The sequence below is a fragment of the Amycolatopsis sp. NPDC114503 genome, assembly GCF_055633655.1.
On record NZ_JBVKDT010000013.1, the window covers coordinates 184067 to 241737 of the forward strand.

General features: G+C 68.6%; 50 protein-coding genes (2 of these 50 running past the window's edge). 27 read left to right on the forward strand and 23 right to left on the reverse strand.

Features of this window, described 5'->3' with window-relative positions:
• Positions 1-1225, forward strand: the 3' portion of a protein-coding gene (locus tag ACZ7OI_RS39850) for a sigma-54-dependent Fis family transcriptional regulator (RefSeq protein ID WP_470269364.1). The gene continues 383 nt to the left of window position 1, outside the view; only the last 1225 of its 1608 coding nucleotides appear in the window; its start codon lies beyond the left edge, outside the window; the stop codon is at positions 1223-1225.
• 125 nt (positions 1226-1350) lie between these two features.
• Here the strand turns inward: ACZ7OI_RS39850 and ACZ7OI_RS39855 are convergent, their stop codons facing one another.
• Genes ACZ7OI_RS39855 through ACZ7OI_RS39865 form a run of 3 tightly spaced genes read right to left on the reverse strand, consistent with a single transcriptional unit; the run spans position 1351 to position 4777 of the window.
• On the reverse strand, positions 1351-2352 hold the full coding sequence (locus tag ACZ7OI_RS39855; protein WP_470269304.1) for an AraC family transcriptional regulator: 1002 nt from the start codon (positions 2350-2352) through the stop codon (positions 1351-1353).
• Positions 2353-2397: 45 nt separating this feature from the next.
• Positions 2398-3291, reverse strand: a complete 894-nt coding sequence (locus ACZ7OI_RS39860) for an SDR family NAD(P)-dependent oxidoreductase (RefSeq protein ID WP_470269305.1) — start codon at positions 3289-3291, stop codon at positions 2398-2400.
• Positions 3292-3337: 46 nt separating this feature from the next.
• On the reverse strand, positions 3338-4777 hold the full coding sequence (locus ACZ7OI_RS39865) for a pyridoxal phosphate-dependent decarboxylase family protein (RefSeq protein WP_470269306.1): 1440 nt from the start codon (positions 4775-4777) through the stop codon (positions 3338-3340).
• A gap of 103 nt (positions 4778-4880) precedes the next feature.
• Between ACZ7OI_RS39865 and ACZ7OI_RS39870 the strand changes: the two genes are divergently transcribed.
• The 11 genes from ACZ7OI_RS39870 to ACZ7OI_RS39920 all read left to right on the forward strand — a co-directional run bounded on the left by ACZ7OI_RS39870 (position 4881) and on the right by ACZ7OI_RS39920 (position 19146).
• Positions 4881-5333, forward strand: a complete 453-nt coding sequence (locus tag ACZ7OI_RS39870) for an Lrp/AsnC family transcriptional regulator (protein WP_470269307.1) — start codon at positions 4881-4883, stop codon at positions 5331-5333.
• Between the two features lie 19 nt (positions 5334-5352).
• Entirely contained in the window at positions 5353-6183 is an 831-nt protein-coding gene (locus ACZ7OI_RS39875; protein WP_470269308.1) for a class I SAM-dependent methyltransferase, read from the forward strand.
• Positions 6184-6377: 194 nt separating this feature from the next.
• Positions 6378-7910: an FG-GAP-like repeat-containing protein gene (locus tag ACZ7OI_RS39880; RefSeq protein WP_470269309.1), complete on the forward strand. Its 1533-nt coding sequence runs from the start codon at positions 6378-6380 to the stop codon at positions 7908-7910.
• Between the two features lie 27 nt (positions 7911-7937).
• Complete coding sequence (locus tag ACZ7OI_RS39885; protein ID WP_470269310.1) at positions 7938-10517, forward strand: lectin; 2580 nt, start codon at positions 7938-7940, stop codon at positions 10515-10517.
• 183 nt (positions 10518-10700) lie between these two features.
• On the forward strand, positions 10701-12044 hold the full coding sequence (locus ACZ7OI_RS39890; protein WP_470269311.1) for a serine hydrolase domain-containing protein: 1344 nt from the start codon (positions 10701-10703) through the stop codon (positions 12042-12044).
• A 10-nt stretch (positions 12045-12054) separates the two neighbouring features.
• The gene (locus tag ACZ7OI_RS39895; protein ID WP_470269312.1) at positions 12055-13707 is read left to right on the forward strand and encodes an ABC transporter substrate-binding protein; all 1653 of its coding nucleotides are present in this window, start codon (positions 12055-12057) and stop codon (positions 13705-13707) included.
• Between the two features lie 4 nt (positions 13708-13711).
• Positions 13712-14677, forward strand: a complete 966-nt coding sequence (locus ACZ7OI_RS39900; protein WP_470269313.1) for an ABC transporter permease — start codon at positions 13712-13714, stop codon at positions 14675-14677.
• The gene (locus tag ACZ7OI_RS39905) at positions 14674-15603 is read left to right on the forward strand and encodes an ABC transporter permease (protein WP_470269314.1); all 930 of its coding nucleotides are present in this window, start codon (positions 14674-14676) and stop codon (positions 15601-15603) included. The genes ACZ7OI_RS39900 and ACZ7OI_RS39905 overlap by 4 nt, the downstream gene beginning before the upstream one ends.
• A complete protein-coding gene (locus ACZ7OI_RS39910) occupies positions 15600-16565 on the forward strand; it encodes an ABC transporter ATP-binding protein (protein WP_470269315.1) in 966 nt (321 codons plus the stop codon). Before ACZ7OI_RS39905 ends, ACZ7OI_RS39910 begins: the two co-directional genes overlap by 4 nt.
• The gene (locus ACZ7OI_RS39915; RefSeq protein WP_470269316.1) at positions 16562-17545 is read left to right on the forward strand and encodes an ABC transporter ATP-binding protein; all 984 of its coding nucleotides are present in this window, start codon (positions 16562-16564) and stop codon (positions 17543-17545) included. The genes ACZ7OI_RS39910 and ACZ7OI_RS39915 overlap by 4 nt, the downstream gene beginning before the upstream one ends.
• A 32-nt stretch (positions 17546-17577) precedes the next feature.
• Complete coding sequence (locus ACZ7OI_RS39920) at positions 17578-19146, forward strand: N-acyl-D-amino-acid deacylase family protein (protein WP_470269317.1); 1569 nt, start codon at positions 17578-17580, stop codon at positions 19144-19146.
• Positions 19147-19554: 408 nt separating this feature from the next.
• On the opposite strand, the gene ACZ7OI_RS39925 is transcribed toward ACZ7OI_RS39920, so the two are convergent.
• Positions 19555-21126: a PucR family transcriptional regulator gene (locus tag ACZ7OI_RS39925; protein WP_470269318.1), complete on the reverse strand. Its 1572-nt coding sequence runs from the start codon at positions 21124-21126 to the stop codon at positions 19555-19557.
• Between the two features lie 92 nt (positions 21127-21218).
• On the opposite strand from ACZ7OI_RS39925, the gene ACZ7OI_RS39930 reads away from it, so the two are divergent.
• Genes ACZ7OI_RS39930 through ACZ7OI_RS39940 form a run of 3 tightly spaced genes read left to right on the forward strand, consistent with a single transcriptional unit; the run spans position 21219 to position 24312 of the window.
• The gene (locus ACZ7OI_RS39930; RefSeq protein WP_470269320.1) at positions 21219-22073 is read left to right on the forward strand and encodes a hypothetical protein; all 855 of its coding nucleotides are present in this window, start codon (positions 21219-21221) and stop codon (positions 22071-22073) included.
• Positions 22070-23179 carry an o-succinylbenzoate synthase gene (menC, locus tag ACZ7OI_RS39935; RefSeq protein ID WP_470269321.1) on the forward strand — a complete coding sequence of 370 codons (1110 nt, stop codon included), beginning with the start codon at positions 22070-22072 and terminating at the stop codon, positions 23177-23179. Before ACZ7OI_RS39930 ends, menC begins: the two co-directional genes overlap by 4 nt.
• Positions 23180-23202: 23 nt before the next feature.
• Positions 23203-24312 carry a serine hydrolase domain-containing protein gene (locus ACZ7OI_RS39940; protein WP_470269322.1) on the forward strand — a complete coding sequence of 370 codons (1110 nt, stop codon included), beginning with the start codon at positions 23203-23205 and terminating at the stop codon, positions 24310-24312.
• A 58-nt stretch (positions 24313-24370) separates the two neighbouring features.
• Here the strand turns inward: ACZ7OI_RS39940 and ACZ7OI_RS39945 are convergent, their stop codons facing one another.
• From ACZ7OI_RS39945 to ACZ7OI_RS39955, 3 genes are read right to left on the reverse strand one after another with little or no spacing between them, the layout of a single operon-like run.
• Positions 24371-25276 (reverse strand): phosphotransferase, encoded by a 906-nt coding sequence (locus tag ACZ7OI_RS39945; protein ID WP_470269323.1) that lies wholly within the window; start codon positions 25274-25276, stop codon positions 24371-24373.
• A complete protein-coding gene (locus ACZ7OI_RS39950; protein WP_470269324.1) occupies positions 25277-25762 on the reverse strand; it encodes a hypothetical protein in 486 nt (161 codons plus the stop codon).
• On the reverse strand, positions 25759-26793 hold the full coding sequence (locus ACZ7OI_RS39955; protein ID WP_470269325.1) for a DNA polymerase III subunit beta family protein: 1035 nt from the start codon (positions 26791-26793) through the stop codon (positions 25759-25761). Before ACZ7OI_RS39955 ends, ACZ7OI_RS39950 begins: the two co-directional genes overlap by 4 nt.
• A gap of 87 nt (positions 26794-26880) precedes the next feature.
• On the opposite strand from ACZ7OI_RS39955, the gene ACZ7OI_RS39960 reads away from it, so the two are divergent.
• Positions 26881-27021 carry a hypothetical protein gene (locus ACZ7OI_RS39960; RefSeq protein WP_470269326.1) on the forward strand — a complete coding sequence of 47 codons (141 nt, stop codon included), beginning with the start codon at positions 26881-26883 and terminating at the stop codon, positions 27019-27021.
• Between the two features lie 227 nt (positions 27022-27248).
• Here the strand turns inward: ACZ7OI_RS39960 and ACZ7OI_RS39965 are convergent, their stop codons facing one another.
• The 3 genes from ACZ7OI_RS39965 to ACZ7OI_RS39975 are packed head-to-tail and all read right to left on the reverse strand — an operon-like array spanning position 27249 to position 29475.
• A complete protein-coding gene (locus ACZ7OI_RS39965) occupies positions 27249-28163 on the reverse strand; it encodes a DUF4111 domain-containing protein (protein ID WP_470269327.1) in 915 nt (304 codons plus the stop codon).
• 18 nt (positions 28164-28181) lie between these two features.
• Positions 28182-28790: a CatB-related O-acetyltransferase gene (locus ACZ7OI_RS39970; protein ID WP_470269328.1), complete on the reverse strand. Its 609-nt coding sequence runs from the start codon at positions 28788-28790 to the stop codon at positions 28182-28184.
• Between the two features lie 55 nt (positions 28791-28845).
• Positions 28846-29475 (reverse strand): DUF5701 family protein, encoded by a 630-nt coding sequence (locus tag ACZ7OI_RS39975; protein ID WP_470269329.1) that lies wholly within the window; start codon positions 29473-29475, stop codon positions 28846-28848.
• A gap of 96 nt (positions 29476-29571) precedes the next feature.
• Here ACZ7OI_RS39975 and ACZ7OI_RS39980 point away from each other — a divergent pair, with 96 nt between their 5' ends.
• The gene (locus ACZ7OI_RS39980; RefSeq protein WP_470269330.1) at positions 29572-30198 is read left to right on the forward strand and encodes a TetR/AcrR family transcriptional regulator; all 627 of its coding nucleotides are present in this window, start codon (positions 29572-29574) and stop codon (positions 30196-30198) included.
• 91 nt (positions 30199-30289) lie between these two features.
• Positions 30290-31894, forward strand: a complete 1605-nt coding sequence (locus ACZ7OI_RS39985; RefSeq protein ID WP_470269331.1) for an MFS transporter — start codon at positions 30290-30292, stop codon at positions 31892-31894.
• Positions 31895-32014: 120 nt separating this feature from the next.
• Here the strand turns inward: ACZ7OI_RS39985 and ACZ7OI_RS39990 are convergent, their stop codons facing one another.
• Together ACZ7OI_RS39990 and ACZ7OI_RS39995 are read right to left on the reverse strand one after the other, a co-directional pair.
• Positions 32015-32860, reverse strand: a complete 846-nt coding sequence (locus ACZ7OI_RS39990; protein WP_470269332.1) for an SAM-dependent methyltransferase — start codon at positions 32858-32860, stop codon at positions 32015-32017.
• 84 nt (positions 32861-32944) lie between these two features.
• Entirely contained in the window at positions 32945-34090 is a 1146-nt protein-coding gene (locus ACZ7OI_RS39995; RefSeq protein WP_470269333.1) for a pyridoxal phosphate-dependent aminotransferase, read from the reverse strand.
• Between the two features lie 108 nt (positions 34091-34198).
• On the opposite strand from ACZ7OI_RS39995, the gene ACZ7OI_RS40000 reads away from it, so the two are divergent.
• On the forward strand, positions 34199-34957 hold the full coding sequence (locus ACZ7OI_RS40000) for a GntR family transcriptional regulator (RefSeq protein ID WP_470269334.1): 759 nt from the start codon (positions 34199-34201) through the stop codon (positions 34955-34957).
• Positions 34958-35002: 45 nt separating this feature from the next.
• Here the strand turns inward: ACZ7OI_RS40000 and ACZ7OI_RS40005 are convergent, their stop codons facing one another.
• The 8 genes from ACZ7OI_RS40005 to ACZ7OI_RS40040 all read right to left on the reverse strand — a co-directional run bounded on the left by ACZ7OI_RS40005 (position 35003) and on the right by ACZ7OI_RS40040 (position 45436).
• A complete protein-coding gene (locus ACZ7OI_RS40005; RefSeq protein ID WP_470269335.1) occupies positions 35003-36490 on the reverse strand; it encodes a CoA-acylating methylmalonate-semialdehyde dehydrogenase in 1488 nt (495 codons plus the stop codon).
• An 81-nt stretch (positions 36491-36571) separates the two neighbouring features.
• Positions 36572-37366: an SDR family NAD(P)-dependent oxidoreductase gene (locus tag ACZ7OI_RS40010; protein ID WP_470269336.1), complete on the reverse strand. Its 795-nt coding sequence runs from the start codon at positions 37364-37366 to the stop codon at positions 36572-36574.
• Positions 37363-38526 carry a glycine C-acetyltransferase gene (locus ACZ7OI_RS40015; RefSeq protein ID WP_470269337.1) on the reverse strand — a complete coding sequence of 388 codons (1164 nt, stop codon included), beginning with the start codon at positions 38524-38526 and terminating at the stop codon, positions 37363-37365. Before ACZ7OI_RS40015 ends, ACZ7OI_RS40010 begins: the two co-directional genes overlap by 4 nt.
• A complete protein-coding gene (locus tag ACZ7OI_RS40020) occupies positions 38523-39074 on the reverse strand; it encodes a cysteine hydrolase family protein (protein ID WP_470269338.1) in 552 nt (183 codons plus the stop codon). Before ACZ7OI_RS40020 ends, ACZ7OI_RS40015 begins: the two co-directional genes overlap by 4 nt.
• The gene (locus ACZ7OI_RS40025) at positions 39071-40399 is read right to left on the reverse strand and encodes an MFS transporter (RefSeq protein WP_470269339.1); all 1329 of its coding nucleotides are present in this window, start codon (positions 40397-40399) and stop codon (positions 39071-39073) included. Before ACZ7OI_RS40025 ends, ACZ7OI_RS40020 begins: the two co-directional genes overlap by 4 nt.
• 40 nt (positions 40400-40439) lie before the next feature.
• A complete protein-coding gene (locus ACZ7OI_RS40030) occupies positions 40440-42152 on the reverse strand; it encodes a hydantoinase B/oxoprolinase family protein (protein WP_470269340.1) in 1713 nt (570 codons plus the stop codon).
• A complete protein-coding gene (locus tag ACZ7OI_RS40035) occupies positions 42149-44227 on the reverse strand; it encodes a hydantoinase/oxoprolinase family protein (RefSeq protein WP_470269341.1) in 2079 nt (692 codons plus the stop codon). The genes ACZ7OI_RS40030 and ACZ7OI_RS40035 overlap by 4 nt, the downstream gene beginning before the upstream one ends.
• Before the next feature lie 447 nt (positions 44228-44674).
• Complete coding sequence (locus tag ACZ7OI_RS40040; RefSeq protein ID WP_470269342.1) at positions 44675-45436, reverse strand: alpha/beta fold hydrolase; 762 nt, start codon at positions 45434-45436, stop codon at positions 44675-44677.
• A gap of 67 nt (positions 45437-45503) precedes the next feature.
• Here ACZ7OI_RS40040 and ACZ7OI_RS40045 point away from each other — a divergent pair, with 67 nt between their 5' ends.
• Entirely contained in the window at positions 45504-45923 is a 420-nt protein-coding gene (locus tag ACZ7OI_RS40045; RefSeq protein ID WP_470269343.1) for a MarR family winged helix-turn-helix transcriptional regulator, read from the forward strand.
• A 38-nt stretch (positions 45924-45961) separates the two neighbouring features.
• On the opposite strand, the gene ACZ7OI_RS40050 is transcribed toward ACZ7OI_RS40045, so the two are convergent.
• Entirely contained in the window at positions 45962-46960 is a 999-nt protein-coding gene (locus ACZ7OI_RS40050) for a helix-turn-helix transcriptional regulator (protein ID WP_470269344.1), read from the reverse strand.
• A gap of 83 nt (positions 46961-47043) precedes the next feature.
• Here ACZ7OI_RS40050 and ACZ7OI_RS40055 point away from each other — a divergent pair, with 83 nt between their 5' ends.
• Complete coding sequence (locus ACZ7OI_RS40055; protein WP_470269345.1) at positions 47044-47442, forward strand: VOC family protein; 399 nt, start codon at positions 47044-47046, stop codon at positions 47440-47442.
• Between the two features lie 216 nt (positions 47443-47658).
• Entirely contained in the window at positions 47659-48180 is a 522-nt protein-coding gene (locus ACZ7OI_RS40060; protein WP_470269346.1) for a phosphoribosyltransferase family protein, read from the forward strand.
• Positions 48181-48249: 69 nt separating this feature from the next.
• Here ACZ7OI_RS40060 and ACZ7OI_RS40065 read toward each other — a convergent pair whose 3' ends face one another.
• Both ACZ7OI_RS40065 and ACZ7OI_RS40070 read right to left on the reverse strand, forming a co-directional pair.
• Positions 48250-50010 (reverse strand): bifunctional diguanylate cyclase/phosphodiesterase, encoded by a 1761-nt coding sequence (locus ACZ7OI_RS40065; protein WP_470269347.1) that lies wholly within the window; start codon positions 50008-50010, stop codon positions 48250-48252.
• A 308-nt stretch (positions 50011-50318) separates the two neighbouring features.
• Positions 50319-51227 carry an SAM-dependent methyltransferase gene (locus tag ACZ7OI_RS40070; RefSeq protein WP_470269348.1) on the reverse strand — a complete coding sequence of 303 codons (909 nt, stop codon included), beginning with the start codon at positions 51225-51227 and terminating at the stop codon, positions 50319-50321.
• A 158-nt stretch (positions 51228-51385) separates the two neighbouring features.
• Here ACZ7OI_RS40070 and ACZ7OI_RS40075 point away from each other — a divergent pair, with 158 nt between their 5' ends.
• The 5 genes from ACZ7OI_RS40075 to ACZ7OI_RS40095 all read left to right on the forward strand — a co-directional run.
• Positions 51386-53005: a thiamine pyrophosphate-binding protein gene (locus ACZ7OI_RS40075; protein ID WP_470269349.1), complete on the forward strand. Its 1620-nt coding sequence runs from the start codon at positions 51386-51388 to the stop codon at positions 53003-53005.
• A gap of 138 nt (positions 53006-53143) precedes the next feature.
• Positions 53144-54592, forward strand: a complete 1449-nt coding sequence (locus ACZ7OI_RS40080; protein ID WP_470269350.1) for an aldehyde dehydrogenase family protein — start codon at positions 53144-53146, stop codon at positions 54590-54592.
• Positions 54593-54743: 151 nt separating this feature from the next.
• Positions 54744-56198: a 4-hydroxyphenylacetate 3-hydroxylase family protein gene (locus ACZ7OI_RS40085; RefSeq protein ID WP_470269351.1), complete on the forward strand. Its 1455-nt coding sequence runs from the start codon at positions 54744-54746 to the stop codon at positions 56196-56198.
• An 18-nt stretch (positions 56199-56216) separates the two neighbouring features.
• Positions 56217-57218, forward strand: a complete 1002-nt coding sequence (locus ACZ7OI_RS40090) for an amidohydrolase family protein (protein ID WP_470269352.1) — start codon at positions 56217-56219, stop codon at positions 57216-57218.
• 10 nt (positions 57219-57228) lie between these two features.
• Positions 57229-57671, forward strand: the 5' end (the start) of a protein-coding gene (locus tag ACZ7OI_RS40095; RefSeq protein ID WP_470269353.1) for a DODA-type extradiol aromatic ring-opening family dioxygenase. The gene runs 574 nt beyond the window's last position; the window shows 443 of its 1017 coding nt (coding positions 1-443); it begins with the start codon at positions 57229-57231; its stop codon lies beyond the right edge, outside the window.

Genomic DNA, 57671 nt, shown 5'->3' on the forward strand with positions numbered 1-57671 from the left:
CTACGCCGAGGCGCTGCGCGGTTTCAGCTGTTACGGGCACCCGATTTTCCACCCGGTCACGCGCAGACTGGAGGGCGCGCTCGACATCACGCTGCTGGCAGCCGAGGCGAATCCGCTGCTCGCGCCGCTGGTCGCGAAGGCCGTCGAGGAGATCGAACGGCAGCTGCTGGAGGGCAGCCGGGTGTCGGAGCGGTCGCTGCTGGCCGCGTTCCAGGCGACGTCGCGCCCGACCCGGCCGGTGGTCGCGATCGGCCCGGACCTGTTGCTGTGCAACCAAGCCGCGGCCGATCTGCTGGAAGGCGCGGACGTCGCGCTGCTGTGGAACCTCGCGGGCGAGGCGAGCCGACCGTCCGAAATGGAGACCGAACTGCGCTCCGGCCAGCGCGCGCGGGTCCGGGCCGAACCGGTGCCCGGCGCACGCGGCGGAGTGCTGGTGGAGATCCGCCCGCTGAGCGCCGCCGAGGCTCGGCCGCCGCGCCGCCGCCCTGCTGTCGTTCCCGGCCACGTGCACATCTCCGGCCCGCCCGGAACCGGCCGCACCACCGAGGCGCGGCTGCGCGTGCCCGAGGAACCGTGCACGACGCTGACCGGCTCGGAAGCAGTACTCGGCGGCTCGGCGGCCTGGGCCGCGCAGTTCACCGCCGCGGTCGAGACGGGGTCCGGCAGCATCTGCGTCGACGGCGCGGACCTGCTGCCCGCTGAGCTGGTCGACCTGGTCGCCACGCACGCCGCCCGCGGAGTCGGCCCGCACCTCGTGCTGACCACCGGCCCGCGCGAGGGGCTGACCGGCCCGGAGCGCGCGCTGATCGCGTCGTGCGAGGAGAACGTCGAGCTGCTGCCGCTGGCGCACCGCCCGGACTTCCCCGAGGTCGCGGCGCGAATGCTGGCCGAACTCGGAGCCGCGCGGACGCACAACATCACGCCGGGCGCGCTGCGGATCCTCGGCTCGTACGACTGGCCGGGGAACCTGCCGGAACTGCGCGGCGTGCTGAGCCAGGCGATCCGGAAGAGGTCCGTGGGAGCGATCGGGCCGGGGGATTTGCCGCCCGCGCTGGTGGCGGATGCTTCGGGGCACGAGCTGGCGCCGATCGAACGGGCGGAACGGAACGCGATCGTGGCGGCGTTGCGGTCGGCCGGGGGGAACAAGGTGCGGGCGGCCAGCACGTTGGGGATTTCGCGGACGACGTTGTATGCGCGGATGCGGGCTTTGCGGGTGCCGGGGTAGTCGGCGGGGTGCTCGCCGGAGTGTGCTGGCTCTCGCCGGAGTGTGCTGGCTTCGGAAAAACCCAGGTGCTGCTTGGATTTCTCGATTCGTTGCCGCGGCTGAGGCTGGCGAATTGCGTCCCGGATCTAGCCTGGTGCGGTGGCCTCGCCGCGCATCAGCCTCCCGGGCCAGCGGTAGTCGCCCAGCGAACGCCCGGTCCACCGGCGAAACGCTCGCCGAAACGCGCTCGCCTCGGAAAAACCCAGCCGCTGAGCCAGTTTCTCGATCGATTCGTCGCCGCGACTGAGACTGGCGATCGCAGCGTCACGACGAACGCCGTCCCGGATCTGGCCGATCGACGTGCCCTCGCTCCGCAGCAGCCGACGCAGGTGCTGGGTGCTGACCCCGAGCCGGTCAGCAATGCTGTCCGGCGCGATGGCACCCTGTTCGACGATCGCGCGGGCCCGGTCGGCGAGGGTTGAACCGTAGTCGCGGGTGGCGAGCCAGACGTCCGGCTGGTCCTCGAGAAACTCAGCCAGCTCCGCCTCGCTGCGGATCACCGGCGCGGGCAGGAGCTTGCTGTCGAAGGCGAGGACGAGCGCGTCGGCGTCGAACTGCGGATGGCGGCCGAAGACCAGCTCATAGTGCGGCGCGTGGTCCGGTTTCGGCCACGGAAGACGGAGTTCGCGCAGGTCGATGCGTTGTCCGGTGAGCCAGCCGAGCAGCCGGTGCACGACGATGGCGACCAGTTCGGCCGCGACGTGGTCGGGATCGTCGAGCTGGCGGACGTCGATCTCGACTTCCGTCAGCGGACTCGCCGCGCGGACTGCGACGGCGGGCATGCCAGGCAGGACTTCGGCGGCTTCTGCCAGGCGGTGCAGGGCCGTCCGCAGGTCGGGCGCGGGCGCGACCGATCGGACTACCAGCCGGAACAGTCCGCGCGGGGCTCGCGGGCCGAGGGCGAAGAGTTCGTCGTCGGTTTGGAGCCACAGTTCGCGGGTGAGTTCCGAGACCTGCCGGCGGGTGACGCCGGTGCGGTCCGGCGGGATGCCGAGACGGCGCAGCAGCGCGGGGACGTCGAGATTCCGGCGTTCGCCGATCCGCGCCAGCCGCTGGGCCAAGGCGTCCAGAACCGCCGGATCGTCCACGGTTCAAGGCTAGCTGTCGGTTAACGGGCGGCCCCTCACGGCTTTCTACCCGATCGGGTGACGCGGCTCGGCCGGGATCCGCGTGCCGAGCAGCCGTTCGGTCTCCGCCCACAGCCACGCGCCCAGCTCCGGATCGCGGCTCGTCGTCACCGGCTGTTGCACCTCCGCATGGGCGGTCCGATGCGGACCGAGGTACTCGCCTCCGCGCAGTTCCGGCGAAGCGACCGCGGCCACGACCGGCCGGGCTGCCTGATCCTTTCCCTGCACGATCCCGCGCAGCACCGCTCGAGCTACCCGCGCCCCGGGCCGTCCGAGCGTGAGCGCGTCGATCGCACCGCCGGGATGGACAACAACTGACTGCACTGATATCTCACCAAACCGCCGCTGTAATTCGAAGCCGAAAATCTCGACCGCGTGCTTGGACATCGCGTAGGCGACTCGCGCCCGGTAATCCCTTTCGGACAGCCAATTCTCGCGATCGAACGGGATCTTGCGGGTCAGCATGCTCCCGAGACTGACCACCCGCCGGACCGCCGGAAGCGCGCGCCGCAGCAGTTCCGCGTGCGCGAGGTGATTGATCCCGACGATCTCCTCCACCCCGAACGCGCCGATCCGCCGCGCCTGGCCCGGCCCGAACGCTCCCGCGACGACACCGGCGTTGAGCACGAGCGCGTCCAGCCGCGGCAACTCGCCGAGGTGGTCGCCGGCCCGGGCGATGGACGTCCGGTCGGCGAGGTCCAGCTGAAGGAACTCGTGCCGCCGCGGGTTCGGGAGCGCGGAAACCGCCGCGCTGCCCCGGGATTCCGACCGGCCGAGGACCAGTACCCGGGCGCCGAGATCGGCGAGCTGTGCGGCGGTGAAGAAACCGATTCCGGAGGTGGCCCCGGTGATCGCGACGGTCTGCCCGTCGATCCGCTCGGGCTGTACTTCTTTCGACACAGTGTGGACGCTACGTTCGCCGTCGATGCCCGCACCAGGACCAGCGCTAGCGGATTTCGGGACCGCTGCGCGCATTGCCAGGCTTTCCGGCGAGTGCGGCCAGCCGATCCGCGACCAGGTCGATGTCGGCGTCGGTGGTGCGGTAGTTCGCGACGCACGCGCGGATCGCGGTTTGCCCGCGCAGCCGTGCCGGGCCCAGCAGCGCAGTGCCTTCGTCCGCGAGCTGGGCGAGCAGCTCCGGGTATTCCTCGTCGCGGCGGCCGTCGATGCGCACGCACACGGCAGTCAGTGCTACCGGGTTCAGCAGAGTCAATCCCGGTTCAGCGGCGACGCGTTCGCCGAGCCGCGCGGCGAGGCGGAGGCAGCGTTCGGCGGCGGCGCGGAAGGTGTCGACGCCGAACGTCCGCAGCGCGGCCCACACCTTCAACGCCTTGAAGCTGCGCGAAAGCTGCGGGCCGTAGTCCATGAAGTCGAGCATCAGGTCGTCCTCGGCGACGGTCAGATACGACGACGAGAACGCGAAGGCGGACCGAAGCTTTCCGGCGTCTTTCACCACCAGCGCACCGGCTTCGAGCGGCATGAACAGCATTTTGTGCGGATCCAGCGCGATGGAATCCGCGCGGGACAGCGGGGCGAACGCCTCCCGCGCGGAGTCGGCGAGGACGAACAGCGCACCGTACGCGCCATCGACGTGCAGCCAAAGGTCTTCTTGCGCGCACAGATCGGCGATGGGCCCGATCGGATCGATCGACCCGCTGGTGACCGTGCCGGCGGTGGCGACGACGCAGAACGGCTCGAGCCCGGCGGCGCGGTCGGCGGCGATGGCGTCGGCGAGGAGGTCGACCCGCAGGCGGAAGTCGTCGTCGACCGGGATGTGCCGGACGTGGTCCAGGCCGATGCCGAGCGTCGCGGCGGCCTTGTCGACGCAGCGGTGGGCCTCCACGGAGGTGTACAGCACCAGCGGTGGCGCACCGGATTGCAGGCCGCGTTCGCGGAAATCCGGGCGGCGGTCCGCGAGGGCGGTGGTGATCGCGTCCCTGGTCGCGCCGGAACCGCCGTTGGTCAGGATGCCGCCCGCGGCCGGGCCGAGCGCGAAAAGACCGGCCAGCCACTGGACAACCGAGCGTTCGACGACGCTCGCCGCGGGGGAGAGCTGCCAGAAGTTGCAGTTTTGGTTGAGCACAGCGGCGATCGCGTCGGCGTACGGAGCGATGCCGTTCGGCGGACCCTGCACGTACGCGAGGAATCGCGGGTGCGCGACGGCGGTCGAGTTGGGCACGATTCGGTCCTGAAGCTCGGCGAAGAATCCTTCTACGCCAATGCCTTCTGCCGGAAATGGTTCGGCGAGGAGTTTCGCCAGAGTGTCCCGGTCGACGTCCGGGAGGATCGGGCGGGCCGGGAGGGACTCCTCGTAGCTGTCGACGAAACGGGCCAGGGAAGCGGCGGCTTGCGCGCGTTCCGCGGGGGAGAGAGCGAGGGAGTTCACGTGCTGCCTTCCGGTCGAATGCTGGTGTCGACGGTAGTGCGGAAGGCGGGGCAGCCGATGCCAAAGATTGCGCCGTCAGCGGTTCTGATTAGCATCGAATGCTATGGACGAGACTGATCGCGCAATCATCAACCACCTCGTGGCCGACGGTCGGCTGCCGAACAACGAACTCGCCGACCGGGTCGGGCTGTCGCCGTCGCCGTGTCTGCGCAGGGTCCGCGCGCTCGAAGCGGCCGGGGTGATCACCGGCTACCACGCGGCAGTCGACCCGGCCGCGCTCGGCCGCGGCCTCGAAGTGCTGCTGCACGTGGAAATGTCGGACCAACGCAGCGAAGTCGTCGAGGCGTTCGAGGAGGCGGTGCTGCGGCTGGACGAAGTGGTGTCGTGCCGCCGGATGTTCGGCACGCCGGACTATCTGATGCAGATCGCGGTGCCTGATATGGCAGCGTACGAACAGCTGTATATGACTGAGCTGACTCGGATGCCGGGCGTGGCGCGGACGAATTCGCAGTTCGCGATGAAGACGGTGAAAGCAACGCCTGGTCATCACTGGTGATCCGCGTAAGATCTCAACGGTGGCTACGGGGCGGGTAGATCTCACTGGCGTGCAGTCGACGATGCTCGTGACCCTGTTTCTTCGAGCGCTGGACGCCCGGGACGCGCAACCCATTCTCGGCGACCGGCTCGCGGCCGAAGCGGTCGAGCGGATCGACTACGACTGGGCGAAGCTCGACAAGCCGTCGATCGTCCGCAACCGGTCTGGGGTCGCGTTGCGGGCGCGGCGGTTCGACACCTGGGCGGCGGAGTTCCTGCGCGCGCACCCGGAGTCGACGGTGCTGCAGCTGGCGTGCGGGATGGACAGCCGTGCGTTCCGGCTCGAGCCGCCGGCCGGCGTGCGGTGGTTCGACGTCGACCTGCCGGACGTCATCGCGCTTCGCCGGAGGCTGTATTCCGACGGCGACGGCTACCGGATGATCGCCGCGTCGGTGACCGATTCCGGGTGGCTGGAAGAGATTCCGGCCGATCGGCCTGCGTTGATCCTCGCCGAGGGACTGCTGATGTATCTCCGGGAGGCAGAGGTATCTCAGCTGCTGTGCCGGCTGACCGGGCATTTCCCGTCCGGTGCGCTGATCTTCGACGGGGTGTCCGTCCCGACTGCCCGATTCACCCAGATACTGAAGAAAGTGCTGCCGTCCCGCTGGTATCCCTACCCGGCCTACTGGACGGCGATCCGGGCCGAGTCTGATATCCCACGCTGGAATCCTGAGCTGCGGCCGCGCGGGTTCGAAGCGGTGCTGAAGGTCTACGACCAGATCCCGGATCCCCGGGTGCGCCGGTTCTGCCGGCTCGCGAGCCGATTCCGCTGGGCGGCGGACTTCCTGCGGGTGTTTCGCGCCGAATTCTGAACGGCCTCCCGCGGTTTCCCGCAGCCGGGATTTTCTGACAAAGACATGTCTGGACCAGTCCGTTGACATGGTTGTCATCGCGGGCTGACCATGGTCTCGTCGCCGGAGCGCACCCCGGTTCTCCTTCGGGCTCCGGGTTCGCACCGCTCGCCTGAACGGGTTCCGTCCGCCTTGTTGTGCCGGAGGAAGCTGCCATGCTGCTTCGTCGATTTCTTGCTGTCTTCGTTCTCCTAGCCGCCGCCGTACCGAGCCATTCCGCCGAAGCGGCACCGCTCGGCCAAGCGGTGCGGATCATGCCGCTCGGCGATTCGATCACGGCCGGAGCGGGCAGCGCCACCGTTTCGTCCTATCGGGCTCCACTGCGGACAATGCTCTCCGGAGAACCCCGTTACTCGCTTCGGTTTGTCGGCACCCAGACCAACGGCAGCCTGCCCGACCCGGCCAACGAGGGTCACAGCGGCTACACGATCGACCAGGTCACCGCGGGCATCGACGGCTGGCTCGCGTTCGACCGGCCGGATGTCGTCCTGCTGCACCTCGGCATCAACGACCTCGACCGCGGCATCGACGTGGCCCACGCGCCGGCCCGGCTGCACACCCTGCTCGACCGGGTCTACGCCGACCGGCCGAACGCCGCCGTCCTCTTGCTGGGTTTGATCCCGACGTCAGCGGGCTTGGAAAGCCGGGTCGCGGCGTTCAATTCCGTCGTGCGCGGTTTCGAGGCTGACGAAACCCAAGCCGGGCAACGGTTCCGCTACGTCGAGCCGCCAGCGCTCACCCCGGGGGAAATGGTCGACCACCTGCATCCGAACGATGCCGGGTACCGGCGAATGGCGGAAAGCTTCTCCGGCGCGCTCGCCCGCGCGTACACCGAGGGCGTGTTCGCCGGACATCAGCCGCTCGGCGCCGGAACTGAATCCGGCGGCACCGCAAAGGCCCGCTGGGCCGATTTCGACGGCGACGGCAGGGCGGATTACCTGACCGTCGCACAGAACGGCGCAATCAGCGTTTATCTGAATCGCGGCGGCGACGGCCACGGAGGCTGGCAGCCGCTCGGGCAAATCGCGACTGGGCTCACGACGGACCCGGCACGAGTCCGATTCGCCGATTTCGACGGCGACGGCCGCGCCGACTATCTCCTGCTCGAACCGACCGGCGCGGTGATCGTCTACCTCAACCGCGGCGGCGACGGCCACGGCGGATGGCAGCCGCTGGGCCAGGTCGCGACCGGCACCACCGCCGACCCGAGCCGCGTCTGGTTCGCGGACTTCGACGGCGACGGGCGCGCCGACTACCTGACCATCGGGCAGAACGGCGCGGTCACCGCTTATCTCAACCGCGGCGGCGACGGCCGCGGAGGCTGGCTTGGCCGAGGTCAGGTCGCCGGCGGCACCACCACCGACGTCCGCAGCGTGCGCTTCGCCGACCTCGACGGTGACGGCCGGGCCGACTACGTGACGATCGCGCCGAGCGGTGCGGTGAACGCGTTCTTCAATCGCGGCGGCGACGAGCAAGGCGGCTGGGATTCGCGAGGTCAGGTGGCTACCGGTGTCACCACGGATTCCGGCACCGTCGCCTTGGCCGATTTCACCGGTGGCGGCAATGCCGATTACGTCCTCGCCGACAAATCCACCAACGCTGCTTCCGTCTATTCCTGGGAAGGCGGCGACGGCCACGGCGGCTGGATCGACCGCGGCCGGGTTGCCAGCGGAGTTCCGATCAGCTGATTAACCCCCGATTGAAAAGGACGCGCGATGAAAGTTCGAGCGAGAGTGAGCTGCGCGCTGGCAACGGCCGTGACCGTCGCCGGATTGTGCGCCGGACCAGTGCAAGCGGCCGAACGCCGAGCGGCAGCGGATCCGGCCAGCCTGGTCAACCCGTTCATCGGAACCACCAATCAGGCCAACGATTTCCCCGGTGCGGACGCTCCGTTCGGCATGGTCCAGTGGAGTCCGGACACCGCGTCCCGGCCGCCGGGCGGAGGGTACGAGTACAACGATTCGACGATCACCGGATTCAGCCTGACCCACATCTCGGGGCCAGGCTGCGGCGCGGCGGGCGACCTGCCGATTCTCCCGACCGTCGGCGGAGTGAACCCGTCCGCCAACGTGAACTTCCAGCACGGCAACGAATCCGCGTCCGCCGGATACTACCGGGTGAAGCTCGACAACGGTGTCAACACCGAACTGACCGCCACCACCCGCAGCGGCATGGGCCGGTTCACCTTCCCCGCCGGAAACCAGTCGAACCTCGTGTTCAAAGTGGACGGAAGCCAGAACCGGCCCAGCAACGCGCAGTTCACCGTCGTGTCGAGCACCGAAGTGCGCGGTCAGGTCACCAGCGGCGCGTTCTGCAACGCGGGCAACAGCTACACCGTCTACTTCGACCTGCTCTTCGATCGTCCCTTCGCGAGCAGTGGCAGCCGTTCGGTCACCTTCGACACCTCCGGAAACCAAGTCGTGCAAGCGAAAGTCGGCGTGAGCTACGTGTCGGCCGCCAACGCGGCCGCGAACCGGGCGGCGGAGAACCCCGGCTGGAACTTCGACGGCACCCGCACAACCGCCGCGCAGGCGTGGAACGACCAGCTCGGCAAGATCAAGATCACCGGCGGAACATCGGACCAGCAGAAGATGTTCTACACCGCGCTGTACCACTCGCTGCTGCATCCCAACGTGATCAGCGACGTCAACCGCCAGTACCCCGGATTCGACGGCAAACCGCACGTCGTCGACGCGGGCCACGACGCGGTGTATGCCAACTACTCAGGTTGGGATATCTATCGCTCGCAGGCCCAGCTTGAAGCATTGCTGGCGCCGAAGGTCGCGTCCGACACCGCACAGTCCATGGTGGACGATTACCGGCAGACCGGGATCTTCCCCAAGTGGTCGGAGAACAACGGCGAGTCCTACGTCATGGTCGGCGACCCCGCCGCGGCCATCATCGCCGACTACTACGCCTTCGGCGCGCGCGACTTCGACACCGCCGACGCGCTCAAGGGCTTGATCGCGCAAGCCTCCAAACCGAACTACGACCGTCCGGGCCTGAACTACCTCGACAGCCTCGGCTACCTCCCGCACGACGGAAACTTCGGCTGCTGCAACGCTTACGGCCCCGCAGCGACCACTTTGGAATACAACACCGCGGACTTCGCCCTGTCCGCTTTCGCCGGCGCGCTCGGCGACACCGCCAACCAGCGCACGTACCGCAACCGCGCGCAGAGCTGGCGCAACCTGCTCAACCCGCAGTCCGGTTTCGTCCAGGCTCGCAACGCCGACGGCAACTGGCCGCTCGACTTCGACCCGACCAACGGCAAGAGCATGGTCGAAGGCACGTCGTTCATCTACACCGGCATGGTGCCGTTCGACCTGGCCGGGCTGACCCGCGCCAAGGGCGGCCCGACCGTGATGAACCACTACCTGGACAACGTCCTGCGCACCTTCGACGGGAACGACGGCCTCGCCTGGATGGGCAACGAGCCCAGCATCGAACTGCCCTGGGAGTACGACTACACCGGCGCGCCGTACCGGACGCAGGAGACGGTCCGGGCGATCCAGGGCAAGATCTGGCACAACACCCCGGACGGTCTCGGCGGCGGCAACGACGACCTCGGCACGATGAGCGCCTGGTATGTCTGGTCCGCGCTCGGCATGTTCCCGGAAACCCCGGGCACCGCCGACCTCGCGCTGGGCTCGCCGGTCTTCAGCCAAGCCGTCGTCACGCTCCCGTCCGGCGAAACCCTCACCGTCAACGGCAACGGGGCGGCGGACAACGCGCCGTACGTCCAGGACGCGTCGTGGAATGGCAGCGTCTGGAACAAGGCGTACGCGCCGGATATCAGCAACGGCGGCACGCTCAGCTTCACCCTCGGTACTACGGCCAACAAGGCGTGGGCTGCAGACGCCGCGCCGCCGTCCTACCCCGGAGACAGCCCGGCACCAACGAGCCCGCGCGTCGGCCCGATCGTCGCCGGAGTGTCGTCGGGCCTGTGCGTCGACAACGCGTTCTCGAAGGTCACTGACGGCAACCCGATCCAGCTCTACGGCTGCGATTCGACCTACGCACAGGACTGGGTCGTCGGCACCGACCACACGCTGCGCGTCCACGGCAAGTGTCTCGACGCCGACAATTCCGGCACCACGAACGGCACCCACATCCAGCTCTACACCTGCAACAACACAGGCGCTCAGCAGTGGGTCGAGGACAACGGCTCGCTGCGGAACCCGCATTCCGGCCTCTGCCTGGACGATCCGAACAGCAGCACCAAGGAGTTCACCCAACTGCAGCTCTACACGTGCAACAACAGCCCCGCGCAGAAGTGGGCGCTGCCCCGCTGAGCAGGCTGATTGCCCGGGCCGCCGCCCTTCGACGGCGGTCCGGGCACTGCTTTGGCGACCGCCACAAGTCACCGGCCGAATCTCTGGGCTCTCGTCCAAGGCTGCCGCGATCCGGCGGGATCGATACTGGCGCCCATCGACCCGCCGTGGTCGGGACACCGAGGTCCCGGAGGTTTCCAGCACATGACGCCGCCCCTGCCCCAGGCCGTGGACGAGGCGCTTCACCAGGCCTGCCGCACCGCGTTGCACGAACGGTCCTTCGCCGCCGGGCTCTCGATGGCGGTCACCGGCCGCGACGGGATCCTCGCGTCCGGCGCGTTCGGACACGCCGACCTGGCCGCCGCGCAGCCGACGACCGAAGACACTCTGTTCCAGATCGGCTCGATCTCCAAAGGCATGACCGCCGCACTGCTGTTGCGGGCGCGCGACGCCGGGCTGGTCGACTTGGACCGCCCGGTGACCGACTACCTGCCGTGGTTCTCCGTCCGGTCCGCGCACGCACCGATCACGCTGCGCCATCTGATGTCGCACACCGCCGGGATCATCGCGGGCACGGACGTCTCCGGCGACTCCGCCTTCGAGGTGTGGGCGCTGCGCGACACCGAAACCACGACGCCGCCGGGCACCTGGTTCCACTACTCGAACTCCGGTTACAAGGCGCTCGGGTTGGTGCTGGAGGTGATATACCAACGGCCGTATCAGGAACTTCTCGGCGACTTCCTGGCCGAACTGGGGATGTCGGCTGCCATCCCAGCGATCACCCATGAGATACGAGCACGCAGTGCGGTGGGATATGAACCGCGCTATGACGACCGGGTCCCGGTCCGCGAGGACGGCTTAGTCCCGGCGACCTGGATCGAGACCGCCACCGCGGACGGCAGCGTCGTCTCAACCGCGCGCGACATGACCACTTGGCTGCGCCTGTTGCTGAGCGGCGGATCACTGGTGGACGACCTCAGTACTCCGGCGATCCGGATCGACGAGGAAGACTGTTCGTACGGCCTCGGCATGATGGTCGGCGAGTTCGCCGGCCGGCCGCACGTCTGGCACACCGGCGGCATGATCGGCTACTACGCCGCGATCGCGTGCGATGTGGACGCCGGGATCGGGGCCGTCGTGCTGGCCAACGGCACCGGCCCGTGGCAGGAGACCGTCGTTCACCTCATCGCCGCGACGCGAGCCGCGCTTGAGGACGGTCCGGCACCGGAATTCGTTCTGCCGGAACGGAAACGTCCAGCGCTGCCGGCTCCGGACGACCCGCCCGCACCCTGGGCCGAGGTCGTCGGCCATTACCGCTGCCACAACCCGTGGCTGTCCAATGTGCACGTCTACGCCCACGACAACCGATTGTGGGTGTCGATTGCCGGCGGTCCGCCGGAGGAGCTGGTCCCGTTGCCGGACGGCTCGTTCCGCGTCGGCGCGGATGAACGGCTGCCGGAACGGCTGAAGTTCGACGTCGTCCTGAACGGGGTCGCGGTCCGCGCGGACTACTCCGGATGCCCGCTCTACCGCACCTTCACGCCCTAGGCGGCCCTTGATGAGAAACCGTTTTCGCCGCGCGGCAACGGCGCTGCTGGCCGTGGTGCTGGCCGCCGCCGGCGTCACTGCATGCGGCCAGGCCGAGAGCGAAACCGCCGACGGCGGCGTGTTCCGCTTCGGCGCCAACCAGCCGATCGACTCGCTGAACCCCTTCGTTTCTGTGGTCAGCATGGCTTTCTCGGTATTCGAGCAGATCTACCCGACCCTGGTCCAGCTCGACCCGAACGACAAATACGCCCCCGAATTCGCCACCGACTGGAGCACTTCCGAGGACGGTCAAACCTGGACTTTCCACACGCACCCCGGAGCGAAATGGTCCGACGGCGAGCCGCTCACCGCCGCCGACGTCGCGTGGACCCTCAGCACGATCGCGAAATTCCAGGACGGCCCTACCGCGGGTCTCGCCAACTACGTGGTCAACCTCGACAGCGCGACCGCACCCGACGCGAACACCGTGGTGTTGCACTACGCCAACCCGGTCTCGAACGTCCTAAGCAGACTGATGAGCGTCCCGATCTTGCCCCAGCACGTCTGGCAAAAGTACGCCGAGGACAAGGGCGAAGCGCTCACCACGTTCCCCAACACCGCGCCCATCGTGTCCGGCGGCCCGTTCGTGCTGGTCAAACACCAGCCGAAACAGATCGCGCTGTTCAAGCGGAATCCCGCTTACTACGGTCCGAAATCGCACATCGCCGGGTTCGGCATCCAGTTCTTCAGCACCGACGACGCGATGATCACCGCACTGAAGAGCCACCAGCTCGACGCCGTGCAAAGCGTTCCGGCCACTTCGGTGGGCAACCTCGAATCGTCCGGGTTCAAGGTGCTTTCCTCGCCGGGCATGCGATTCGACAGCATCACCGTCAACGCGAACCCGAAACAGCAAGCAGCGCACCGGGAATTGACGAACCCGCTGCTGCGCGAAGCGCTCGACCACGCGATCAACCGGGCCGAGATCGTGAAGACCTCGCTCCTCGGCCACGGCAAACCGGGCGGCGCGGTGATCGCGCCCGGCACCGCGGACTGGACCGACAGCTCGATCAAACCGCCTTCGTTCGACCTGGACCTGGCCAACCGGCTGCTCGACCAGGCCGGTTACCGGCGCGGCCCGGATGGCGTCCGGATCGCCGGCGACCATCCGATGGACTACCCGATCATCCTGCCCGAGGACACCTACAGCGGCGCCGGGCTGCGCTCGTTCCAGATCGTCCGCGGGGACTTCGCCCAGCTGGGCATCCGGCTCGAACCGCGGCTGCTCGACAACGCGGCGGCCAACGAAGCGGCCATGGCGAACAAATCGCAGGACTTCGCGATGACTATGTGGGGTTGGAGCGGCGGGACCAGCGACCCGGACGACACGCTCAACTACCTCACCTGCGCGAGTCAGGGAATCCTCAACGACACCGGCTACTGCAGCAAGGAATGGGACGACCTCTACGGCGAGCAGGGCGAGGCGATGAACCCCGCGGACCGGCACGACGTCGTGAACCGGATGCAGCAGCTGGCCGCGCGCGAGCGTCCGCTGCTCGTGCTCGACTACCCGGACGCGCTCGAGGCGCACTCGCCGTCCTGGACCGGCTTGACGCAAGTGGGCGGGTCCTCGTTCTCGTCGGAGTCGAAGCTCCCGCTGCTGTCCGTGCGAAAGGCGGGCTGACCCGATGCGCAGTCTCGACTACCTGCTCCGCCGCGGCGTTTTCACTGTGGTGACCATCTTTCTCACCGTCACCGCGAACTTCTTCCTCTTCCGGGTCCTGCCCGGCGACGCGGTGACCAACCTGTCCCGGATACCGCACGCGACCCCGGAACTGCAGCACGCGCTGATGGTCCGCTTCGGACTCGACAAGTCCAAATGGGACCAATACCTGATCTACCTCAAGAATCTGCTGCACGGCGACCTCGGAGTGTCGTTCACGTACCAGCAGCCGGTGACCCATCTGCTGGTCGAGGACCTCAAGAACACCGTGCTGCTGGCCGGCGTCGGAACGCTCGGCGCGATCGTGCTCGGCATCCTGTCCGGGGTGATCGCGGCGTGGCGGCGCAACTCCGCGCTGGACCACCTCAACACCGGGCTGGCGACGCTGGTGTACTCATTCCCGTCTCAATGGCTCGGGTTGGTATTGCTGATCCTGTTCGCTGGGATACTTCCGGCCGGCGGGATGTCCGACCTGTTCCTGTTCGACAGCCCGCCGTTCTGGCAGAACCTCGGCGACGTGGCGAGTCACATGGTGCTGCCGACGATCACGCTCATCCTCACTGCGTACGGCGGCTACACGCTGGTGGTGCGGTCCTCGATGCTGGAAACCCTCGGCGAGGACTACGTGCTCACCGCGCGCGCCAAGGGTCTCTCGGACCGGCGGGTGGTCTGGCAGCACGCGGTGCGGAACGCGATGCTGCCGATGGTCACCATGGTCGCGCTCGATCTCGGCTACGTCGTCGGCGGCGCGGTCCTCATCGAGGTGATCTTCAGCTGGCCGGGCATCGGCATGGCCACCTACACCGCGCTCAGCCAGCGCGACTACCCGATGGTGCAAGGCGGATTCCTGCTCCTGACGGTGTCGGTGATCCTGCTGAACTTCCTCGCCGACCTGGTCTACTTCCGTCTTGATCGGAGAGTCCGCGCATGACCACTGTCGTCCCGGCCGAATTGCGCCGCACCGGAATCTTCCGAAAAGTACTGCGAGAGCACAAAACCGCGGTCGCCGGTCTCGTCATCCTCGGGTTTTTCGTGACGATGGCGATTGTTTCGCCGTACGTCTCGCCCTACAGCATCACTGAACGGTCCTGTGCGGTTTTCGAACCGCCGTCGGCGCACCACTGGCTCGGCTGCGACGACGGCGGCGTAGACATGCTGTCGCTGCTGATGCGCGGCGGGCAGACGTCACTCGTCGTAGGGTTCGCCGCGACGCTCGTCGCGATGCTACTCGGCGGCACGATCGGGATCCTGTCCGGGTACTTCGGCGGATGGGTCGACGCGGTGCTGATGCGCATCACCGACGTGCTGCTGGTGCTGCCGGATTTGGTGCTGGCCATGGTGATCGCCGCGGTGTGGGGTCCGAGCCTGTTCCACGTGATCCTGGTGATCGGCCTGCTGGAATGGACGACGACCGCGCGGATCGTGCGCGCGGAGGTGATGTCGCTGCGCGAACGGGCTTACGTCAAACGGGCCCGCGGTCTTGGCGCGAGCAATACGCGGGTGATCGTCCGGCACATCCTGCCGCAGTCGGGTCCGCTGCTGATCGCCAATACCGTGCTGACCGTTTCGGTCGCGATTTACCTGGAGACAGCGTTGGCCTTTCTCGGTTTGGAAGACCCGAGTGTCACGACTTGGGGCACGATCCTGGAACACGCTTTCGCCCGCACCGCGATCAGTTCCGGGGCCTGGTGGGCGATCGTGCCGGACGGATTCGTCATCGCCGCGGTGAGCATCGGCTGCTTCCTGCTGGGACGGGCCATCGAGGACGCGCTGAACCCCCGGCTCAAGGTTTCCCATCTGTCCGGACGCCGGTGGCGAGTGCGGACACTGGCCGGAAGAGGAGCGGACGCCCGATGAACGTCTTGGAGTGCAACGATTTGCACGTATGGTTCGACCTGCCGGACGGCGGTCAGGTGCATCCGGTGAACGGGGTGAGCTTCGCGCTGGCTCCGAGCGAACGGTACGGGCTGGTCGGCGAATCCGGCTGCGGGAAGTCGACGACCATCCTGGCGTTGCTCGGCTTGCTGCCGCAGACCGCGACCGTGGCCGGCAGCGTTTCCATCGCCGGGACCGAGATCTTGGCCGGCGGCGAGGAATCCATGCGCGGGCATCGGTGGCGGGACATCGCGATGGTGTTCCAAGGCGCGATGAACGCGCTCAACCCGGTCAAGACAGTCGGCTGGCAGATCGCGGAACCGATGCTCGCCCACGGCATCGCGCGCCGGGCGAAGGCACGCGGGCGCGCGCGGGAGCTGCTCGAGCTCGTTGGTATCCCAGCTGCGGCAGCTGATCGATACCCGCACGAGTTCTCCGGCGGCATGCGGCAGCGATTGTCGATCGCGATGGCACTGGCCTGCGAGCCGAAGGTGCTTCTCGCCGACGAACCCACCACCGCGCTCGACGTGATGGTGCAGGCACAGATTCTGGAACTGCTCGCCCGGCTGACCGACGAACTCGGCATGGCACTGGTCCTGGTCACCCACGACCTGCCGTTGGTATCTCAATTCTGCCACCGTGCCGCGGTAATGTACGCCGGAAAGATGGTAGAAGAGGGCGCGGCGTACCAACTGAGCTGGGAGTCGCAGCATCCCTACACGCGGCTGTTGTTCTCCGCCACGCCAGACCTCTACGGCGACGAACCGGTGGTCTCGATTCCCGGCGCTCCGCCGCGGTTGGACACCGAGGTCGTCGGCTGCCCGTTCCGCCCCCGCTGCGATGTCCCGATGGACCGCTGTGCTTCCGAGCTGCCCCTGCTGACCACGGCCGGTCCGGGGCATCGGGCGGCGTGTTTCCATACCGAGAGCGTGGTGACGGCATGACCGAGGCGCTGCTGGAGGTCGACGACCTCTCGATCCATTACCCGATGCGCCGCGGCGTCGCCGGCGCGCTGGCACGGCGTCCGCGCAGCGTCGTGCACGCCGTGGACGGCATCAGCTTCCGGCTCGGACGCGGCGAGATGGTCGCCGTCGTCGGCGAGTCCGGCTGCGGGAAATCCACTACGGCGGCAGCGATCTGCGGTCTGATCGCCCCGACCGGCGGTACCGTCCGGCTGGAAGGCAACGCGATCACCGGGCTGTCGGAACGTCGGTTGCGCCCGGTCCGCCGACGGGTCCAGATGATCTATCAGGACCCGTACGAATCGCTCGACCCGCTGTGCCGGGTGCGGGACATCCTCGCCGAGCCGATGCTGATCCACGGGATCGGCGGGTCCAAAGCGGAACGGGTCGCGCTTGCCGAGGATGCCCTGGAACGCAGCGGCCTCTCGCCGGCACAAGCATTCCTGGACCGCTACCCGCACGAACTGTCCGGCGGCCAACGCCAGCGCGTCGCCATCGCCGCCGCACTCGTGCTCGACCCGGACGTCCTGCTCGCCGACGAACCAGTGTCCATGTTGGACGTTTCGGTGCGCGCCGGTGTGCTGTCCCTTTTGGACACTCTGCGCAAGGACCAGGACACCGCGATCCTGATGATCACCCACGATCTGTCCACGGCCGCGCATTTCGCCGACCGGGTCGTAGTGATGTACCTGGGCCGGATCGTCGAACAGGGACCGGCGCGGGAGGTCGTGCACAACCCGCAGCACCCCTACACGAAGGCACTGCTGTCCGCAGTCCCGCGACGAGACCGGGATCAGCAGGCGAAACCGCAGCTGCTCACCGGCGAGACACCGAACCCGGTCGACATCCCGTCCGGCTGCCGATTCCGCTCGCGCTGCCCGGTCGGCACCGACGACTGCGAGCGCACCGACCCGCCGCTGGTCACGACCGGCGACCACGAAACCGCATGTCTACACGTCTGATCCTGCCCCGCGCCCCTAAGGAAAGGAACCTGATGTCCGCCGATTTCGTCCTCCGAGGTGGCTCAGTACTCGACGGCACCGGAACCGCTGCCCGCCGCGCGGACGTAGCGATAGCCGGGGACCGGATCGAGGCGATCGGCGACTTCCGGGACGCCGACGCTCCTGTCCTGGACGCCGAAGGTTGCGTGGTGGCCCCGGGGTTCGTCAACGTGCTCAGCCACGCCTACGAAACCCTCCAGCTGGACCCGCGTGGACTGTCCGACATATATCAAGGCATCACCACTGAGATCTTTGGCGAAGGCCGCTCGATGGGCCCGGTCACCGGCCGGATGACCGACCTCGTCGCCGCCGAAGCGCCGCTGTTCGGCATGCGGACCAGCTGGCCCCGGCTCGACGGCTTCCTGACCGACCTCAGCGGCGCCGGACTCAACATCGGCAGCTTCGTCGGCGCGGAAAATCTCCGAATGCCCTTCGCCGGCAACGAAGACCGCCCGCTCACCGACGATGAGCTGACCGCCGCCTGTGCGCTGCTGGACGAGGAACTGGCGGCAGGTGCACTCGGTGTCGGCTCGGCGTTGATCTACGCACCGGGCAGCTACGCGTCCACCGAGGAACTGATCGCGTACGCACGAGTGCTGGCCAAGCACGACGCGCTGTACATCTCGCACATCCGCGGTGAGTCGGACAGGTTGGTCGATTCAGTCGACGAGCTGATCCGGATCGCCCGGGAATCCTCTGCGCGAGCAGAGATATATCACCTGAAGGCTTCCGGACAACAGAACTGGCCGTTGATGTCCACTGTGCTCGACCGGGTCCAGCAGGCGCGAGCCGACGGACTCGGCATCACCGCGGACATCTACCCGTACGACGCGGGCTCGACCTTCCTCTCCGCCTTCATCCCGCCACGTTTCCACGACGGCGGCGAGCTGGCCGCGCGCATCGCCAACCCGTCGATCCGCTCGGAGATCAAAGCCGCCATCCTCGAGCCGCGGCAAGACTGGGAAAACCTGTACCTCGGATCCGGCGGTGCGGAGGGAATCCTGCTGCTGGGAGGTTCGGGTGCTGCGGCGCCGGGTCAGACGCTCGCCGAGGCCAGTCGTGGGGGAGATCCGCTCGACACCCTGCTGGACCTCGTCGCGGCGGAACCGAATCTGATGGTCGCCCTGTTCACCGCCTCGGAGGCGGACACGCGGCGCGCACTGAAACAGCCGTGGGTTTCGGTGTGCACGGATTCCGAGGCGATCCCGGCGGAGGCGCCGTTCACGGAGACGTCCACCCATCCCCGGACGTACGGCGCCTTCGCACGAGTGCTCGGCCCGTGGGTCCGGGAAGGCGTGCTGCCCCTGGAGGAGGCGGTGCGGAGGATGACGAGCCTGCCCGCCGCGAACCTGCGCCTGGTTGACCGCGGCGTGCTGCGACCGGGTGCGTTCGCGGACGTGACGGTGTTCGATCCCGCGGCTGTGCAGGACAACGCGACGTATCTGGACCCGCACCGCTATGCCGACGGGATGCGGCACGTCCTGGTGAATGGACAGCCAGCCCTACAGGATGGCAAACCGACCGGGGTACTGGCTGGGCGCGCGGTTCGGCGGGGGCGGTAGGGCGGGAAGGGGCCACAAGGTTGGTGCGGGCCAGTTCGGTGCCGGGCCTGACCGCTCTGCGTCCCGGCCGAGCGGTCCCGGCCAAGCTGTTTGCCGGGGCGGTGGTGAGGTTTGCCAGCTGAGCTGATCCTTGAACTTGAGCGAGCGTGGTGCGCCCGGACAGTTTCAGCGTCGGGCCTGACCGGTCTGCCTCCGACCTGAGCTGTTTGCCAGGGCGGTGGTGAGGTTTGCCGGTGAGCTGATCCTCGATCCTGAGCGAGCGCGGTAACTCCGGGCAGTATCAGCGCCGGGCCCGCCGACCTGCCTCCCACCTGAACCGTTCGCCAGTACCGCAGCCAGGTTTGCCATCCGAACCACTCCCCAGAACCGAGCCAAGCCCGTCCATCCAAACCGGACTCACCCCCGGCCCTACCACCCGAGCTGATCCCCCAATCGCAACCGCAGCCACAGCACCAGCCGCTCGTCCGGATCCGCCAGATCGAACCCGAAGATCTCCTCCGCCCGCGAAAGCCGGTACCGGATAGTGTTCGGATGCACCGACAACCGCGCCGACGCCGCGGCGATGTCGCCATTAGTGTCGAGATAGGCCAGGATCGTCGGCGCGTAAGTGGTCCCGTGCTCGACGTCGTGCGCCCGCACGGCCGGCCCCAACCGCCGCGGCAAAGACTCGTCCCCGGCCAGGATCTGCGCCAGCACCGACAGCGTCGCCCCGGCCCAGACCTCCTCGATCGCCGCCACCTGGCACTCCTCCGGAGAGGTGCGTTGTTCCGCCAGAGTCCGCAGGACCAGGTCGGCGTCGGCCCGGGAGGACGCGATCGACCGGAGCCCGGGGACTGTCGCCCCGAGCCCGGCTTGCACCGGCATCCGCAGCGCACCGTGCGCTCGCCGGGCGATGTCGGCGACCAGTTCGCGGTGGGGTCCCTTGGGCAGCAGCGCGTAAACCGTCCCGTCGATCAACGCGCAACCGTGCCGTCCGTAGTGCGCCTCGCAATGCAGGCTCACCAAATCGGCCAGCCGCGTCGCCGCGTGAGCAGCCAGTACGTCTTCGGGATCGGAGACGGTGAACGCGGCCACCGCCACCGGCGCGTCCGGGTCCAAGCCGAGTTGCGGGGAGACGGCGGTGACGCTGCTCGGGTCGGCCAACAGGCGTTGCAGCAGGTCAGCGCGCCGTCGGCGGACAACGTCGACCGCCGTGCGCGCGGCCAGCAGGTGCAGTGCGGCGATCTCGGCGGCGTTGAACAGCGCCTGCTCGGCCGTCTCGTCGAGGCTGTCTTCGGCGTCGACCACCCAGATCGACCCGAGCATCTCGCTGCCCGCCCGCACCGCGACGCCGAGCCGGGGCAGCCCGTCGGGCAGCGACGGGAACCGGCAGGTCTGGCGCACCCGCGCGAGTTCGCGGTACTGGTCGTCGTAGAAGACCGGCACCTCCGGCACCTGCAGTCCGAGGATGCCCTGGCGGCGGCCGTCGTCGATGGGCTGGCCGGGCAGCGTCGAGTACGCCAGGATCCGCCGGTTGGGATCTTCGATGGTCGTCGCTCCGCCGACCATTCCGGCGATGGCGTTGGCCAGCGCGAACAGATCGCCGGCCGCCGGCGCGCCGGGCGTGCGGACGGCGGGTGCGAGCGCCGAGGAGATCATTGCCTCGAGGTGGTGCCAGGGCACGGCTTCGTCGGCGGCAAGCAACACCACCCCGGCGTCCCGCGCGGCGTCGGAAAGCTCGGTGAGGGGTTCGCCGAAGCTCTTCACCACCAGCGCTGAATATCCCACGGCCGAGTTGATGAGATCTTTCGCTTCGGCCGGATCGGCCCCGACCGCGAGCAGGATGGTGTCCTGCCCTGGCGGTGCGACGCCGCGCCGCTCGTGGATGAGCACGCCGGACACCGGCACCGGCCGGTCCGGCGGCGGGGTGACCGGCTGCAGCAGCGAAGCGCCGAGCGCGTCGAGGACCTGCGCGAGATCGGGCGTCTCCGGATCGAGCATCGTCACCTCTTTAGCCAGACGCACAAAACATCCGCGGAATCTCTGGACCGGCACTGCACGCACCCGGACGATCCGGCCGCGAGGCTGTCAGCATGCACGTTCCACCAGGCGCACCCGCGACCGTACTCCCTCCGGCCCCGGACGCGGCCGTCTCGACCGCCTCGCGCGCCGCGAACCGGGCCGACGTCCGGATCCTGCTGGCCGACGACGTCCGGACGCTCGAAGCGGTGTCGCGGTTTCTCGCCAAGGTGTGGCAGACGCCGGAATCCCACCCACCGTTCGGCGCGGACGCACTGCGCGCCGTCGTCCACGCGGGCGGCGCGGTGCATTACACGGCTGATGACGAGGGCATCCAGGCGGCGTCGGCGCTGATTTTCTGTCCGCCCGTGACGCGCGCGGTCTATTCGCTGATCGCCGCCGCGCGTGCGAGCGACCGCGGAGTGGGCTTCGCGCTCAAACAGGCTCAGCGGGTGTGGGCGCTCGACCAGGGCGCGGAAACAATGGTCTGGACCTTCGACCCGCTGGTGAGCCGCAACGCGCATTTCAACCTGGCGAAGCTCGGCGCGCACGGGACCGAGTACACAGTGGACTTCTACGGCCAGATCGACGACGGCGTCAACGGCGCGGACGAAACCGACCGATGCACTGCGGTGTGGCCGCTGCGGGAGCCGAATCCCGCCCGGCTTTCCGGTCCGGACCTGACGACCGCGGAGATCGACCCGCGCCGCGCGCCCGACGGCGAGCCGTTCCTGGTCCGCGACGGCTCCGGGTATTGGTGCCGGGTCCCGGCCGACATCGTGGGCCTGCGGCGCCTGGACGCGCGGCTGGGCGCGGAGTGGCGCTACGCGATCCGCGACGTTTTCGTCCCGTTGTTCGCCGAGGGCTATACGGGGACTGGGTTCAGCCGGTCCGGCTGGTATCGCCTGACCGGAGGGGAGCGAGCGTGAAACTCGAACGGATCGACCTGATCGAGGTCAGCCTCCCGCTCGTCCGTCCATTTCGGACTTCCTGCTCGGTGGACACCGAACGCAACACCCTCCTGCTGCACGTGGTGACCGATGTCAGCGAGGGCTGGGCGGAATTCGGCGGCGACCCGGAACCGGTGTACAGCCCGGAGTTCGCCGTCGGAGCCGAACGGATCCTGCGCGACCATCTCGTCCCGCGCGTCACCGCCTTGCCGCACTTGACCGCCGCCCGGGTCGCGGGCGCGATGGCTCCGGTCAAGGGCAATCCGCTGGCGAAGGCGCTGCTCGAAACCGCGATCCTCGACGCCGAATGCCGCGCCTACGCGATGCCGTTGTCGACTTACCTCGGTGGTGTGCGCGATCGCATCCCGGCCGGAGTGTCCGTCGGAATCACTGACACAGTAACGGAATTGATCGACACTGTCGCTGGATATCTGGCCGAGGGCTACGTCCGGATCAAACTGAAGATCGAACCCGGCTGGGACCTCGAACCCGTGCGAGCGGTCCGCACCGAGTTCGGTCCCGACCTGGTATTGCAGGCCGACGCGAACACCGCCTATTCCCTCTCCGATGCCGAGCATCTGCGCCGGTTGGACGAATTCGGCCTGGTCCAGCTCGAACAGCCGCTCGCCGCGGACGACCTCGGCGGGCACGTCGAACTCGCGAAACTCCTGCGCACCCCGCTCTGCCTGGACGAATCGATCTGCTCCGCCCGCGACGCCGCGTTCGCGATCCGCTTGGGAGCGTGCCGGATCATCAACGTCAAACCCAGTCGCGTCGGCGGATATCTCGAAGCGCGGCGAATCCACGACGTGTGTGCCGCGCACGGAATCCCGGTGTGGTGCGGCGGAATGCTCGAAACCGGCATCGGCCGCGCGCAGAACCTCGCCCTCGCCGCGCTGCCCGGTTTCGTACTGCCCAATGATATCTCAGCGTCGAGCCGATATTACGCCACCGACCTCACCGCACCGTTCGAACTCGAAGACGGTTGTCTGTCCATTCCAGACGGTCCGGGTGGCGGCGTCGCCGTGGACCCGGCCGCGCTGCACCGGCACACCGTCGCTTCGCAAACGCTCTTCGCAGTCTGAAGATTCCAGCAGAAGGAGACGACATGCGAGCTTGGACTAGTGCCGCCGCAGCGGTGGCGGTGACCGCGGCATTGGTGGTCGCGCCGACGACCACAGCCTCCGCGGCCGCGTGTTCCGCCAAACCCATCCAAACCGCGCTCGACGGACTGAAAAAGGTCGGTCTCCCCGGAATCGTGCTGACCGTGCAAAGCCCGGACTGCGGCCTGTGGAAAGGAGGCGTCGGAAAAGCCGACACCGAGACCGGGCGCACGATCACCGGCGACGAACACTCCAGAATCGGCAGTGACACCAAAACCTGGACCGCGGTAGTCGTCCTGCAATTGGTCGCCGAGGGCAAAATCAGCCTGGACGAAACGGTCGACCACTACCTGCCCGGCCTGATCCGCACCGCCCGGTACGACGGTCGCAAGATCACCGTCCGGCAGCTGCTGCAGCAGACGAGCGGCCTGCCGGACTACCTGGACTCGCCGTTCTGGAAGGACGACCAGGCGCACCGCTGGGAACACTTCGACCCGATCCAGACCGTCAAACAGGCCCTTTCTCTTGCTCCGCCTGACCGCGCCCCGTCCGGTTTCGCGTACTCCAACACGAATTACAACCTGGCAGGCATGGTGGTCACGAAGGTGACCGGCCGCAGCATCGGCACGGAACTCACCGAACGGATCATCAAGCCGCTCTGCCTGCACGAAACCTACTGGCCCGGCGACGAAACCACGATCGACGAACCGGACCTGCGGTCGTACACCGACGGCGTCGACACCACGGAATGGAACGTCTCCGAAGCGGATGCCTCCGGAGAATTGATCTCCACTGGGGCGGACACGACGAAATTCTGGACCTCGCTGCTGGGCGGAAAACTCCTGCCCGCCTCCTTGCTGACGGAAATGAAAAAGACCGTCCTCGACGACGGCGGGGAGGGATACGGCCTAGGCCTGCAGCGGTATGAACTGACCCCGAACTTCCCGACCTGGGGTCACAGCGGCGGCATGGCCAGCGGCCACGACTTCCGCAACGCGGTGACCGAGGACGGAGAACGCTCGGTGACAGTGTTCATCGACACGGCGGACTATTCGAAGGCCCAGTCGAACCGGATAGACGCGATCGTGGGCGCGCTGATCCGCGACATCCGGTAACACCTCCGGGCGGTTGCGGCGTCCCCCAGCGCGGCAACCGCCCGGATCCCCACCGTGCTCAGGCGTTCGCGAGACGAAGGCGCTCAGCAGCCTGCTCCCGAAGCGCGGCACCGCAAATCGGCGGATCTCCGTGCAGCGCTTCCCATCGGGCGTTGTACGCGGCCGGCCACAAGCTCGCCGCCCACGCGACTTCTAGTTCGGCCGCGGAAAATCTGCGGCCTCGGAAGTCCTGATAGGACTCCAGGAACGCCGCGGAGCTCTCGATTGGTGCCAGCGTCGGCGGGATAGTGCTCGGGAACATCCCGCTCGCCGCTCCCGCGAGCGCCGCTTCCGGCTGCCATGCCAGGCTGTCCCAATCATGTACTGTCCAGCCTTCGTTGATATCCCAGCGGAGGTTCTGCGCTTCGAAATCGCCGTGGCCGAGGACGTTCGGCTCGTCGGCCGCGAGCAGTCGGCGTCGGGCTCGGTCGGCGGTTTTGGTTACCTCCTCGGGGACACGGCGTTGGTCTCGTTCGTCCAGGAAGTCGATCGCTGGCCACAAACCAGGGTCGGCGTGATCCCAGCGCAGCCAGCGTGGGTTCGGCAGCGGTGGCTTCACCGAGATCCCGTCGAGGGCAGCCAGCAGGCGGGCGAATACCTCGGCATAACGCGTGGCAACGTCCGGCGAGTCCCCGGGAACGACGTCTCCGCCCGGGCGGTATTCCTCGGCGTGCACGGCTAGGGAACCGACCATGACGGCCGGCGTCAGCGGTCGTGCGCAGGGAAAGCCTCGCTCAGCCAGCTGCGTTTGCGCCGCGACGCACGCGATGGCGCGGCCGTCGTCCGGGCGGGCTTTGACCACGGCCTTCCGGCCGTCCTCGAGGCGCAGACCGTGCACCGTCGAGACTTGTCGCGCCTTGAACAGTACGTCGACCGGTGCGGTGCCGAGGTGCGTGAGGCACCAATCCGACAGCCATTGTTCCAACTATTCGACTCCTGGTGCCGTCGTGCGTCGTTCGGTGGACCGGCGTTCGATGGCCTCCGCGACACCGTCGATCGCCCGTCGGATGATCGCACCGTACTCGTCGTCCGCGAGAGCGTCCTGCGGTTTTCGCGCTGCTGCGATCTGCTCGGCTGCCGCGGAGAACGACCCGAGGCGGCGGAAATTGTCGGCCAAGTTCAGGTGCAGTGACGGATAGAAGCCCGCGATCCGGAGCCCGTCGTCGTGGGCTTGCACCTGCTCGTCGGTCACCGCCGCCGCGGCGTCGAGGGCTCTGATATCCCAGACCAGTGCCTCTGCCGGGTCAACGAACAGATCTGCCTGGTAGTGCGCCAGAACGCAGCGGTAGAACGGATCACCGGCCGGTCCGATCTCGTCCCACAGGTCTTGCAGACGCGACCGCGCGGCGTCCGTCGCGCCAGTGCGGCCCTGCGTCACCGCGGCGGTGATCTCGGCCATCGTGTCTGTCATCCGGCAGTTCCTTTCACTGGCATGGCAAGGGTGGTCAGGTCGCCGTCGTCGGCTGAGCGCACGACGACCGGCAGGTGCGGGGCCGCGACGTCCAGCATTACGTCCGGGCCGACGGCGGTGCTGATCGCGGGATGCAGCGTGCTCACGGCGAAGGCGAGCGAGATCGGCGGTCCCGTGACGTCTGCGGGGATGGCTTCGGTTCCCACCGTGACCTCCCCGGCGGAGAGAGTCACCTGGACCTGCGGGGTGTATTGGCGTTCCAGACATCCCACAAGCGCGTTTCGAGATATCACCGCCCGCGTACGGACTTCTGGCAGCGAAGCGAGCATCAGCCGGTAGTCAGGGAATTCGTCGGCGACAGTGCGGCAGGTTCGTACCGTCGTATCGTCGCCGTGGAAGTGGACCTCGTCGTCGCGCACGCTCAGCCGCAGTTCGTGCTGACGGCGCGTCCACGGCATCGCGAGCCGCAGGTCGTCGGCGTCGATGGTCGCGGTCCAACTGGACGCACTCGGCTCGGCCGGGACCAGCGTGCGGGTCGAGAGTCGGTACCGGTCGGTGGCAGTGAGCACGATCGCCTCCGGGGAGACTTCGAGGTGCACGCCGTTGAGCACCGGCAGGTCCTGCGACGTCGCGGTCAGCACCTGCTCGACGGCAGCGGTGAACACCGGCCCGGTGAGCCGGACCGACTGCACGGGAGCCGTCGAGCCCAGCGCCGCTTTCACCGCAGCCGCTGTTTCTCGAGCCTGCCGCACCTGAGATACCAACCCGGCGACGTGGTCGTCGATGATCCGGGCCGCTTCGGCCGGCTCCGCGGCGAGGACCGCGGCGACCCGCTCCAGCGGCAGGCCGATCTCCCGCAACCGCCGGACGAGCAGCGCGGCCGAGACCTGGCCGGGGGAGTAGTAGCGGTAGCCGGATTCCTCGTCGACCCGGATCGGCCGCACGAGGCCGGAATCGGCGTAGAAGCGCAGCGCGCTGGCAGTCAGGCCGCAGCGGCGGGCGAACGCACCAATGGTGAGCAGGTCGGACACCGGCCCATCATCGGGCTTCAAGCAGCTTGAAGGTCAACCCCGGTGCACTTGACCACGGGATTTCCCCGATCGTGCTAGTGCGGACAGATGAGCGACCCGATCGAGGAGGCGGCGCTGTCCGGCGGGACGGCGGCCGAGATCGCACTGTCGGTCGAGGGTGCCAGCTCCGCCGGACGGCTGGCGCGCGGCTGCCCGCCGGGCGCGAACTCGCCGTGCGGCTCGCGGTGAGCCCGGCGACCGTCAACGCCGCCTACCGGACTCTGCGCAACCGCGGCCTCGTCGCATCCGCCGGCCGCGCTGGGACGCGCGTGCTCGAACGAACCGCGCCGATGAACCGCGCACTCGGCCCCCCGGTCGGTCCGGGCGTGCGCGACCTCGCCGACGGCAACCCCGATCCCGCGCTGCTCCCGCGCGTTGCAGCCCGCGCTCGCCAAGCCGTCCGGAAGGCAGCGGCTTCACGGCGAATCCGGCAACCTGCCCCGGCTGCTGGACTGGTTCCGCCTCGATTTCGAACGCGACGGCCTCGCCGCCGAACACTTCGCGAGCGCGTCGTCGATCGTGGCGTCCAGGAATGCGAGCGTGTCGCGTCGTCGCGCTAGAGGATTCCGGTAACTGCGACGGCCTTCCGCGCCTTCGGTGCGCAGGCTCAAGCTCTCCGCGACGACGCGCTGCCATCGCGAGTCGAATTCCCTTGCGGCGTAACGCCCCGCGCCGCATTTGGACGTCATCTCTCCGGTGGCCAGCAGATGGTGCAGACGGCTTACCCCGAGCACCGCCCATACCGGGAACCACTGGCTCATTCCGATCGCGAGCGACAACGCGCTCGTGCGTCGGTTCTTCTCCCACCACGGCCGCCAATAACGGCTCAGGTTGTCGACAGTGAACGCGCGCAGGGCATCCTGGTCCGCCCAAACGTCCACATCGGACGGTTCCGGCCCGCGCAGCGCGATCCCGCGACTGGCGAGTTCGCAGAACATCACCGGGTTGACGCCGTCGCGGCCCGCCGCGGTGAACCGGCTTTCCTGTGCGCACGGAACGTCCGGGCAGGCGTCCGGTCCGGCGGCGAGGTCGGCCCAGGTCAGTACGGAGCCGTCGAAATGCGGCTTCGGGAACTGGGCGACCGTCGTGGCATGCGCCTGTTCCAGTGCTGATATCTCACTTGGCGCTATGCGTCGATCAGTGACCGCGACGAAATCGATGTCGCTGGCCGTGCTCAGCCGCCCGCGTCCGGCGCCGCGAGCGTGGAAGTCGCCGAAGCAGACCGAGCCGACCAGGTAAAAACCGGTCACCAGCCCTGGTGCGGCTCGGTCCACTGTAGACAGAAACAGTGCGGCGCTTCGGCGGACTTCCTCTGGTATCTCAAGTGGCACGCCTGCCACGTTACCGAGTCACGAAAGTTCGGCCGCGGCCTTCGCCAGTTCGTCGACGCTGCCGGACATGACCGTGCGGACGTGTTTGGTGAGATGGTCCAACGGCCAGTCCCACCACGCGATCGCCAGCAGTCGCTCGACGTCCTCGTCGCTGTACCGCCGCCGGATCAGCTTGGCCGGATTGCCGCCGACGATGCCGTAGTCCGGCACGTCGTCCACCACGACGGCGCCGGACGCGACGACCGCGCCGTGCCCGATGCGGACGCCCGGCATGACCATCGCGCCGTAGCCGAGCCAGACGTCGTTGCCCAGCACCGTGTCGCCGCGGCCGGGCAGGCCGGTGATGACGTCGAAATGCTCGGCCCAGTCGCCGCCCATGATCGGGAACGGGAACGTCGACGGCCCGTCCATCCGGTGGTTCGCGCCGTTCATGATGAACCGCACGCCCTCGCCGAGCGCGCAGTACTTGCCGATCACGAGCTTCTCCGGCCCGTAGTGGTACAGCACGTTGCGGGTCTCGAAGGCGGTCGGATCGTCCGGGTCGTCGTAGTAGGAGAACTCGCCGACGTCGATCAGCGGCGAAGTGACCAGGGGCTTCAGCAGCACCACCCGCGGCTGTTCGGGCATCGGGTGCAGGACGGTCGGATCAGGGAAAATGGGAACTCTCCTCGGGGTCGATGGCTCAGCGGCGGGCGGCGGCGGACCCGAAGCCCAGCCAGGTGTGCCGGTTGTTCCACCAGCACCAGCCGACCTTGGGAGCGTTGCGCCGTTCGCTGCCGTCGCGGCCGGTGCCGTTGCTGATCCACAGCGCCGGCGTGCGGGAATCGAACTTGCCGTTCTCCTTGCGCAGCCGGGAGCCGATGGTCATGAAGCAATGATTGCGCTCGAGCGCCGACGGCTGGTGCAGCACCCACTGGATCCCCTCGGTGAGCAGCAGCGGACTGCGTCCGGCCTTGGTGATCGCGGGCAGGGCCTCCTCCGGGCTCCAGTTCCCCATCTCGTCGCCGCGGTCGATGCCGGTGACCAGGTACAGCGGCGCGTCGGGCAGGTCGACGTCGCGCGGCGCGAACTGGTCGACGTCCGCCATGTCGGTGACGACGAATCCGGCTTTGCCCTCGCGGCGGAGCAGCGGCGAGAGCGCCGACGCGGGTGCCCGATCCGGGTGGATCGCCAGCAGTGCGCCGTCGGAATCGCTGTGGTCTGCCGCGAAAGCACGCAGGTCATCGGCGGAAAGCTGCGCGATTTCGGGCACCCCCAGCGAGATCAGGCGGTCTGCCTGGTCCGCGAGCGACGGGAGAGCGGCAATCGACAAGTGGTTCTCCTTCGGGCTATGTTTACGTCGGTAGTAAAAGTATGCCGAGGCGCTGGTCGGGTGTCAAGGTAAAATTACGTCGGAGGTAAGTTTTCGATGGAGCCAGGCCTTCGGGAAGTCAAGAAGCAGGAGACGCGCCAGCTGATCTCCGACCACGCGACGCGGCTTTTCCTGGAGCAGGGCTTCGAGGAGACGACGATCGCCCAGGTCGCGGCGGCCGCGCGGGTCGCGAAGAAGACGGTGACCAACTACTTCGCCCGCAAGGAAGACCTGGTCCTGGACCACCAGGAGGAGTTCGTCGCGACCCTGGCGGCCGCGGTGTCGTCGCGGGAACCAGGGGAATCCGCGCTCGCGGCGCTGCGGCGGGCGTTCGAAGCCGCAGTGGCCGCGAAGGACCCGGTGATCGGGTTCGCGGGGCTGGAGTTCAGCCGGATGATCGCCGAGAGCCCGACGTTGTCCGCGTGCCTGCGGGGCCTGCACCAACGGCGGGAGCGGGCCTTGGCCGACGCACTGGCGGAGGCGGCGGGCAGCGACCTGTCGGACATCACCGTCCGGACTGCGGCCGCGGTGCTGGGGGCGGTGCACCACAGCCTGTTCGAGCGGATCGAGGAGCTGACCCTGGCCGGACGTCCGGACGACGAGATCGCGGAGACGGTTGCGAAGGAGGGGCGGAGGGCGTTCGACCTGCTGGAACCTGCGCTCGGGAAGTACGCGGTGGCCTGATCCGGCAGGAGAGAAGCAACTGCGGGGACGGCCTCGTCGGATAGGTCGTCCAGCCTGCTCGAGAAACCCGCCCGAAGAAGTTTCCCCCGGGATGTCGATCCGCCCGCACCCCGATCGTCGCGTCAGTGAGACCACCGACGAGACGACTTCAGGGGAGAGAGAAATGAGTGCAGGACGACGCGAGTGGCTGGGCCTGGCGGTGCTGGCCCTGCCGACCGTGCTGTTGTCGCTGGACATGAGCGTGCTGCACCTCGCGGTTCCGCACCTCGCCGCGGATCTGCGGCCGTCGGCGACGCAATTGCTGTGGATTATCGACATCTACGGCTTCATGATCGCCGGATTCCTCGTCACGATGGGCACCCTCGGCGACCGGATCGGCAGGCGGAAGCTGCTGATGATCGGCGGCGGCGCGTTCGGGCTCGCGTCGGTCGCGGCGGCGTTCGCGACCAGTCCGGAAATGCTGATCGCCGCGCGGGCGGTGCTCGGGATCGCCGGGGCGACGCTCATGCCGTCGACGCTCGCGTTGATCAGCAACATGTTCCAGAACCCCAAACAGCGCGGCACCGCGATCGCGGTGTGGATGAGCTGTTTCATGGGCGGGATGGTGGTCGGCCCGGTCGCCGGCGGGTTCCTGCTTGAGCATTTCCGCTGGGGTTCGGTGTTCCTGATGGGCGTGCCGGTCATGGTCCTGCTGCTCGCGACCGCGCCGAAGCTGCTGCCGGAATACCGCGACACCTCGGCCGGACGGCTCGACCTCGCCAGCGTCGGCCTGTCGCTCGCCGCGATCCTGCCGGTCATCTACGCGCTCAAGGAAATCGCCAAGAATGGCTTGTCCCTGACCGAAATCGTCGTGCTCGCCGCAGGTCTCGCGGTTGGCGTGGTGTTCGTCCGGCGGCAGCAGCGGCTGGAGCACCCGCTGCTCGACCTGCGGCTGTTCCGGGTGCGCGCGTTCAGTGCGGCGGTGGCGATCATGTTCGTCGGCGCGGTCACCATGGGCGGGGTTTTCCTGTTGGTCAGCCAGTATCTGCAAATGGTCGCCGGGCTGAGCACCGTCGACGCCGGGCTGCTGCTGGTTCCGCAGGCGCTCGCGGTGGTCGTCGGGTCGCTGATCGCGCCTCGGCTGGCGCGCCGGTTCCGTCCGGAATTCGTGCTGGGCTTCGGAATGCTGGTCGCGGCGGGCGGAATCCTGTTGTTCACGTTGGCCAGCGGCTCGGGCGGCGTGACCTTCGTGGTGCTGGGCATGTCGATCGCGAGCTTCGGGATGGGGCCGCAGGGCGTGCTGTGCACCGAAATGGTGGTCGGTTCGGTCCCGCCGCAGCGGGCCGGCGCGGCTTCGGCGATGTCGGAGACCAGCGCGGAATTCGGGATCGCCATGGGGATCGCGGTGTTCGGCAGCGTCGCGACGGCGGTGTACCGGAGCCAGATCTCGATCCCGGCGCACGTGCCCGCCGCGACGGCCGCTCAGGCGACCGACAGCATGGCCGGTGCGATACAGGCGTCGGCGACGCTGCCCGGCGCGACGGGAGAGCAGTTGCTGGCCACGGCGCGGGATGCGTTCACTTCGGGGCTGCACACGGTGGCCGGGATCGGCGCGGCGATCGTGGTGGTGTTCGCGGTGGTCGGGATGGTCGCGCTGCGGCGTTCCACGGCATCGGTGCCGGTCGCGGAGCCGGAGCCGGTGCCGGTCGAATCGTGACGCCCCTGCGGCAGACCTGTTGTGCGGTAAGGGTTTCCGCGACACACGACAACGGGCCGGTGCTCCGGCCGAGCCAGAAGCTCGGCGGGAACACCGGCCCGCGGCAAACCTGGTGCGCCGTCAGGGTTTCCGGGCGACCCCGACGGCCACGATCCGCTGCGCCACTGTCGGCTCGCCCAGCAGCGGGCCGTCCGGCCACCATTCGACCACCGGCACGATTTCCGCCGGCTTGTTCGGTCCGCTCGGGATCAGCTCCATGTCGTGGAACAGTTCCTTGATCTCCTCGCGGGTGCGGGACGAGACGTCTTTCATCGAGCCGTTGTGGACGGACTCGACGATGCCCTGCACCGCCTCGTCGTCCTCGGAACCGTCGTGGGCGTCGAGCAGGTGCGAGATCGCCACGTACGAACCGGACGGGAGCCGGTCGATGAATTCCTTCGTCACCTTCGCCGGCACCTCGCGGTCGCCGGTCTGGTGGTGCAGGGCGAGCAGGAACAGCACCGCGATCGGCTGGTCCCAGTCGAGGTGCTCGTTGACCGTCGGGTGGTCGAGAATGCTCGGCGGGTCGAAGAAATCCGCCTGGATGTATTCGGTGAACTCGTTTTCGTCGAGCAGCGCCCGCCCGTGGCTGGCCACCACCGGGTCGTAGTCGACGTAGACGACCTTCGTCTGCGGGTCGGCCCGCTGCACGATCTGGTGCACGTTTTCCGCGGTCGGCATGCCGGACCCGCAGTCGATGAATTGGCGGACGCCCGCGTGATAGGCGAGGAAGCGGCAGATCCGGGTCATCAGATGCCGGTTGACCCGCGCGGTCTCCGCGATGTCCGGCATCACCCGGGCGGCTTCCCTGGCTACCTGCCGGTCGACCTCGTAATTGTCTTTCCCGCCCAGGAGATAGTCGTAAACGCGGGCCGCGCTCGACTGGTTCGGGTTGACCCCCGGCGGTGCGTTGACAGCGTCGGCCACGACGCGTACCTCCCGCGTGTTGACACGGTGATAGATGCCGTACTGAGAGTAGCGGACTTCTCCGACGCTGTGAAACCGGTTCAGTTACGACTTCCCGAGGGCTTGTTTCAGCGCGCTGACCAGCTCCTTCAGCACTGGTTCCGACGCGCCGAAAGTGAGCCGCACATGGGTTTCCGGGGCGTGCAGATCGGCGCCTCGGATCGACGGGACGCCGTTGCGCAGCAAGGCGCGGTCGATGTCTTCCGGAGTGTCGCCGAGGAGGCCGCAGTCGGCGAGCAGGAACGCGCCGCCGCCGGGGCGCACCGGGGCGGGGAGGCCGCTGGCCGCGATGCCGTCGCACACGAGGTCGCGTTTCCGCTGGTACATCGCTAGCTCCCGGTCGAGCCACTCGCGCGGCCCGGTGAGGGCGGCGACCGCGGCGTGCTGCGGAATCGCGCCGCAGCACACGGCTTCCCATTGCAGGCGGCGTTCCATCGCGTCGACGAGTTCCGGCGGGGCCAGCACGTAGCCGAGCCGCCAGGTCGCGAGCGCGTAGTACTTGCTGAGGCTGGTGACGGTGACCAGGTGCGGCCATTCCCCGGAGAGTCGCTCGATCGGATGGTGTTCAAGCCGGTCGAAAGCGAAATGCCGCCACGAATCGTCCGAGATAACGAGAAGGCCGTGGCGGGCGGCGAGGCCGACCACCGCGGCGACGGTTTCGGCATTGGGGAGGTAGCCGGTGGGATTGACCGGATTGCACAACAGGACGGCACGGCTGCGGGAGGTGACCGCGGCGGCGATGCCGTCGAGATCGAAGGCCCAGTCCTCTAGGGACGGGACGTACGCGGGCACCGCGCCGGATTCGCGGATCGCGCCGTCGAAGAAGTACGAGGGGGTCGGCACGATCACCTCGTCGCCGGGTGCGAGAACGGTGCGCAGCACAAGGGAAAGCCCGTGCTGCGCGCCGTGCGTCACCAGCAACCGGCGCTCGGGGTCGACGTCCGGGCCGAGTTCCGCGGCGATGGCCGACCGGAGTTCGGGAAGCCCCCGGCTGTCGCGCGGGTCGGGTTTGTCCATCGCCTGGCGGACCGCCTCGCGCACGTGCTCGGGCATCGGCAGGACCGGGGCGCCCACGAGCGGGAGCATCGGGACGCCGGTGCGGCGGGCCCGGTCGCGGGCGCTCATCGCGCCCAGTGCCGGGACGTCGCCGGAAGCGGGGAGAACCCAGGAGGTCGAACTGCTTGGCGGCATGAAAACAGCCTCGCACACTGAGATATCAGTAGCAAGAGTAGATATCTCTGGGGGTCTCCAGTGAGACGCTTCTGCCATACCAACCGCCGGTACTGGTATTCTGTGCGGGTGTCCGACATCCACGACGTCCTCGCCGGAACGCCGCACATTCCCGCATTGCTGCTGGTCGGCAAGGATGAATCCGGCCTCGACCGGACCAGCCAGGCCTACCGGGCGATCCGGCGCCAGATCATCGATCTGACGCTGCGGCCCGGCAGCAGTTTCACCGAGACGTCGCTCGCGCAGCAGTGGCAGATCAGCAAAACGCCGGTGCGCGAGGCGCTGGCCCGGCTGCGGCGCGACGGACTGGTCAGCGCGCTTCCGCGGGCGGGCTACCTCGTCAGCTCGATCACGTTGCAGGACACTGACGATCTGTGCGGCCTGCGGTCGCTGCTGGCCGCCGAGGCGGCTGCCGAAGCGGCGCGGAACGGCATCTCGGGAGCGGCGCTCGAACGGCTCGAAATACTGTCGAAGATCGCGTCCGCTTACGTGGCGGGCGAGACGGAACTCGACGACTGGCTGCCGGTCGGGATCGAGTTCGAGGCCATCATGGCCCACTTCAGCGGCAACAACCGGCTCGTCAAATCGCTCGTCGACGTGCTCGACGAACTGGAGCGGGTGCTGCGGCTGGTGCTGATGATCGCTCCGGACGTCGCGAGCCCGCCGGGCGAGCTGCAGGCGATTTTCCAGAGCCTGCGCGACCGGGACGAGCAGGGAGCACGCGCCTCGATGCAGGCTCGCTGCGAGCGCGTGCGCCGCGACGTGCTTCAGGTGCTGACCAAGAGCACGTCTGTCAGCCGGGCGAACATCGAAATCCCGCTGAGCTGACCGGTCGCGGCCCGGGGAGAGCGATTTCCCCGGGCCGCGACGCGGTCAGATCGCGGTCGGGAAGTGCAGGCTCGCCTCCTCCGCCGACTCCGGCCAGCGGCTGGTCACGGCCTTGGCCCGGGTATAGAAGGCGACGCCTTCGGGGCCGTGCATATGGTGCGCGCCGAACAGCGACTGCTTCCAGCCGCCGAACGAGTAGAACGCCATCGGCACCGGGATCGGGACGTTCACCCCGATCATCCCGACCTGCACCGACCGCTGGAACTGCCGTGCCGCCCGGCCGCTGCCGGTGAAAATCGCGGTGCCGTTGGCCCACTCGCTCGCGTTGATCAGGTCGATCGCCTCGGTCAGCGAATCGACGTGCACGACCACGAGCACCGGTCCGAAGATCTCATCGCGGTACACCGTCATTTCGGGCGTCACGCCGTCGAAAAGCGTTGGCCCCACGAAGAATCCGCCTCCGTCGACGGCGAGGTCCCGTCCGTCGATCACGAGTTCGGCACCCTCGGCGACACCGGCGTCGAGGTAGCCCCGGACGCGTTCGAGCGCTTCCGGCGACACGACCGGTCCCATCTCGGATCCTGGCGTCAGGCCCGGGCCGACCTTGATCGCGCGGGCCTTTTCGCCGATCAGTTTGACCAGCGGCTCGGCTACGTCACCGACCGCGACCGCGACGGAAATCGCCATACAGCGCTGGCCCGCCGATCCGTACGCGGCGGAAACCAGGTGCTCGGCGGCGTTTTCGAGATCGGCGTCGGGCAGGACGACAGCGTGGTTCTTCGCACCGCCGAGCGCCTGCACGCGCTTGCCGTTCACGGTCGCGCGTTCGTGGACGTATCGCGCGATCGGCGTCGAGCCGACGAACGACACCGCGGCGATGTCCGGATGGTCCAGCAACGCGTCGACCGCGACTTTGTCGCCGTGCACGACGTTGAAAACCCCGTCCGGCAACCCGGCTTCGGCGTAGAGTTCGGCGACGAAGTTCGCCGCGGAAGGGTCGCGTTCGGACGGTTTGAGCACGAACGTGTTGCCGGTCGCGACGGCGATCGGGTGCATCCACATCGGTACCATGGCGGGGAAATTGAACGGCGTGATGCCCGCGCACACGCCGAGCGGCTGCCGGAACGAGAACAGGTCGACGCCGGTGGAGACCTGGTCGGAATACTCTCCCTTGAGCAATTGCGGGATCCCGCAGGCGAAATCGATCACCTCCAGGCCGCGGACGAGTTCGCCCTTCGCGTCCTCGAAGACCTTGCCGTGCTCGGCGGACACGATCCGCGCCAGGTCGTCGAGGTGCTTCTCGACCAGATTGCGGAACGCGAACATGAGCCGCGACCGGCGCATGACCGAGGTGTCGGCCCAGTCCGGAAGCGCGAGGCGGGCGGCCCGCACCGCGGCGTCGACGTCGGCGGGTTCGGCGAGCAGGACGTCGGCTTGACGCTCGCCGGTCGCGGGGTTCCACACCGGTGCGGTCCGGGTCGAATGACCGGTGGTTTCCCGGCCGCCGATGCGGTGTCGGATGATGGGGTGCACGAGAGAACTCGCCTTCTGGTAAGGGTTTTGGGCAGCACTGGGCTCAAGTGCTGCGGCGTGGCAAGGGTTTTCGGGAGAAGATCAGACGATGAGGTCGCCGCCGTTGATGTCGATCGCGGCGCCGGTGATGTAGGCCGCCCGGTCGGACGCGAGGAACGCGACGAGTTCCGCGACCTCCCAGGGCAGTCCGGCGCGCGGCACCGGGAAAGACCGGGTGGCTTCGTCGAGCGCCGCGGCGGGAAGCAGGCCGCGGGCCATCGGCGTGTCGATCAGGCCCGGGCAGACGGCGTTGACCGTGATCCCGTCCGGCCCGCAGGTCTTGGCGAGGTGCCGGGTGAGGCCGAGGACGCCGTGCTTGGCCGTCGTGTAGTGCGCGCCGCCCGCGGTGCTGATCGTTTTGCCGGCGGTGGACGAGAAGTTGACGATGCGGCCCCAGCCGGTGGCGCGCATCGCGGGCAGCGCGCGTTGGCAGCACAGGAAAGTCCCGTGCACGCTGACCGCGAGGACGCGATTCCACTCGGCTTCGGTGATATCTTCAAACGCGGTCGGTGGTGCGATACAGGCCGCGTTGACCAGGATGTCGAGCCGGGTCTGGCCGGCCAGCACCGCGTCGAACGCGCGGCCGACCCGATCGCCGTCCGTGACGTCCACCGCGAGCGACCGGATCCGCTCCGCCGGAACCGAAAGCGTTGCCGCCAGCTCCTCGGCGTCTCGCGCGGCGGGGTCGAACACCACGACGGTCGCTCCCCGGCGGGCCAGGGCGTGCACGGTCGCCAGGCCCATGCCGCTCGCGCCGCCGGTCACGATCGCGACCCGGCCGGCCAGTTCGCGGCTGTCGGCGCTGGTCGGAGCGCGGAGGTTTTCGACGGTGCTCATGCGGCCGCCACCAGGGCGCGCACCCGGCCGAAAGCGGCGACTGCCTGTTCGAGGTGCTCCGGTGTGTGCGCCGCCGAGACCTGTACGCGGATCCGCTCTTCACCGGCCGGGACGACCGGGTGCGAGAGTGCGAAGACGAGGATGCCTTCGCGACGCAGGGCCGCTGCAATATCAACGGCGAGCGTTGCGCCTCGCAGCATCACCGGGACGATCGGGTGTTCGCCGGGCAGCACCTCGTACCCGAGATCCTGCAATGCGCCGCGGAGCCAGGAAGTGCTGGCGGCCAAGCGTTCCCGCAGTTGCGGACGGTCGGCGGCGATCCGGATCGCGGTCAGTGCGGCCGCCGCCAGCGGAGGTGCCATCGCGTTGGTGAAGATGTACGGACGCGAAACCTGACGAAGGGTTTCGGCGACCGCGCGCGACCCGGCGACGAAGCCTCCGGCCGCGCCGCCGAGCGCCTTGCCGAGCGTCCCGGTCACGAGGTCGACGTCGCCGGCCAGCCCGAAGTGCTCGGCGGTACCGCCACCGAGCACGCCGGTCGCATGCGAGTCGTCGACCAGCAGCGCCGCGTCGTAACGCCGCGCCAGTTCGGCGAGCTGGGGGAGCGCGGCGAGGTCGCCGTCCATGCTGAACACGCCGTCGGTCACGATCAGCCGGTGCCGTGCGTCCGCGCTCTCGTTGAGATATCGCTCAAGCTCGTTGAGATCTGAGTGCGCGTAGACGCGCCGCTGGGCTTGCGACAGCCGGATGCCGTCGATCAGGCTGGCGTGGTTGAGCTCGTCGCTGAAGATCACGTCGTCCGGGCCGAGCAGGGCGGCGAAGACGCCGAGGTTCGCGTCGAAGCACGAGCCGTACAGCACGGCGTCCTCGGTGCCGACCAGTTCGGCGATGGCGGTCTCGAGTGCACTGTGGACACTCCGGGTACCGCAGAGCACGCGGCCGGCGGCTACGCCGAGTCCTTGGTCGCGCATCGCTTCTTGGGCCGCGGCAAGGACTTCCGGAGAACCGGCGAGACCGAGGTAGTCGTTGGAGGCGAGGTTGACCAGCGTCTCGCCGTCCACGCGCAGCGTCGGTCCCTGCGCACCGGAGACCACGAGATCGCGCCGCAGCCGGCGTTCGCCGAGTTCGGTGCGGAGCCGGTCTTGCAACGCCGCGTTCACGCGGTGCCTCCGCTCCACTCGGCGCAGGACACGACTTCGAATCCCCGGCTGGGGAAGACCTTGTCCAGCAAGAAGTCGTTGACGGTTTGGTCGCCGTCGGCGCATCCGTCGCGCAGCACCGTCACCTGGTAACCGCGATCCGCCGCGTCGTAGCACGTCGCGGTGACCATCGCGCTGGTCGCCACGCCGGCGACCGCGATCTCGCGGACACCCCGGGCGCGGAGCACGAGGTCGAGGTCCGTGCCCGCGAACGCGCTGGCCCGGCGCTTCAGGACGACGACGTCCTCTTCGGCGACCGGCAGCGTCAATTCGGTGCCCGGCGAACCCTCGTGGAAAGCGTCTCCGGCGTCGAAGAACGAACGGTACAGCTCGCTGTCGGGCAGGTCGGTTCCGTTGTCCCGCATGGCGAAGTGCACGAAGACGACGAGCACCCCCGCTTCCCGGGCCCGCGGCAGCAGCGCGGTGAGCGGAGGGACGACTTGGCGAGCGAACGGGTAGCCGTCCGTGATGCCCCGCTGGAGGTCGCCGACGATCAGCGCAGTGGTCATGAAAGGTCCCCGTCCAGTCGTTCCATCCGCCGTCCCGTGGTGAGCAGGGCGGCCAGTCCTGCCGTCATGATGATCGCGATCGCCAGCAGCGCATAGGTGAAACTGCCGGTCGCCGACGCGACCGCGCCGGTGAAGTACGGGCCGATGAACCCGCTGAGGTTGCTGACCGAGTTGATCAGCGCGATCCCGGACGCGGCGGCCGCGCCGGTCAGCCCGATCGCCGGGATCCGCCAGAACTGCGGCATCGCGGTGAGAATCCCGGAGACGCTCAGGCACACCGCGATCACGAATAACGTGCCGCTGCTGGTGATCGTCGCGAGCAGCAGGCCGACAATACCGAGCGCCATTGGTATGGCAGTGGCGGTGACTGCAGTACGCCGGGCCGCGAACCGCGCCCACGCCAGCAGCGCCAGCAAGGCCACCGCGTACGGGATCGCGGACAACAGGACGCTGCTGACGTCTCCGGCGCCGCCGATGCTGTGCGTGATCGACCGGAGCATCGTCGGCAGGAAGAACTGGAGCGGGTAGAGCCCGAATGCGATGGCGAACCACGTCACGGCCATGACCCAGACTCGGCGGCTGGTCAGCGCCTCGCGCAGCCCGGAAAGCGCGCCGTGGGCCCGGTGTTCTTCGGCCTCCGCCGCCAGCGTCGCCTCGATCGCGGCCTTCTCCTCGTCGTCGAGCCAGCGCGCGGTGGCCGGGCGGTCGGGAAGGAAGACGAAGACCAATACGCTGACCACGACCGTCAGCAGGCCCTCGACCAGGAACAACGCCCGCCAGCCCGCGATGCCGAACAGCTGCTGGCCCCATTCGAGCAGTGCGGCGGCCAGCGGCGAGCCGATGATCGAGGCCACCGGTGTCATCAGGAAGAACGCCGACAACGCCCAGGACCGCTGGCGGCGCGGGAACCACAGCGTCAGGTAGAGCAGGATCCCGGCGGCGAGCCCGGCCTCGGCGAACCCGAGCAAAAGCCGGGCCAGATAAAGCGTCGCGGCCGAATTCACCGCGGAGGTGGCCGCGGTGACCAGGCCCCAGGTGATCATGATGCGCGCGATCCACTTCCGCGCGCCGAACCGCCGCAGCGCCAGGTTGCTCGGCACCTCGACGAGGATGTAGCCGATGAAGAACAGCCCGGCGGCGAGCCCGATCTGGCCGGTGCTCAGGTGCAGGTCGCGCGACATCGGGGCGGCGAGGTAGCCGACGTTGGCCCGGTCGATGTAGCTGGCCACGTAGGCGAGACCGACCAGCGGGATGATCCGGATGCCCGCTTTCCGCCAGGTGCGCGGGGCGACAGCGCTCCGGCCGGCGGCGACATGGGAACTCATGGCGAAGTCCGATCTGTCGGGGAATGGGAGTGGTGGTGCGTCAGCGCACCCCGCCGCGTGCGGCGGCGGTGGCGGCCTGGTCGATCCCCCCGTCGTCGATGACGACGCCGTAGTCCCGTTCGGCCCCTTCACGGGTGACTTTGCCGTCCAGGACGTCTTCGAGCACCCGCTCCGGCTCACGGCCGAACGGATGTCCGTGACCGCCCCCGCCCGCGGTCACGTGCCGGTGGCGGGACCCGGCGGTCATGGCGAAATGCGGTTTGGACTCCAGCACGCGCTCATTCGGTCCGCCTCGGTCGAGCACGTTGAGCGACGGAGTCCCCGGCGCGCCGCCGGACAGTCCGTACGGCAGGAACTTCCGCCGGTCGGACCGGATCTGCACGCTGGCATCGGGAGCCAGCAGCGTCATGTCGCGGAACGTCGCGAGGCCGCCGCGCCAGCGTCCCGCGCCGCCGCTGTCGGGCAGGTAGCCGTAGCCGTCGATGCGGAGGTGGCCGGAGCGTTCGAGTTCTTCGACCGGGGTGTTGGTCAGGTTCGCGCCCAGCGAGCTGATCCCGTCGACGCCGTCGCGGTCGGGCCGGGCGCCCCACGCGCCGGCGAGCGGATCCCACAGCACCATGGACGCGCCGTCCGGCCCGACGAGCCCGATCGCGATGCCGTCCGGACCGCCTTCGCCCGCGGCGGGAACCCGGTCCGGGAACACCGGGGCGAGCGCGCCGAGCACCGCGTCGATGATACGGAAGCCGACCAGTCCGCGTGCGCCGCGAGCGGCCGGGCGCTGTCCATTGAGGATGGACGCTTCCGGAATGACGAAGCTGAACGGGCGGTAGAAGCCGCTGTTCGCCGGGATGTCAGACGCGAGAACGCCTTGCAGCGCGGCATAAGCGGCGGAGCGGGTGAACGATTCGGTCGCGTTGAGCGCGGAGCCGACCTGCGGCGAGGATCCGGTGAAGTCGAGTTCGATCCCGGACTCCGACAGAGTTGCCTTGACGCAGATGGGGATCGGCCCGGAACCGAGGCCGTCGTCGTCGATGTGATCGGTGAACTCGTACGTGCCGGGCACCGCTTCGGCGAGCGCGGCGCGCAGAAGGGTTTCGGAGTAGTCGAGCAGTTCGTCGATCAGCTCGGTGAGCCGTTCGACGCCGTGCCGCGCGGCGAGGGCGCGCAGGCCTTCGGCTCCGGTGTGGCAGGCGGCCAGCTGGGATTCCAGGTCGCCGCGCAGGAGTTCCGGTTCGCGGACGTTGCGCAGCAGCACGCGCAGGAAGGTTTCGTTCGTGGTTCCCGCGTCGATCAGCCGCGACGGTGGGATCTGAATTCCCTCGGCAAAGATATTAGTCGACTGGACTGCCATCGACCCGGCCGCCCAGCCGCCGACGTCGGTGTGGTTGACCACGGTGACCGCGAAGCCGAGCAGCGTTTCTCCCGTGAACACCGGGGAAACCGCGAAGATGTCCGGCAGGTGCATGCCGCCGAGCGACGGGTCGTTGAGCAGGTAGAGGTCGCCGGGCCGGACCGCATCGCCGAACTCGGCGGAGATCGCCTCCATCGCGGCCGGAATGGACCCGAGGTGCACCGGCAGCGTGTTCGCCTGCGCGATCACCCGGCCGCGGGCGTCGCACAGCGCGGCGGAGAAGTCCATGCTGGACGCGACGAGCTGCGAATGCGCGGTGCGCAGGATGGTGATCGCCATTTCGTCGGCGATCCCGGTGACGGCGTTGCGGAAGACCTCGAACGTCACGGCGTCGCGGATCATGCGGCACTCCAGGTGATCACGATGTTGTTGAACCGGTCGCGGTGCGCTTGCGCGCCGGGCGGGACCAGGGTGGTGGCGTCCATGTCTTCGATGATCATCGGTCCGTCCGCTGGCTCGGCGCCGAGTGCGGACCGGGCGATGACGGGCGCGGAAACTGTTTCGGTGAAACGGCATTCGCGGGTCTTCGGTGCGGTGTTCCCGGGCTCAGGGAGGGCCAGAACGTCCGAAATGGACACTGGGGTGGGCTGCCTGCCGCGGACGCGGAGGTTGACCGGTTCGACCAGGTCGTCGGTGCCCGCACGGCCGTAAGTGCGTTTGTGTTCGGCGTGGAACCGGGCGCGGGTCTCGGCGAGCAGGTCCTCGGTGAGTTCGCCGTCGGGGACTCGGATCCGCAGCTCGAATCGCTGGCCGCGGTAGCGCATGTCCAGCAACCGGTCCACGACCGCGTCGTCGCCGAGTTCCTCGCGCACCTTCGCGGACAGCCGGGCGAATTCCGCCGCGAGCGCTGGTATCTCAGCGAACTCGGAGCGGTACGGCGAGAGTTCGTGCCGTTCGGTGTCGGCGACGAGCAGGCCGAGACTGCTGAAAAGCCCGGGGTGCACTGGCACGAGCACGGTGTCGATGCCCAGTTCGCGGGCCAGCGCTGCGGCGTAAAGCGGACCCGCGCCGCCGAACGCGACCATCGTGGCCTCTCGCGGATCCCTGCCTCGTTCGCTGGTCACCGCTTTGACCGCGGTTGTCATACTGGAGACAGCGACCTGATATGCCCCGCTGGCGGTCCCTGGTATGTCATCGCCGAGCTGTTCGGCCACAGTGGACAGTGCTTCTTCGGCAAGGTCCGGGTGAATCGCGACGCGGCCGCCCGCAAGCGACTGCGGGCTGAGGTATCCCAGCGTGACGTTGGCATCTGTCAGGGTCGGCAGTTCGCCGCCCTGGCCGTAGCAGGCCGGGCCCGGACGCGACCCGGCGCTCGACGGCCCGACGTGGAGAGCACCGGCCGGGTCGACCGAGATGATGCTGCCGCCGCCGGAACCGACCTCCGCGATGTCGATCGACGGAGCCCGCACCGGGTAACCTGCCCCGGAACTGAGCCCGCGCGCCACGTTCATTCCGCCGCCGACCTCGTAGTCCGCCGAGACGAACGGTTCGCCGTGCTCGATCAGCGACGCCTTCGCCGTGGTTCCGCCCATGTCGAAAGCGACCACTGTGGACAGACCGATCAGCTGCGCCAGCTTCTGCACCGCGGTGACACCGGCGGCCGGGCCGGACTCGATGATCTGCACCGGCCGTTGCGCGACCGAAGCGGCGTCGAGCAAACCGCCGCTGGACTGCATGACCAGCAGCGGTGCGTGGACGTTTTCCGCGCGCAGCCCCGCTTCCAGCCGGGTGAGGTAGCCGTGCACCGCCGGGCCGACGTACGCGTTGACCGTGGCCGTGCTGGTGCGTTCGAATTCGTGCGGCTGCGGGGAAACGTCGACCGACGCGGTGACGTAGACCTCCGGCAATTCGGCGCGCAGCAACTCGGCGACCCGGCGCTCCTCGTCCGGCCGGACGTAGGAATTGAGCAGGCACACAGCCACCGCTTCGATGCCGTCCGCGCGCAATCGCCCGGCCAGCGCACGGACTTCGGCCGCGTCGGTCGCGGGGGAGAGCTGTCCGTCGGCGGCGATGCGCTGGTCGAGTTCGTAGCGGTTCCTCCGGCGGGCCAACGGTTCCGGCTTCGACCAGGACAGGTCGTACAGCGCCGGACGGCGCAGCCGCCCGATTTCCAGCACGTCGCGGAAGCCCCGGGTGGTGACCACCGCGGTCCGGACGCCGCTCATCGACAGGATCGCGTTGGTGGCGACGGTGGTGCCGTGCAGCATCGCGACCACTGACTCCGGCCGCGTTCCGGCGGACGACAGCACCGCGGTCGTCGCCGTCACGACGCCCGCGCCGTAGTCGGGCGGCGTCGACGGCACCTTCATCGGGACGACCTCGCCGGCCGGGCCCAGCGCGATGACGTCGGTGAACGTGCCGCCGATGTCGGCGCCGACCCGCCAGCCGGCCGGTCGAGGATCGTGACTGCGAGGCACTGCGATCTCCTTCGTTCAGCGAGCGACTGGGATCACAGTAGGTGTGAGTTGAGATATCAGCAAGCAGCAGTTGCCATTTTTTAACCCTGAGTTGGTAGTAGTACGGGGTGGTGGGAGGTATTGCTGAAGCTCTCGCTCGCCCTGCAGTTCAGCGGTTTGACCTGCTATTTCTCGGCGGTGTCGATCTTCTGAGGCACCAGGGTCTCGTCATCGGCCGACGGTCGTCGCGCATCGGAGGGCGAGCGGTGCCTCGGAGACGGTTGTTTACTGAAGGTGCTCTTCGTGGTGCGGACGGTGACTGTCGCGGCCTGGAATGCGGCGGTGCAGATCGCTGCGCGTGGCCGGTCAGGGGCTCGCTGCGGCTCTCCGTTGCGGTCGCAGGTGCCGCCGCTGGCAGTCGGTTGCGCGTCTGTCGGCTGGACGCCTGCGTTCGTGGGCTGGCCGAGGTTATGCGTCAAGAGCGAGCAGGGCGTCGAGCAGTTCCTCTGGGGTTTCGACCTGCGGCAAATGTCCCGTGCGAGGGAGCACGGTGAACGTCGAGCCCGGGATCGCGGCGGCGTAAGCCTCGCCGTACTGCAGATCGGCGATGCTGTCGCTTTCGCCCCACAGGACGTGGACGGGGAGCTCGACTTTGCCCAGCCGCTCGGCGAGAGTGGGGCCGGCCATTGTCGGACCGGTGTAGCCCACGAGCGCTAGGACATCCGGGCTCGGGCCGCTGCTGCCCGCCGGTGGGGCCGGCGCCTTCGCCGGGTCGTGGAACGAGAACTGCTGGATTTCGGCGACCGTCTTGCCGCGGACGTCGGCCAGCGGATGGCCGTCGACCTCGATGCCGATGCCGTCGACGATCACCGCGCGGCGGACTCGCGGACTCTGCAGCAGGGCGATTTCCGCGGCCAGCCAGCCGCCGAAGGAATTGCCGACCACGGTGACGTTCGAGACGTCGAGGTGGTCAAGCATCGCGACGTACGCCTTGGCCAGCGCGGTGACGTCGGTGAGTCCGGCGGCTTTCGGCGTGCCGTTGAAGCCGGGGTGGGTGGGCAGCAGCACCCGCGAGCGCGTGCGTTCGGCCAGCAGATCGGCGAAACCGGCCATCGTCGCGACGCCGCCTCCGCCGTGCAGCAGCAGGAATGTCCGGGTGCGGTCGTCGTCCTGGACGCTGATCTCGACCGGGCCGGAGGACGGGAGCCGGAGGATCTGGGAGGAGGTCATATCAGGAACCTTATATAAGGAAACTTAGATAAGCAACCTGTTCTGAAACGGGGTAGGCTCCGCGGCCATGAGGTACCGCCACGCCGACGTCGCTCTGGCCGTCAAGCGCCTGCAGCACCGCCATCACCGCGCGCTGAGCCAAGCGCTGCAGCCGCTCGGGCTGTCGCTGGTGCAGTGGGATACGTTGCGCCACTTGGACAATCACCCGGAGGCGTCGCTGCACGACCTCGCCGTGCTGACCTTCCAGACCGACCAGTCCTTCGGCACGCTGGCCGCGCGGATGGTCGACCGGGGCCTGATCGAGCGGGTGCCCGGCCCGGGTCGCGCGGTGCGGCATCGGCTGACGGAGAAGGGCGCCGAACTGCGGGCGGCGGGGCAGGAGCTGGCGGATGTGGTGGTGAAGACGTCGTTCAACCGGCTTTCGGCGGCTCAGTTGAATGAGCTGGGTGCGTTGCTGGATGTCGCGCTGGAGTCTGAACCGGAGTAATCGGGGGGAGTAGGGGTCCGGTACCGGCTGGCGGGGGCTTAGCTCGCCGAACTGGGCGGGTCGCTGGATGTCGTGGTGGAATCTGCTCCGGCGTAACTGGTCAGCCGGTCGGCGAGGGCGCGCATCTGGTCGCGGAGGGCGTCCGGCCGCTCGATGACGAACGGCCGGTCCAGCGCTGCGAGCCGTGGCGGGATCCAGCCGAGGCGTTCGGCCCGGATTCGCGCCCGCGTCCACAGACCGTCCGCTTCCAGGATGGCGATGGAGGGCGGGAACACCGCACGGATCTCCTCCTCGGTCGCACGGATCCGCACCGACACGTCGTGTCGGTGCGGCGCTTCGGCGATGCCGGTGAGCACCTGGTGAGTGGGGTCGAAATCCGTTGGGGCGCTGAAGGTTCCGTCCTGCGGTTCGGCCCGTTCGATGCGGTCGACGCGGAACGTGCGCACCTGTCCGGCACTTGAGTCGAAGCCGGTGAGATACCAACGGCCGGAATGTGCCACGACACCGTACGGCTCGACGACGCGTTCGCTGCTCCGGCCGTGGGCCGCGGTGTAGGCGAGTTTGACCGGCCGCTGGTCGCGCGCTGCCTCGGCGACCGCGAGCAACACTTCGGCCTCGGCGGTGAGCGCGGCTCGTGCGGGCGCGGTGAAGTCGGCGACCTCCAGCAGCGCGTCGAGACGACGGCCGAGCGCCTCGGGCAGCACCCGGCGGACCTTCGCGACAGCGCTTTCCGCGGCCGCGACCGACGTGGTGACCAGCCCCGCGCGCCGGCCCGCGACCAGCCCGAGCAGGACCGCGAGCGCCTCCTCGTCGGTGAGCATCAGCGGCGGCATCCGGTAGCCAGGGGCGAGCCGGTACCCGCCGTAGCGGCCGCGCACGGAGCGGACCGGAACGTCCAGGTCGAGCAGGTGCTCGACGTACCGGCGGACGGTGCGCTCGTCCACGTCGAGCCGCCCGGCGAGTTCGGCGACGGTCCGGGTGCCGCCGCCCTGCAGGATCTCCAGCAGCGCCAGCACGCGGGCGATCGGCCGGGTCATGCGAGAATTCTCGCAATACCGGGCGGATCCTGTCCACATTCGGTTTTAGCGTGGTCCTCAAGCAACCAGAGAGGAATGGGACCGTGCAGTTGACTTCCGTCCGGATCATCACCGGTGACATCGACCGTCTGACGTCCTTCTACGAGCAGGTGACCGGCCTCGTGGCGAGCCGCCCGGCGAAGCAGTTCGCCGAGTTCGTCGGCGAGACGGCGACCCTGGCGATCGGCAGCGCCGAGACGATGGCGCTGTTCAGCGCGGGGGCGGCGGTGCCGGAGTCGAACCGGACCGTGATCCTGGAGTTCCAGGTCGAGAACGTGGACCGCGAGTTCGCCCGGCTCCGGCCGCTGCTCGCGGAGGTAGTGCAGGAGCCGACGACGATGCCGTGGGGAAACCGCTCGCTGCTCTTCCGCGACCCGGACGGCAACCTGGTGAACCTGTTCGCGCCGCAGACCGAGGAGGCGCGGGCTCGGCTTGCGAGGTGACTGCGGGGAGGACGCCTCGCCCGACCGCGGGGCGGCTTGCGAGGTGACGGACTTGCCTTGCCCGATCGCCGGGCGGCTTGCCCAGCAACGGACTCGTCTCGCCCGGCCGCTGGGCGGTTCGCTGGTGGGAGATCGCGTCGCGCGACTCTCGGGCGGTGCGGCAGACAGCGGGAAATCGCCTCGCGCGACCGCACGGAGACATACCAGGATCGCGGCATGACACGTGCTCTTCTGCTGGACCGGTTCCGCTGGGTCGACGGACACGCCGATCTCTGGCCGGTCTTTCGCGACGGCGCGGCGTTCGCCGAGGTGGTCAAAGCGCTGGCCGAGCCGTTCCGGGACGCGCGCGTGACCGCGGTGTGCGGGATCGAATCGCGGGGATTCCTGCTCGGCGGAGCGGTCGCGCTGGAACTGGGCGTCGGGTTCGCCGCGATCCGCAAGGCCGGCGGGATGTTCCCCGGCGAGAAGCTGACCCGCGAAACTGACCTGGACTACCGGGGTTTCCGGCACGTCCTGCGGATGCAGCGATCGGCGCTGTCGTCCGGCGACCGGGTGCTGCTGGTGGACGACTGGATCGAGACGGGGAGCCAGGCACTGGCCGTGCGTGACCTGGTGACAGGGGCGGGCGCGGAGCTGATCGGCTGTGCGGTGCTGGTCGATCAGCTCGCCCCGGCGAAGCGGGCGAGGATCGGGCGGGTGCATGCGCTGCTGGCGGCGGACGAACTGCCGGAATCCTGAGGACAGCAGCTTCGGCGGCCGGTCGTCCGTTTCCTGCTCTTCGGATACCAGGCCAGCGGTGCTGGTATGTCAGCTCGACCGGCGGATCTGCACTCGGCAGGCGTCGCCGTTCGCAGAACCGACTGCCGGATCTGACTGCCGCCGAGAAAGCACCATTGGCGACCGTCCGTTCGTTTCCTTGCCACCGCGGAGAATCTGCGCTCGCCCGGCGCCCGGCCAGCTGTTGACCCAGCTCGACCCCGGAATCGCCTTGGCCTGCTTCTTCAACGGCGCCAGCAGCCGCGCGCTTTCGCGGTACGAGCCCGCGGAGGCGCCGGTTTGGACAAGGCTTGCCAGGGAGAGCGTGACGGGCACACCGTCGGCGGACCAGCCGTGGCCGAGGACCGCGTCGGCGAGCGAGGTGATGTCCTCGACGCCGCAGACGACCAGGAAATCGTCGCCTCCGACGTGGCCGACGGTGACGTCGCCGCGTCGCCGGGCGTGGTCGGTCAGGGCTCGGCCGATGGCTCGGATGAGATCGTCGCCCGCGGCGAACCCGGCGGTGTCATTGAGCTGCTTGAACTGGTCGATGTCCAGCCAGGCCACGACAAACGGCCGTCCGGCGTCCGCGCGGCGGGCGACGTCCTGGGCGATCGCGTCGCTTCCGGGAAGCCGGGTGAGCGGGTTGAGCGCGACCGCGGCCTCGACCTTCACCGCGGCCATCCGGCGCATCACCTCGTTCGGCCGCACCACGCCCTGGTACCGGCCGGACGCGTCCGTCACGACGAGGTCGTCGCCGCTGTGCTCGGCTCCGCCGTCGGCGATGATTTCGAGCAGCTCGCGGGTTCCGGTGTCGATCCGGACGAGCCGCGGCGGGCCGGCCAGTTTCGCGGCGGGTTTCCCGGCGTACAGCGCGTGCCCGTACCGGCCGGTCACCGCCAGCAGGAAGCGCATCCGGTCGATTGTCCACTGTGGACGCGCCTGCTGGTCGAGCCCGACGATGGCCTTGGGCGCGTGCTCGGCGGACAGGATCGCGTGGACGTCGTCGCAGGTCGCGTCGTCCGGCAGGGTTTTGGCCTGGCGGAGGAATTCCGGGATCCGCAGTCCGGCGGCGGGCGAGACCACCATGGTGCCCGGCTGGTCGCCGCGTTCGGCGGTGGGCAGCACGCGTTCGGGAGCGGCGGTGGCGAACAGATTCCCTTGCACGAGGCGGATTCCGGCGCGTCGCGCGACGTCGAGTTCCGCGTCGTTCTCGATTCCCGTCGCGACGAGCCGCAAATCAGTCTGCGTGGCGAACTGCACCAAAGCCTCGACGAGCGCGACAGTCGCCGCGTTCGCCGGGAGCCGGCGCAGCGTCGCGCGGTCCAGTTTGATCATCTCGATCGGCGCTTCGGCGAGGAGGTTCATCGGCAGGCCCGCGGCGCCGAGCCGGTCGAAGGCCAGCCGGAAGCCGAGGTCGCGGAGCCGGTGCAGGCCCTGCAGGAGAGTTCCCGGATTCGGGACGGCGAGCGGCGCGGTGACTTCCAGCACGACGTCGGCGGGACGGCGGCCCGCGCGTTCCAGAGTCTGCAACAGCGGGATGAACCGCTCGGCAGGCGCGCCGGCGGCGCTGGCGCTCAGGTTGAGGTGCAGCGACACCCCGGCCGCAGTTGGCGGAACTGCGGCGGCCGCGCGGGCGGCGAGGTCAAGATCGGCGTCGATCAGCTGGGCCTGGTCGCCCGCCGCGTCGAGGAGGTCCTGGACCCAGCCCGCGGCGGGATGTCCGACAGCTTCGACTGCGACAGCCGAGCCGCTGTAGAGGCTGTACAGCGGCTCGAAGGCGAAACGGACCTGGTCGGCAGGGGCGAGCACCCGCAAATCCTCGCCCGGAACGCACGGATCTCCACAAAACCGTTATCTCCCGTTGACCTGCCCAGGCGGCGGCCGAACCGGAAAACTCTTCGGGATCGGGGGCTGTGCTTGGGATTCGCGTCCGCGCGGGGCAAACCCTCGGTATGGCTCGTGACCACGATCACAAATCGGCTACGAAGCCAGTGTGACCAGGCGTGATGGCTTGACCACTGGCGATGCGCGCGAGACAAGGAGGATGCGGCGTGCCTTCTGAACAGCCGTGTCGGACCGCTGACCCCGCGTCTCGGTCGCGGCGGCACGTCGGTGCGCTAAGCCAGTACGCCGGTGATGTACCGAAGGTCCCCCATGCGCAGATCGTCGTCCTGAAGCGGCGGCAGGCCGTTGGCGGCGAGCAGCTCCCGGACGGTGCTTCCCCGCATTTCCCAGCCGAGGCCGGTCAGGTAGGGAGCCGCTTCGTTGCGCTCGCCGAAGTAGCGCAGCCTCGTCATGTCGGTGTCGAATCCCTCGCCGCGCCATTGCTCGGAGATGCGGTCGAGGCGTTCCTTCGTCTTGTCCTCGTCGCCGGGACGCGGGTTGGGCCGGTTTTCGGTGGCGACCCGGCTTCCCGGCGCGCTGAGTTCGGTGATGGTGTCCAGCAACCGGTCCTGCGCTTCGGGCGGCAGATATCCCAGCAGGCCTTCGGCGCTCCACGCGGTCGGCTGGGCCGCGTCGAAACCGGCGGCGCGCAGTGCGGCGGGCCAGTCTTCGCGCAGGTCGACGGCGACCGCGCGTCGGTCGGCGGTGGGTTCGGCGCCCAGTTCGGCCAGGGTGTGGGCCTTGAACTCGACCACCGGCTCCTGGTCGATCTCGTACACCACGGTCCCGTTCGGCCAGGGCAGCCGGTAGGAGCGAGAGTCCAATCCGGACGCCAGGATCACGGCCTGGGTGAGGCCCGCGCCGGCCGCGTCGAGGAAGAACTCGTCGTAGAACTTGCCGCGGATTTTGGCCGCGTCGATCCAGACCTGCCCGACGAGGGCGCCCGACGCGGTCTCGCCGGACGCCAGCTTGGCGAGCAGATCGACGCCGACTGCCTGGACGAGCGGTTCGGCGAACCGGTCCGAGAACAGCGTGCCGTCCTCGCGGGTGGCGATCGCCCGGGCCGCAGCGGCCATGGTCGCGGTCGCGCCGACGCTGGAAGCCAAGTCCCAGGTGTCTCCGTCGTGCCGGGCAGAAGTCATTGAGCCGCCTTGTCTTTCGCCGGGTGTCGAGACCGCAACGTACTCCGATCTCGACACGGTGTCGCACGGTTGGCCAGGTTTCTTCCGTCGCCGCGTCGGAGCGCCCGGCCCGGCGCGCTGCGTAACGTGCGGGGCCGTCGAGGCGGTGAGGAGACGACATGACGGCTGCCGCGCGGTTGCTGGAAACCCTGGCGCAGTGGGGAGTCGAGCACGTCTTCTGCTGTCCGGGCACCAGTGAGATACCAGTGCTCGAAGCTCTTGCCACCAGACGAGGCGGACCCGAGTTCGTGCTGACCACGCACGAGGCGATCTCGGTGTCCATGGCCGACGGTTACGCGCGCGCCTCGGGACGGATCGGCGTGGCCTATCTGCATACGAACGTCGGTGTCGCGAATGGCTTGGCGCATTTGTACGCGGCGCAGGTCGCGCGCAGCAGTGTTGCGGTTCTCGCTGGTATCAAAGGAACAGCGACCCTCCCGCACCGCGCGTTGACGACTTCGCCGCGCTTGCTCGAAACGGCCGCGCCGTATGTGGGTCACGCCTGGCAGAACCTCCGCGCGGAGGATCTGCTGGAAGATCTCAGCAGGACGCTGTGGCATACCACTGTCGTTCCGGAGCAGCCGGCGATTCTCACGATCCCGCAAGACCATCTGGCCGCCGAACCCGGCGTCGCTCCTCCAGTCCGCTGGGGTGCGCGGCAAGGCCCGGCCGCGGAGGCGGTTCGGCACGCGAGCGCTCTGCTCGATGCGGCACGGCGGCCGGTGATCGTCGCGGGATCGGACGTTGCCCGGCGGCGGGCCGAAGCGGACTTGGCGCGGTTGGCCGAGCAGCTCGGCGCGCCGGTGTTCGTGGAGTCCCGGCGGGATCTCGAACGCTGGTCGTTCCGTACGGATCATCCGCTCTACGCCGGGTTGTTCGAGCCCCGTGCACCGCTGATGGCGGACGCCGACCTGCTGGTGCTGGCGGGCATGCCGACGCCGCTGGAGTTCTCGGCCGAGGTCGCGGCGCTGCCGCCCGGTGTTCCGATCTTGCATCTCTCCGAAGACGCTGCCGAGCCTGGTCGCCGGTATGTCCCAGCCGGGGCGGTCGTCGGCGACACCGCGGCGGTGTTGCGCGGCCTGGCCGAAGGGGTCCGCCCGGAATGCGCGCTTTCGCGGAGCGAATGGCTTGCCCGGGTGCGGAAGGACAGCGAGGACCGGCGCGTCCGTTGGGAGGCCGAAGTTCCGTGGGACGGGGAGTTCAGCGCTGCGCTGGCGATGCGAATCCTCGCGGACGTCATCGGCGGGGAACGGCTGCTGGTCCTCGACGCGGTCACCTCGACGCTGCCGTTGCTGCGGTTTCTCCAGCGCACGCGGGCGGATTCGCTGTTCGCCACCGCGAGCGGTTCGCTCGGCTGGGGAATGGGCGCCGCGGCGGGGGTGGCGATGGCGCGGCGCGAGCGGGTGCTCGCGGTGGTCGGCGACGGCGTGGTCCAGTTCGGTGTGCCCGCGTTCTGGACCGTGGTACGCCACCGGCTGCCGGTGACATATCTCGTGGTGAACAACGGAAAGTACCAAGCCGTGGTCGCCGGTTTGAAGAAAAGCGGAGGCGAGCGCGGGGAGTATCCGCTCACCGACATCAGCGGCGTTGAGATCTCAACGTTGGCGCAGGCGTTCGGCATCAAGTCGACGATGGTCGACGGAGTCGCCGGACTGAGAGCCGCGCTCGCTGAGGACCCAGGGCCGGAGGACGGCCCGCGGCTGATCGAGGTCCGCGTGAACGACCAGCTGTGGCAGTGATTCCGACAGCCCTGAGTCCGACACCGTGTCCAGTCGTCTGCGCGGGATTTGCGTCGCTGAGGCGATGAAGCGGGGGCTCGCGCCGACCTAGCATCGCGGCGATCTCCGCACCCGCACCAGGATTGGCAGGCGACGACGATGGCCCGGTGGGATCTCAGCGAGGCAGACGGGCATATCTACTCCGGCGGTTGGCGTACCGGAGGGGGAGGGACGCAAGCGGTTGTCTCGCCGGGCGACGGCGGGAAAGTGGGTCTCACCGGCATCGCCGACCAGCACGACGTCGAGCGGGCCGGAGCACGTGCCGCGCAGGCACAGGCCGAATGGAGCCGAGCGTCCTACCGCGTGCGGGCCGACGTCCTTACTCGAGCCGCGGACGCGTTGCGTGACATCCGCGCCGACGTCGAGGACGTGCTCGTGCGCGAAAGCGGCTCGCTGCCGGCCAAGGCGAAGCACGAGGTCGACAAAGCGATCGACGAGCTGATCGCCGCTGCTGGGCTGGTCACGATGTCGCAAGGGGATCTCCTCCCCGTGGAAGACCCGGCGACGCTGGGGTTCGCCCGGAGGATCCCCGTCGGCGTCGTCGGAGTGATCGCGCCCTGGAACGCACCGTTGATGCTCGCCATGCGCTCGGTCGCTCCGGCGCTCGCGCTGGGCAACGTGGTGCTGGTCAAGCCGGACGTGAAGACCGCCTTCTCAGGTGGTGCGGTGCTCGCATACATCTTCGAGAAAGCCGGGCTGCCCGACGGTGTACTGCACGTGCTGCCTGGTGGTGCCGCGACCGGCGAAGCTGTGGTGCGTTCGCCGCACACGAACGCGATCTCGTTCACCGGCTCGTCCGCTGCGGGCCGCCGGGTCGGCGAGATCGCGGGCGGCCTGCTCAAGCGGGTAGTGCTCGAACTCGGCGGCAACAACGCGTTCATCGTGCTGGCGGACGCTGATCTCGACCGTGCCGCGGCCGGCGGCATCGGCGGGACGTTCCGGCACCAAGGCCAGATCTGCATGGCCACCGGACGGCATCTGGTGCACGAAAGCATCGCCGACGAGTACGTCGGACGGCTCAAAACAGCCGCCGGGAAACTGCAGCTGGGCGACCCGAAGGCACCCGGGACAACGCTCGGCCCGCTGATCACGAGCGCGCAAGCCGAGCGGGTGCACGGCATCGTCGAGGCCGCGGTCGCCGGGGGAGCGCGCGTCGTGCACGGGGCAGCGCACGACGGCGCGTTCTACCAACCGACCGTGCTGGACGGCGTAACAGCTGACAATGCAGCTTTCCGCAGTGAGATCTTTGGCCCGGTCGCTCCGGTAACCCGCTTCTCGACCGAGGAAGAAGCGCTCGAACTCGCCAACGCGACCGAATACGGCCTGTCCGCGGCGATCCACAGCCGCGACGTCGCGCGCGCCCTCGGCTTCGCCTCCCGGCTGCGCGCGGGGATGGTCGCTCTCAACGGCCAGACCATTTACGACGCCGCGCACATCCCGATGGGCGGCCTCGGCGCGTCCGGCAACGGCGGACGGCACGGCGGCCACTGGAACCTCGACGAGTTCACCTACTGGCAATGGGTGACGGTTCCGACGGTCCAGCGCTGAGCGTTTCCGACACCGCGTCGGACTTTCCTACACGGTGTCGGACGCCCGCGGCGGAGATTCCCGCAGCGGACCGATTCTCCCGAGCCGCGATTTCCGTAGCTTCGAATCGTCGCCCGGTGCGGGCCTGTCACAGACAAAGGAGTCGGAGTACATGGACATTTCCGGTGCCACCGGGGCGCTGACCGGCGAGCAGTACAAAAAGAGCCTCGACGACGGCCGCGAGGTCTGGCTCGACGGCGAGCGCATCGGGAATGTCGCGGAGCACCCGGCGCTGAAGCCGACCGTCGACGAGTTCGCCCGGCTGCTCGACCTGCGGTTCGCCACCCCCGAGGGGCGGGCGGCGACCCTGTTCAAGTCCGAGGAGACCGGCAACGAGGTCAGTTACGCGTTTTCCCTGCCGAAGACTCCCGAGGAATTGCGCGCCAAATTCGCCGCGTCGGAATGGTGGATGCGGGAAAGCCTCGGACAGCTCGGCCGTTCGCCCGACTTCATGTCGAATGTGGCGGCGGGGCTCGCCGATTACGCCGACGAACTCGACCAGAACCGCGAAGGTTTCGGCCAGAACGCCCGGGATTACCGCCGGTTCGCGATGGAGAACGACCTCGTCCTGACCCACGCCCTCGGCGACCCGCAGGTCGACCGCAGCGCCAGCCCGCTCGACGACCCGGACCTCGCCCTGCGCGTGATCGAGGAACGCGAGGACGGCGTAATCCTGCGCGGGGCCAAGCAACTCGCGACACTCGCGCCGTTCTCCCACGAAGTGCTGGTGTATCTCAACGGCGTCACCGCCGCGCGCGGCGCGGAAGACTTCGTCATCTGGTTCGCGCTGCCGATGAGCACGCCGGGCCTGAAGATCCTGCTGCGCGAGCCGCTCGGCGCACCGGGGAGCGGCCACTCGCACCCGCTCGGCAACCGGTACGACGAGCAGGACGCGATGCTGTTCTTCGACGACGTTTTCCTGCCGCGCGAACGCATCTTCCTGCTCGGCGACTCCCTGCGCGCGCTCAAGGGCCTCGGCCGGATCAACGTCTGGAGCCTGCAGAGCACGCACATCCGTTTCCTCGCCCGGATGAAGTTCTTCACCTCCGTCGCGAAGAAGCTCGCGCACTCGATCGGCGTCGACACCTTCCGCGGCATCCAGGAACAGCTGGGCGAACTCATCTCCTACGTCCAAACGCTCGAACTGGCGATCAAGGGCGCCGAGGCCGACGCCGTCGTGACGCCAGGCGGGCACCTCGCCCCCAGCAATACCAACGGCGTCGGATTCTGGTCGGCTGATATCTCAGCGCGGATGGTTCAGATCTTGCGCCAGGTCGCCGCGTCCGGCCTCATCATGCAGCCGACCGAGGCCGACCTCGCGAACCCGGAACTGCGCCCGTTCCTGGACCTGTACATGCGCGGGCACGACATCGGAGCCGCGGAGAAGGCACGGCTGTTCCGGCTCGGCTGGGAACTCGCCGGCTCGAGTTTCGGGATGCGCCAGGAACTTTACGAGTACCTGCACCGCGGCGACCCCGGCGCGGGCCGGACCCGGCTGTTGCGCTTCTACGACACGTCGGCGACCGACGCGCGCGTCGACGAACTCATCAGCAAGCCGCTCGTCTGAGACCGCAAGGAGCATCCCGTGATCATCGACGTCCACGGCCACATGTCCGCGCCGGACGCCTACTACGCCTGGAAAGCCTCCCTGCTGTCGCACCGCGGCGCGCACGGCGGCAAACCGCCCGCCATCAGCGACGACGCGCTCGCCGCCGCGTATCACCATCCGCACCCGAGCTTCGGTGACGTCTCGCATCTGGCGCACCTCGACGGCGCCGGGATCGACCTGCAGATGATCTCGCCCCGCCCGTTCCAGATGATGCACAGCGAACGGCCGGCCAAGCTCGTGCAATGGTTCACCGAGGAGACCAACAACCTCATCCACCGCGCGACCGAGCTGTTCCCCGGCCGGTTCAAGGGCGTCGCCGGACTCCCGCAGAGCCCGGATCTGACCCCTCGGGACTGGACCGCTGAGCTGCGCCGCACGGTGACCGAACTCGGCTTCGTCGGCGCGATGCTCAACACCGATCCGTACGAGGGCACGGAAACCCCGCTCGCTCTCGGCGACCGGTACTGGTACCCGGTGTACGAGGTGCTGTGCGAACTCGACGTGCCGGTGCTGCTGCACGCGGCCGGGTGCAAACCGCCCGCGCGGGAGCCGTACAGCCTGCACTTCATCCAGGAAGAAACCATCGCGGTGTGGAGCCTCGTGAACTCCTCCGTGCTGAAGGATTTCCCGGATCTCAAGGTCATCGTCTCGCACGGCGGCGGCGCGATTCCGTACCAGGTGGGCCGTTTCCTTCCGTCGGTGGTGCGCACCGGAGTGTCCTATTTGGACAAACTGCGCCGGCTGCATTTCGACTCCTGTCTGTACACACAGGACAGTCTCGAGCTGCTGATGAAGGTCGTCGGCACCGACCGCGTGCTGTTCGGCTCGGAGAAACCGGGCACCGGCTCGCAGATCGACCCGGAGACCGGCCGCTGGTTCGACGACATCCACCTGCTCATCGACGACATCGCCTGGCTCGGCGACAAGGAGCGCGCCGACGTCCTCGAGAACAACGCCCGCGCGCTCTTCCAGCTCTGAGGGGAAGCTCATGACCGAGATCGTCGCCGGATTCGGCACTTCCCACGGACCGCAACTGAAGGCGCCACCGCCCCAGGCCTGGGATACCAGGGGCACGGCGGACCGCGCCAGCAAAGGCCTGAAGTTCCGCGGCGAGACCTACAGTTACGAGGAACTGCGCGAACTGCGGGAGGACTTTTCGCACGAGATCACCCCCGAGGCGATGGCGCGTCGCTGGGAAAGCTGTCAGCGATCGATGGACCGGCTCGCGGGCTTCATCCGCACCCAGGACGTCGACGTCCTCGTGATCGTTTCCAGCGACCACAAGGAAACCTACGGCGACGAATGGCTCGCTCCGTTCTCGGTGTTCTGGGGCGACGAGGTCGCGCACGTGCCGTTCACTCAGGCGCAGCTCGACGCGATGGCTCCCGGCCTGGCAGAGGCCGCGACCGGCGACGTCCCGGACCGCACGAT

Coding starts and splice junctions, on each gene's coding strand:
- ACZ7OI_RS39870 (WP_470269307.1), top strand. CDS start 4,881: ATGGACGAGACTGATCGCGCAATCATCAACCACCTCGTGGCCGACGGT.
- ACZ7OI_RS39880 (WP_470269309.1), top strand. CDS start 6,378: ATGCTGCTTCGTCGATTTCTTGCTGTCTTCGTTCTCCTAGCCGCCGCC.
- ACZ7OI_RS39885 (WP_470269310.1), top strand. CDS start 7,938: ATGAAAGTTCGAGCGAGAGTGAGCTGCGCGCTGGCAACGGCCGTGACC.
- ACZ7OI_RS39890 (WP_470269311.1), top strand. CDS start 10,701: ATGACGCCGCCCCTGCCCCAGGCCGTGGACGAGGCGCTTCACCAGGCC.
- ACZ7OI_RS39895 (WP_470269312.1), top strand. CDS start 12,055: ATGAGAAACCGTTTTCGCCGCGCGGCAACGGCGCTGCTGGCCGTGGTG.
- ACZ7OI_RS39900 (WP_470269313.1), top strand. CDS start 13,712: ATGCGCAGTCTCGACTACCTGCTCCGCCGCGGCGTTTTCACTGTGGTG.
- ACZ7OI_RS39905 (WP_470269314.1), top strand. CDS start 14,674: ATGACCACTGTCGTCCCGGCCGAATTGCGCCGCACCGGAATCTTCCGA.
- ACZ7OI_RS39910 (WP_470269315.1), top strand. CDS start 15,600: ATGAACGTCTTGGAGTGCAACGATTTGCACGTATGGTTCGACCTGCCG.
- ACZ7OI_RS39915 (WP_470269316.1), top strand. CDS start 16,562: ATGACCGAGGCGCTGCTGGAGGTCGACGACCTCTCGATCCATTACCCG.
- ACZ7OI_RS39920 (WP_470269317.1), top strand. CDS start 17,578: ATGTCCGCCGATTTCGTCCTCCGAGGTGGCTCAGTACTCGACGGCACC.
- ACZ7OI_RS39925 (WP_470269318.1), bottom strand. CDS start 21,126: ATGCTCGATCCGGAGACGCCCGATCTCGCGCAGGTCCTCGACGCGCTC.
- ACZ7OI_RS39930 (WP_470269320.1), top strand. CDS start 21,219: ATGCACGTTCCACCAGGCGCACCCGCGACCGTACTCCCTCCGGCCCCG.
- ACZ7OI_RS39940 (WP_470269322.1), top strand. CDS start 23,203: ATGCGAGCTTGGACTAGTGCCGCCGCAGCGGTGGCGGTGACCGCGGCA.
- ACZ7OI_RS39950 (WP_470269324.1), bottom strand. CDS start 25,762: ATGACAGACACGATGGCCGAGATCACCGCCGCGGTGACGCAGGGCCGC.
- ACZ7OI_RS39960 (WP_470269326.1), top strand. CDS start 26,881: ATGAGCGACCCGATCGAGGAGGCGGCGCTGTCCGGCGGGACGGCGGCC.
- ACZ7OI_RS39970 (WP_470269328.1), bottom strand. CDS start 28,790: ATGCCCGAACAGCCGCGGGTGGTGCTGCTGAAGCCCCTGGTCACTTCG.
- ACZ7OI_RS39980 (WP_470269330.1), top strand. CDS start 29,572: ATGGAGCCAGGCCTTCGGGAAGTCAAGAAGCAGGAGACGCGCCAGCTG.
- ACZ7OI_RS39985 (WP_470269331.1), top strand. CDS start 30,290: ATGTCGATCCGCCCGCACCCCGATCGTCGCGTCAGTGAGACCACCGAC.
- ACZ7OI_RS39995 (WP_470269333.1), bottom strand. CDS start 34,090: ATGCCGCCAAGCAGTTCGACCTCCTGGGTTCTCCCCGCTTCCGGCGAC.
- ACZ7OI_RS40010 (WP_470269336.1), bottom strand. CDS start 37,366: ATGAGCACCGTCGAAAACCTCCGCGCTCCGACCAGCGCCGACAGCCGC.
- ACZ7OI_RS40020 (WP_470269338.1), bottom strand. CDS start 39,074: ATGACCACTGCGCTGATCGTCGGCGACCTCCAGCGGGGCATCACGGAC.
- ACZ7OI_RS40025 (WP_470269339.1), bottom strand. CDS start 40,399: ATGAGTTCCCATGTCGCCGCCGGCCGGAGCGCTGTCGCCCCGCGCACC.
- ACZ7OI_RS40030 (WP_470269340.1), bottom strand. CDS start 42,152: ATGATCCGCGACGCCGTGACGTTCGAGGTCTTCCGCAACGCCGTCACC.
- ACZ7OI_RS40040 (WP_470269342.1), bottom strand. CDS start 45,436: ATGACCTCCTCCCAGATCCTCCGGCTCCCGTCCTCCGGCCCGGTCGAG.
- ACZ7OI_RS40045 (WP_470269343.1), top strand. CDS start 45,504: ATGAGGTACCGCCACGCCGACGTCGCTCTGGCCGTCAAGCGCCTGCAG.
- ACZ7OI_RS40050 (WP_470269344.1), bottom strand. CDS start 46,960: ATGACCCGGCCGATCGCCCGCGTGCTGGCGCTGCTGGAGATCCTGCAG.
- ACZ7OI_RS40060 (WP_470269346.1), top strand. CDS start 47,659: ATGACACGTGCTCTTCTGCTGGACCGGTTCCGCTGGGTCGACGGACAC.
- ACZ7OI_RS40070 (WP_470269348.1), bottom strand. CDS start 51,227: ATGACTTCTGCCCGGCACGACGGAGACACCTGGGACTTGGCTTCCAGC.
- ACZ7OI_RS40075 (WP_470269349.1), top strand. CDS start 51,386: ATGACGGCTGCCGCGCGGTTGCTGGAAACCCTGGCGCAGTGGGGAGTC.
- ACZ7OI_RS40080 (WP_470269350.1), top strand. CDS start 53,144: ATGGCCCGGTGGGATCTCAGCGAGGCAGACGGGCATATCTACTCCGGC.
- ACZ7OI_RS40085 (WP_470269351.1), top strand. CDS start 54,744: ATGGACATTTCCGGTGCCACCGGGGCGCTGACCGGCGAGCAGTACAAA.